The 55,804-nt window shown below is 67.9% G+C and carries 51 protein-coding genes (2 of these 51 running past the window's edge); 27 read left to right on the forward strand and 24 right to left on the reverse strand.

The window, feature by feature from the left end; translation table 11 throughout:
* The 6 genes in view from C4F17_RS19725 to C4F17_RS19750 are tightly spaced (at most 17 nt apart) and all read right to left on the reverse strand, a layout consistent with a single transcriptional unit that may run on beyond the window.
* Positions 1 to 152: the beginning of a PilC/PilY family type IV pilus protein gene (locus C4F17_RS19725; RefSeq protein ID WP_106936374.1), read on the reverse strand. Its footprint begins 4,012 nt before the window's first position; the window shows 152 of its 4,164 coding nt (coding positions 1-152); the start codon lies at positions 150 to 152; its stop codon lies beyond the left edge, outside the window.
* Positions 153 to 169: 17 nt separating this feature from the next.
* The gene (locus C4F17_RS19730) at positions 170 to 766 is read right to left on the reverse strand and encodes a pilus assembly PilX family protein (protein WP_159053681.1); all 597 of its coding nucleotides are present in this window, start codon (positions 764 to 766) and stop codon (positions 170 to 172) included.
* Complete coding sequence (locus C4F17_RS19735) at positions 763 to 1,935, reverse strand: PilW family protein (protein ID WP_106936376.1); 1,173 nt, start codon at positions 1,933 to 1,935, stop codon at positions 763 to 765. The genes C4F17_RS19730 and C4F17_RS19735 overlap by 4 nt, the downstream gene beginning before the upstream one ends.
* The gene (locus tag C4F17_RS19740) at positions 1,935 to 2,339 is read right to left on the reverse strand and encodes a prepilin-type N-terminal cleavage/methylation domain-containing protein (RefSeq protein WP_106936377.1); all 405 of its coding nucleotides are present in this window, start codon (positions 2,337 to 2,339) and stop codon (positions 1,935 to 1,937) included. The genes C4F17_RS19735 and C4F17_RS19740 overlap by 1 nt, the downstream gene beginning before the upstream one ends.
* 2 nt (positions 2,340 to 2,341) lie before the next feature.
* Entirely contained in the window at positions 2,342 to 2,956 is a 615-nt protein-coding gene (locus C4F17_RS19745; protein ID WP_106936378.1) for a pilus assembly FimT family protein, read from the reverse strand.
* Positions 2,941 to 3,444: a type IV pilin protein gene (locus C4F17_RS19750; RefSeq protein ID WP_106936379.1), complete on the reverse strand. Its 504-nt coding sequence runs from the start codon at positions 3,442 to 3,444 to the stop codon at positions 2,941 to 2,943. Before C4F17_RS19750 ends, C4F17_RS19745 begins: the two co-directional genes overlap by 16 nt.
* A gap of 429 nt (positions 3,445 to 3,873) precedes the next feature.
* Here C4F17_RS19750 and C4F17_RS19755 point away from each other — a divergent pair, with 429 nt between their 5' ends.
* From C4F17_RS19755 to C4F17_RS19780, 6 genes are read left to right on the forward strand one after another with little or no spacing between them, the layout of a single operon-like run.
* The gene (locus C4F17_RS19755; protein ID WP_106937620.1) at positions 3,874 to 4,449 is read left to right on the forward strand and encodes a GspH/FimT family pseudopilin; all 576 of its coding nucleotides are present in this window, start codon (positions 3,874 to 3,876) and stop codon (positions 4,447 to 4,449) included.
* A 12-nt stretch (positions 4,450 to 4,461) separates the two neighbouring features.
* Positions 4,462 to 5,079, forward strand: coding sequence for a type IV pilus modification protein PilV (pilV, locus tag C4F17_RS19760; protein ID WP_106936380.1), 618 nt, complete (start codon positions 4,462 to 4,464; stop codon positions 5,077 to 5,079).
* Positions 5,076 to 6,080, forward strand: a complete 1,005-nt coding sequence (locus C4F17_RS19765) for a PilW family protein (RefSeq protein WP_106937621.1) — start codon at positions 5,076 to 5,078, stop codon at positions 6,078 to 6,080. Before pilV ends, C4F17_RS19765 begins: the two co-directional genes overlap by 4 nt.
* A 5-nt stretch (positions 6,081 to 6,085) precedes the next feature.
* Positions 6,086 to 6,709, forward strand: a complete 624-nt coding sequence (locus C4F17_RS19770; protein ID WP_205367687.1) for a pilus assembly PilX family protein — start codon at positions 6,086 to 6,088, stop codon at positions 6,707 to 6,709.
* Between the two features lie 2 nt (positions 6,710 to 6,711).
* Positions 6,712 to 11,352, forward strand: coding sequence for a pilus assembly protein (locus C4F17_RS19775; RefSeq protein WP_106936382.1), 4,641 nt, complete (start codon positions 6,712 to 6,714; stop codon positions 11,350 to 11,352).
* A complete protein-coding gene (locus C4F17_RS19780; RefSeq protein ID WP_106936383.1) occupies positions 11,349 to 11,828 on the forward strand; it encodes a type IV pilin protein in 480 nt (159 codons plus the stop codon). The genes C4F17_RS19775 and C4F17_RS19780 overlap by 4 nt, the downstream gene beginning before the upstream one ends.
* 6 nt (positions 11,829 to 11,834) lie before the next feature.
* On the opposite strand, the gene moaC is transcribed toward C4F17_RS19780, so the two are convergent.
* Positions 11,835 to 12,317, reverse strand: coding sequence for a cyclic pyranopterin monophosphate synthase MoaC (moaC, locus tag C4F17_RS19785; RefSeq protein ID WP_081268733.1), 483 nt, complete (start codon positions 12,315 to 12,317; stop codon positions 11,835 to 11,837).
* 53 nt (positions 12,318 to 12,370) lie between these two features.
* Between moaC and C4F17_RS19790 the strand changes: the two genes are divergently transcribed.
* Complete coding sequence (locus tag C4F17_RS19790; RefSeq protein WP_106936384.1) at positions 12,371 to 13,942, forward strand: M48 family metalloprotease; 1,572 nt, start codon at positions 12,371 to 12,373, stop codon at positions 13,940 to 13,942.
* A 19-nt stretch (positions 13,943 to 13,961) separates the two neighbouring features.
* Here C4F17_RS19790 and C4F17_RS19795 read toward each other — a convergent pair whose 3' ends face one another.
* From C4F17_RS19795 to C4F17_RS19805, 3 genes are all read right to left on the reverse strand, one after another.
* Positions 13,962 to 14,315: a phage holin family protein gene (locus tag C4F17_RS19795; protein WP_081268735.1), complete on the reverse strand. Its 354-nt coding sequence runs from the start codon at positions 14,313 to 14,315 to the stop codon at positions 13,962 to 13,964.
* 93 nt (positions 14,316 to 14,408) lie between these two features.
* Complete coding sequence (locus tag C4F17_RS19800; RefSeq protein WP_081268736.1) at positions 14,409 to 14,873, reverse strand: hypothetical protein; 465 nt, start codon at positions 14,871 to 14,873, stop codon at positions 14,409 to 14,411.
* Between the two features lie 87 nt (positions 14,874 to 14,960).
* The gene (locus C4F17_RS19805; protein WP_081268822.1) at positions 14,961 to 15,707 is read right to left on the reverse strand and encodes a TerC family protein; all 747 of its coding nucleotides are present in this window, start codon (positions 15,705 to 15,707) and stop codon (positions 14,961 to 14,963) included.
* A gap of 494 nt (positions 15,708 to 16,201) precedes the next feature.
* Between C4F17_RS19805 and C4F17_RS19810 the strand changes: the two genes are divergently transcribed.
* Together C4F17_RS19810 and C4F17_RS19815 are read left to right on the forward strand one after the other, a co-directional pair.
* Positions 16,202 to 16,672, forward strand: coding sequence for a DUF3717 domain-containing protein (locus C4F17_RS19810; protein WP_081268737.1), 471 nt, complete (start codon positions 16,202 to 16,204; stop codon positions 16,670 to 16,672).
* A 2-nt stretch (positions 16,673 to 16,674) separates the two neighbouring features.
* Complete coding sequence (locus C4F17_RS19815) at positions 16,675 to 16,980, forward strand: putative signal transducing protein (RefSeq protein WP_081268738.1); 306 nt, start codon at positions 16,675 to 16,677, stop codon at positions 16,978 to 16,980.
* Between the two features lie 10 nt (positions 16,981 to 16,990).
* On the opposite strand, the gene C4F17_RS19820 is transcribed toward C4F17_RS19815, so the two are convergent.
* Positions 16,991 to 17,551, reverse strand: coding sequence for a YaeQ family protein (locus C4F17_RS19820; protein ID WP_106936385.1), 561 nt, complete (start codon positions 17,549 to 17,551; stop codon positions 16,991 to 16,993).
* On the reverse strand, positions 17,551 to 18,930 hold the full coding sequence (purB, locus tag C4F17_RS19825; RefSeq protein WP_106936386.1) for an adenylosuccinate lyase: 1,380 nt from the start codon (positions 18,928 to 18,930) through the stop codon (positions 17,551 to 17,553). Before purB ends, C4F17_RS19820 begins: the two co-directional genes overlap by 1 nt.
* A gap of 131 nt (positions 18,931 to 19,061) precedes the next feature.
* On the opposite strand from purB, the gene C4F17_RS19830 reads away from it, so the two are divergent.
* Positions 19,062 to 19,673, forward strand: coding sequence for a glutathione S-transferase N-terminal domain-containing protein (locus tag C4F17_RS19830; RefSeq protein WP_081268741.1), 612 nt, complete (start codon positions 19,062 to 19,064; stop codon positions 19,671 to 19,673).
* A 117-nt stretch (positions 19,674 to 19,790) separates the two neighbouring features.
* On the opposite strand, the gene C4F17_RS19840 is transcribed toward C4F17_RS19830, so the two are convergent.
* From C4F17_RS19840 to C4F17_RS19865, 6 genes are all read right to left on the reverse strand, one after another.
* Complete coding sequence (locus tag C4F17_RS19840) at positions 19,791 to 20,585, reverse strand: SDR family NAD(P)-dependent oxidoreductase (protein WP_106936387.1); 795 nt, start codon at positions 20,583 to 20,585, stop codon at positions 19,791 to 19,793.
* Positions 20,582 to 21,883: an MFS transporter gene (locus C4F17_RS19845; protein WP_199851871.1), complete on the reverse strand. Its 1,302-nt coding sequence runs from the start codon at positions 21,881 to 21,883 to the stop codon at positions 20,582 to 20,584. The genes C4F17_RS19840 and C4F17_RS19845 overlap by 4 nt, the downstream gene beginning before the upstream one ends.
* 12 nt (positions 21,884 to 21,895) lie before the next feature.
* Complete coding sequence (locus C4F17_RS19850; protein WP_081268743.1) at positions 21,896 to 23,113, reverse strand: SAM-dependent methyltransferase; 1,218 nt, start codon at positions 23,111 to 23,113, stop codon at positions 21,896 to 21,898.
* Between the two features lie 61 nt (positions 23,114 to 23,174).
* Positions 23,175 to 23,972, reverse strand: coding sequence for a DUF1365 domain-containing protein (locus tag C4F17_RS19855; RefSeq protein WP_106936388.1), 798 nt, complete (start codon positions 23,970 to 23,972; stop codon positions 23,175 to 23,177).
* On the reverse strand, positions 23,969 to 25,303 hold the full coding sequence (locus C4F17_RS19860; RefSeq protein WP_106936390.1) for an NAD(P)/FAD-dependent oxidoreductase: 1,335 nt from the start codon (positions 25,301 to 25,303) through the stop codon (positions 23,969 to 23,971). Before C4F17_RS19860 ends, C4F17_RS19855 begins: the two co-directional genes overlap by 4 nt.
* A 293-nt stretch (positions 25,304 to 25,596) precedes the next feature.
* A complete protein-coding gene (locus C4F17_RS19865; protein ID WP_106936391.1) occupies positions 25,597 to 26,211 on the reverse strand; it encodes a glutathione peroxidase in 615 nt (204 codons plus the stop codon).
* Positions 26,212 to 26,340: 129 nt separating this feature from the next.
* Between C4F17_RS19865 and C4F17_RS19870 the strand changes: the two genes are divergently transcribed.
* From C4F17_RS19870 to C4F17_RS19880, 3 genes are all read left to right on the forward strand, one after another.
* Entirely contained in the window at positions 26,341 to 27,198 is an 858-nt protein-coding gene (locus tag C4F17_RS19870; protein ID WP_081268747.1) for a ferritin, read from the forward strand.
* Positions 27,199 to 27,282: 84 nt separating this feature from the next.
* Entirely contained in the window at positions 27,283 to 28,182 is a 900-nt protein-coding gene (locus C4F17_RS19875) for an RNA polymerase sigma-70 factor (RefSeq protein WP_106936393.1), read from the forward strand.
* Positions 28,183 to 28,269: 87 nt separating this feature from the next.
* A complete protein-coding gene (locus tag C4F17_RS19880) occupies positions 28,270 to 28,731 on the forward strand; it encodes a carboxymuconolactone decarboxylase family protein (RefSeq protein WP_106936395.1) in 462 nt (153 codons plus the stop codon).
* A gap of 4 nt (positions 28,732 to 28,735) precedes the next feature.
* On the opposite strand, the gene C4F17_RS19885 is transcribed toward C4F17_RS19880, so the two are convergent.
* On the reverse strand, positions 28,736 to 29,962 hold the full coding sequence (locus tag C4F17_RS19885) for a septal ring lytic transglycosylase RlpA family protein (protein WP_106936397.1): 1,227 nt from the start codon (positions 29,960 to 29,962) through the stop codon (positions 28,736 to 28,738).
* Positions 29,955 to 32,750, reverse strand: a complete 2,796-nt coding sequence (gene glnE / locus C4F17_RS19890) for a bifunctional [glutamate--ammonia ligase]-adenylyl-L-tyrosine phosphorylase/[glutamate--ammonia-ligase] adenylyltransferase (RefSeq protein ID WP_106936398.1) — start codon at positions 32,748 to 32,750, stop codon at positions 29,955 to 29,957. Before glnE ends, C4F17_RS19885 begins: the two co-directional genes overlap by 8 nt.
* A 25-nt stretch (positions 32,751 to 32,775) precedes the next feature.
* Here glnE and C4F17_RS19895 point away from each other — a divergent pair, with 25 nt between their 5' ends.
* Genes C4F17_RS19895 through C4F17_RS19910 form a run of 4 tightly spaced genes read left to right on the forward strand, consistent with a single transcriptional unit; the run spans position 32,776 to position 40,534 of the window.
* Positions 32,776 to 36,990: a YhdP family protein gene (locus tag C4F17_RS19895; protein WP_106936400.1), complete on the forward strand. Its 4,215-nt coding sequence runs from the start codon at positions 32,776 to 32,778 to the stop codon at positions 36,988 to 36,990.
* On the forward strand, positions 36,987 to 37,802 hold the full coding sequence (locus C4F17_RS19900; RefSeq protein ID WP_081268753.1) for a carbon-nitrogen hydrolase family protein: 816 nt from the start codon (positions 36,987 to 36,989) through the stop codon (positions 37,800 to 37,802). Before C4F17_RS19895 ends, C4F17_RS19900 begins: the two co-directional genes overlap by 4 nt.
* 2 nt (positions 37,803 to 37,804) lie before the next feature.
* Complete coding sequence (locus C4F17_RS19905) at positions 37,805 to 39,859, forward strand: two-component system sensor histidine kinase NtrB (RefSeq protein ID WP_106936402.1); 2,055 nt, start codon at positions 37,805 to 37,807, stop codon at positions 39,857 to 39,859.
* A 48-nt stretch (positions 39,860 to 39,907) separates the two neighbouring features.
* Entirely contained in the window at positions 39,908 to 40,534 is a 627-nt protein-coding gene (locus C4F17_RS19910) for a response regulator transcription factor (RefSeq protein WP_081268755.1), read from the forward strand.
* Between the two features lie 7 nt (positions 40,535 to 40,541).
* Here the strand turns inward: C4F17_RS19910 and C4F17_RS19915 are convergent, their stop codons facing one another.
* From C4F17_RS19915 to C4F17_RS33170, 3 genes are all read right to left on the reverse strand, one after another.
* Complete coding sequence (locus tag C4F17_RS19915; RefSeq protein ID WP_106936404.1) at positions 40,542 to 41,108, reverse strand: OmpA family protein; 567 nt, start codon at positions 41,106 to 41,108, stop codon at positions 40,542 to 40,544.
* A gap of 117 nt (positions 41,109 to 41,225) precedes the next feature.
* Positions 41,226 to 41,885: an OmpA family protein gene (locus C4F17_RS19920; protein ID WP_106936406.1), complete on the reverse strand. Its 660-nt coding sequence runs from the start codon at positions 41,883 to 41,885 to the stop codon at positions 41,226 to 41,228.
* 196 nt (positions 41,886 to 42,081) lie between these two features.
* Complete coding sequence (locus C4F17_RS33170) at positions 42,082 to 42,222, reverse strand: hypothetical protein (RefSeq protein ID WP_172839868.1); 141 nt, start codon at positions 42,220 to 42,222, stop codon at positions 42,082 to 42,084.
* On the opposite strand from C4F17_RS33170, the gene mltA reads away from it, so the two are divergent.
* Positions 42,221 to 43,372: a murein transglycosylase A gene (gene mltA / locus C4F17_RS19925; RefSeq protein ID WP_106936407.1), complete on the forward strand. Its 1,152-nt coding sequence runs from the start codon at positions 42,221 to 42,223 to the stop codon at positions 43,370 to 43,372. The two genes, C4F17_RS33170 and mltA, sit on opposite strands and share 2 nt — an antisense overlap.
* Positions 43,373 to 43,508: 136 nt before the next feature.
* Positions 43,509 to 45,749, forward strand: coding sequence for a PhoX family protein (locus C4F17_RS19930; RefSeq protein ID WP_106936409.1), 2,241 nt, complete (start codon positions 43,509 to 43,511; stop codon positions 45,747 to 45,749).
* 118 nt (positions 45,750 to 45,867) lie between these two features.
* On the opposite strand, the gene C4F17_RS19935 is transcribed toward C4F17_RS19930, so the two are convergent.
* On the reverse strand, positions 45,868 to 46,335 hold the full coding sequence (locus C4F17_RS19935) for an Lrp/AsnC family transcriptional regulator (protein ID WP_081268760.1): 468 nt from the start codon (positions 46,333 to 46,335) through the stop codon (positions 45,868 to 45,870).
* Positions 46,336 to 46,440: 105 nt separating this feature from the next.
* Here C4F17_RS19935 and mdeB point away from each other — a divergent pair, with 105 nt between their 5' ends.
* From mdeB to C4F17_RS19975, 8 genes are all read left to right on the forward strand, one after another.
* Positions 46,441 to 49,098, forward strand: coding sequence for an alpha-ketoglutarate dehydrogenase (gene mdeB, locus C4F17_RS19940; RefSeq protein WP_106936411.1), 2,658 nt, complete (start codon positions 46,441 to 46,443; stop codon positions 49,096 to 49,098).
* Positions 49,099 to 49,180: 82 nt separating this feature from the next.
* A complete protein-coding gene (locus C4F17_RS19945) occupies positions 49,181 to 49,957 on the forward strand; it encodes a FadR/GntR family transcriptional regulator (protein WP_106936412.1) in 777 nt (258 codons plus the stop codon).
* Positions 49,958 to 50,085: 128 nt separating this feature from the next.
* Positions 50,086 to 51,006: an L-threonate dehydrogenase gene (gene ltnD, locus C4F17_RS19950; protein ID WP_106937623.1), complete on the forward strand. Its 921-nt coding sequence runs from the start codon at positions 50,086 to 50,088 to the stop codon at positions 51,004 to 51,006.
* A gap of 25 nt (positions 51,007 to 51,031) precedes the next feature.
* Positions 51,032 to 52,045, forward strand: coding sequence for a D-erythronate dehydrogenase (gene denD / locus C4F17_RS19955; RefSeq protein ID WP_106936413.1), 1,014 nt, complete (start codon positions 51,032 to 51,034; stop codon positions 52,043 to 52,045).
* Positions 52,046 to 52,048: 3 nt separating this feature from the next.
* Positions 52,049 to 53,344, forward strand: a complete 1,296-nt coding sequence (gene otnK / locus C4F17_RS19960; protein WP_106936414.1) for a 3-oxo-tetronate kinase — start codon at positions 52,049 to 52,051, stop codon at positions 53,342 to 53,344.
* Between the two features lie 282 nt (positions 53,345 to 53,626).
* Positions 53,627 to 54,292 carry a class II aldolase/adducin family protein gene (locus C4F17_RS19965; RefSeq protein WP_106936415.1) on the forward strand — a complete coding sequence of 222 codons (666 nt, stop codon included), beginning with the start codon at positions 53,627 to 53,629 and terminating at the stop codon, positions 54,290 to 54,292.
* Positions 54,293 to 54,304: 12 nt separating this feature from the next.
* Positions 54,305 to 55,123, forward strand: a complete 819-nt coding sequence (otnI, locus tag C4F17_RS19970) for a 2-oxo-tetronate isomerase (protein ID WP_106936416.1) — start codon at positions 54,305 to 54,307, stop codon at positions 55,121 to 55,123.
* On the forward strand, positions 55,120 to 55,804 hold the 5' portion of the coding sequence (locus C4F17_RS19975) for an amidohydrolase family protein (RefSeq protein WP_106936417.1). Its footprint extends 524 nt past the window's final position; 685 of the gene's 1,209 nt are visible here — the first part of the coding sequence; it begins with the start codon at positions 55,120 to 55,122; its stop codon lies off the right edge, out of view. Before otnI ends, C4F17_RS19975 begins: the two co-directional genes overlap by 4 nt.

The following is a 55,804-nucleotide window of genomic DNA, read 5'->3' on the forward strand; positions in this document are numbered from 1 at the left end:
GTCAGCGCTAGGTTGCCGGGCACGTTCGACGTGGCGAAGACGGGCTGGTCGGCGAGGCTGGCTGCATCGGCTGGTGCCTGAACGCCAAAGAGCGCGCCGGCGAGCGCTATCGCGCAGGTCACGCGCGTGGCAAGGATGGATATGTTGTTCATTGTTCTTCCGCGATGCGTTACTCGGGCTTCGTGAAGGAGGATTGCAGAAAGACCTGCGTGTCGCGAGGACCGTCGACGCGCACGCTCAACCGGTAGACCAGCGCCTTGGGCGGCGGTGGACGCCCCGATTCCTGGACGCTGCCGCCGCGCACGTCGCTGGTGGACGGGGCGTACACGCACGTGCTCTTGCTCGCGGCGCCGCTGGTGTTGCAGAGGCGGTCGATGAGGTAGCGGATCTTTACCGCGTCGGTCCGCACGATGGTGTCGGCCGCCTTGGCGTTGTAGAGGTCGTCTTTCAGGAGCGCGAGCGGAATGCCTCGATCATTGGTGTCCAGCCTGACCGCGCTGTAGTTCGATGCGGTCGCGTCGTTGTAGTCGGCGCCAACGGCGGACAAGGTGCCGCCGGTGTTGAACAACGCCAGTGCCTTGACTGCCGCCTGCTCGCCCTGATTGACGAGGTCGCGCTTGAAAGCCAGATTGCCGGCACTGGAGAGGGTCGTGTTCATCGAGCGCATCACGGCGACGCCGCCCGCGAGCAGGATGACGAGAACAATCAGGCAGATCAGCAGCACGACGCCGCGCTCCCCGCGCTGCCGGTGCAAGGAAGTAATCATGATTTGGGCAGCAACAGGGTGTTGCGCAGCGGGATGGTGAATTCGACGACGCGGTAGCGGTAGCGGCGGTCGTCATTCGTGAGGGTCACGGCGTCGCGCTTGATGCCCGTGTCGCTGAACATTTCGGGAATGGTCTGCGATACGGGATCGCGCTCGAGGGTCGCGCTGCGCAGGATCAGTCCCACGCGCACGGCAACCACCTGTCTGCTGAGCTTCCCGTCCGTCATCATGGTCTTGATGTCGAAGCCCGTAGCGTCAGGTGCCTTCCAGGTGTCGATGATGCCGTCCGTGTTGGTGTCCAGTCCATAGAGGGCATGCATTTCCATGACGCCGTCGGCCAGGGTCTGAGGGGTGTCGGTGCCATCGCTGCGTAGCAAGTCGTAGCTGACCAGCGTGTTGTTTGCACCGATGCCGAAAAGCTGAAACTGCACGTTGTTGGCCGTACCGCTGCCCAGCGGCGTGAGGTAGGCGCTGCCGCTGGCCGCCAGTGAGGCCAGCGTGGTGCCGACGCCTGCGGTGTAGTAGGTGCCGTTGAGCGTGGCGAGTTCGTTGTTCGCACTGTCCACGAAGGAAGAGTCGACCTGCTCGAGCAAACAGTCCGTGCTGCCGACCTGGCTGACCAGCGCGATGTCGTTCTTCTTCAGCTGTACGGTGTTGTCCAGTCGAACGATGTTGTCGCTGGCACCTGCCGAAATGATCGGGCGTGGTACGTCACCAGCTGCGGCGTTCCCGCCCATCACCATCAGCACGTCGGACTTGCCGTCTGACGACTGCCCCTTGCCGATCAGCAGCGGTGCGATACGCAGATCGGCGACCCCGGTGGCGTTGCCGAGGAATTTCTCGAACGGCACGGGGAAAACCGTGGTGCGCGGCAGGATCGCGGTGTTGCTGCGCTTGGCCTGCAGCTTGCACCCGAATACGCCCAGGTCCCACGATTGGATGAAGCCGGAGCCGGCGCTGCGCACCGCACGGTCCAGCAGATAAGCGGCGTAGGACCCGGATTGATTGATGTCGTTGACGGACGTGGTCGTTCGCTTTGTCGATTCGCCGAAGATCACGGCGCTGGTGACTGCCAGCGTCACCACCAATGCGATGACCATGGCAACCAGTAGCTCGATCAGGGTGAGGCCGCGTTCGCGCATCGCGCTGCGGGCTTGCTGAATGCTCATCAGGGCAGCTCCACATGGGTTGTGAGTTGACTGCCCGTGCTGCGCGACGGGGCTTGCCAGGTGATGGTCACGTCGGCCGCCTTGCCTGTTCCGGCAACGGCCACTTTTCCGACTCCGTTCGGCAAGCCGCCGGTTTGCGGCGCGGCGACACGCAGCTTCCAGGCATCCAGCGCCGCAGCTGGAACTGTGGTCGATTGGTTGAGCCACATCAACGCGACCACTTCGTTTGCAAGCAGCGCTGCGCGGTTGCGGTCTTCGGCATCCACCGAGAAGCTCACGGCACGTGCCTGCAGGCCGATCAGGCCCAACAGGCCCAGGGAAAAGAGCAGCACCGACACCAGGACTTCAAGCAGAGCGATACCGCCCTGGTTGCGGCGGCGAGTTATTTCGCTTGGGTTTTTCATCACTAGGGGCAGCCGTCGGGCTGAGTGTCTGAAAGGGTTCGCGCCGGGTCGCACATGCGGACTTGCCCGCCGAGCGCGACGAGCACGCGCAGTGGTCGGTCGCCAGTCTTGCTGTCGCTCATCGCGATGTCGTATTGGACGGCTGCTGCCGTGCATTTGGCGCTGGTGGGGCCGGGCGTGTCGTTTGCCACGAGGCGGCCTATCGAACTGAAGCAGATGGATATGGGGCCTGAGATCGCCACGTTGGAGCCGACATCTCGCAGGATGCCTGCTTCGACAAACGCCGCTGTCGCATCGGAGTCGGCCGGTACCACTGTGCTGATGGCCCAGTTGCTACCGTTGGCCTTGGCCGTATAGCTGGTATTGGTAGGGCTGCCGTCGGTCAAGGAGAAAACCACTTGACGGCTGCGCCGGGTGGCTTCCGTTTGCGCCTGCCGCAACCCGTTTTGCAGCGCATCGCTGACCGTGCGGATCTTGTTGTTGCGTACCCAGCCGAGCATGGATGGCGTGGCGAGCGCGGCGAGCAGCGCCATGATCGCCACCACCACGATCATTTCAACCAGTGTGAATCCCTTGTGCCGCGCAGGGTGACGGCGACCGGTCATGACGAGGGGCATGCTTGCCCCTTCTTGACGATCCAGTCAGTGGCACAGGACGTTGTCCAACCCGACCACCCTGAAGGCATGCCTGTCGTGGCGCGGATGTTCTGCTCGGTGATGGTGTAGACGACACCGTTGGCTGGTCCGCTCCCCGTGGCGGTAAGCGTGAACGTCGTATCGGTCGGCACAACGGTCGCGCAACTGATCACGAAGTTGCCGAAAGTGCGCTGGCTGGCAGTGATGCCGGCGTCGCAAGGCGGAAGGATGGTGGCGCTGATCTTCTTGTACGTGCGGTTGTCCTGAAAATACCTCTCCATGTTCGCGCGCATGGTGGCCAACCCATTTGTGCCGTCTACCACGTACCCGCGCCGCACATAGTCCTGATAGCTCGGAATGGCGATCGCTGCGAGCACGCCGATGATCGCCACCGTAATCATCACCTCGATCAGCGTGAAGCCATGCGACCGGGAGCGGACGATCCGGCTTCGAGCAGATTGCTGTTTCATCAGAAGACGCCTTTCAGCCCTGACCGGCAGCGCCGGACACGGGTTGTAAACAATTAACAAATTCTGTTAATTGTTGTTCTCGGACGTTTACATCTGCAAAACCTCTCGTCCCCCGTCGATGACCATTCGTCGGCAAACCGCCCGGCACCTGGGACTGGTTGATGTCCTGTGCTGCATTGCTCTACTGCCGCATCGCGTTAATAACTTTTGCCGGTCATTTGAAGGGCAAGCAACTGCGAAGGCATTTGCTGAGGATGGCCAATTCCGAGGACACGTGGACTGCAACCTGATTTTTCTCTGTAGCGTTGGAAGTAATGCGAAAGCGTCAAGCGGTCACATTCAGGTGACAAACGGCAATTGAGTACTTTCAAACTCACCTAGCATCCAGGACACATATAGAAACAGTGATGCAAGGGAGAGGTGCCACACATGGCTTGGAGGCGCAAAGCATTGCGTTGCGGCGGGTTCACGCTCGTCGAAATGGTGGTCGTCGTCGCGATGCTCGGGATACTGCTGGCGCTGGCCGTGCCGGGTTTTGTCGCGATGCAACGGAACTCGGCGGCGGCGACGCTCGGCAATGAGTTCGTCATGGCGGTGGGCTTCGCGCGTTCCGAAGCCATCGCGACGAACAAGTGCGTCACCGTCTGCGTGCCGGCGGACATCACCGTCGCCGATCCCACCTGCGCCGGCAGAGGGGCCGAATGGAGCGGCGGGTGGATCGTGTTCTCCAACCCCAAGTGCGACAGCGTTGCCGACGACGACACGGCGCGGCTGCTGAAGTTCTACATCGGCAAGGCCAACGGTCCCACGCTGACCGCGCCCACCGGCAAGGTCGCGGCGCTGCGCTTCGACGCGCGCGGGCGCTCGAGCCTCACCGCCCAGCAGGCGCTGGGGCTCGCGCCTGTGGGCGCCTCCACCACCAAGGTGGTGTGCCTGGACGTGATGGGCCGCGCCCGCGTCGGCAACGTCGGCGGCATCAGCTGCGACGACAGCAATCAAAACTAGGTGGGAAGGCGAATGATGAATCGCGCTCGGCAATCGGGTGTGGCGCTGATCGAGGCGCTGGCGGCTCTACTGATCTTCTCGTTCGGGCTGCTGGGCATCGCCGGCCTGATGGCTGCCGCGACGAGGTACCAGACCGGCAACGAGGCCCGGCTGAATGTTTCGGCGGTCATCGACGACCTGTCCGAAAGGATCCGCATCAACGTACCCGGGGCAAACGGCTATTCGGGCCTGGTCGGCGGTGTCGCCGCTTCCGGATCGGGCTATCAGCTGACCGACGACTATTCGACGCAGGCCGCGGACGCGGTGACCGTACCGTCGAAGAATTGCCTGACAGCGGTCTGCAGCCCGGCGGAACTGGCGGCCTACGACCTCGCGGCCTGGAAAAACATTCTTCGCACGGCTTTCCCGGGCGGGGCGGGCTACATCACCGGCAACATCGCGTCCGGCTTCGTCGTCAGCGTGATGTGGTTCGACAAGAGCGCGACGGACAAGGCCGGCGATGCGATCGAACCGGCCGTCTGCACCGACGAGGCCGACGACCGGCAGACGGCGTCGGCCCGCTTCTGCTGCCCTGAGGGAGCCTCGGCGCCTGCCGGCGTGCGTTGCTACACCACGAGCGTTCTGCCATGAAGACGCGTGCCCACAGGTCGCGCGGCCTCACATTGGTCGAGCTGCTGGTTGCGATCGCGCTCGGGCTGCTGCTGGCCGCCGTGGCCGGCTATCTGCTCGTTTCGACGAACCGGGCGGCTAGGGCCATCGACGCCCGCGCCGAGCAGCAGGAAGCCGCCAACATCGTGCTGGACATCATCGGCCGCGACCTGAAGAACGCGGGCTTCTATCCGGCCAGCTTCGCGGCTTCGGCCGGGTCTTCGCGCTTGCCCGGCGCCTACTCGAACATCGTGTCGAGCTCGAAGAACGCGTTCGACCAGGGCATCTTCGGCTGCAGCGCGGCGCTGTTCGACGTGGCCAGCGGAACCTGCCCGGCAGCCGGCACCTCGGCGCCTGATTCGCTCGTGGTCAATTACTTTTCCGCGGACAACTTCGGGATAGAAGGCGTCGGCACGCGGAAGGATTGCCTGCGCCAGGACGTGGAACTGGCCACTTTCGAGGGGGCCGAATACAACAAGGACCGCGCCGGCTCGGGCGACAAAGGCACCGGAACCGTGGTCTTGCCGCTGTTCATCAGCAACGTCTACGGCCTGGGCGACAGCTACACCTACACGCAGGACGGCAGGTCCATCTCCACCCGCAGCTTTCGCTGCGCGGGGAACGGGCCCAACACCAAACCGCACCAGCCCATCGTCCCGGGCGTCGTCGAACTGAGGTTTCGCTACGGGGTTGCCGAGGCGAACACGCTCGAGTCGCCCGCGCGCTTCTTCACCGCAACGGAGGTCAGCGCACAGCCGGCAGCCACCATCGACGGGCAAAGCAAGACCGCCTGGCAGCGCGTGGTCGCCGTGCAGGTGTGCGTCGTGACCAAGACGCTCGATGCATCGGTGAGGCAGACCTCGAGCGGCAGCTATGTGGACTGCGACGGCGTCTCGCGCAGCTTCTCCGGCGCGGATCGCGCGATCTACAAGCAGCAGACCCGCATCTTCGGCGTCCGCAACAACCTCACGAGGACGTTTTGAACCGCATGCACCGCCCCGCCGCCCAGCGCGGACTCGCATTGGTCATCGTGCTGGTGTTCGTCGTGATCCTGTCCGGCGTGGCCGCCTTTGCGGTGCGGCGCGTGATGTTCGGCGAGCACATCGCACGCAACGTGCTCGACATGGAAATTGCCAGGCAGGCCGCTGAGGCCGCGCTGCGCGACGCGGAGCGAGACATTTCGCTGGCGGACGACGTGACGGGCGCCGCCTGCCCACGCGGGGACGACCGCCCCATCAAGTCGGCCTACAGCGAGCCGAACTTCGGCACCGACTGCCCCCGCGGGCAGTGCCGCTTCGGCGAGCAGACGCCCGCTTCCTACTACGCGGACAGCAACGCCAAGTCGAAGACCAACCCCGAACCGTGGTGGCCCGCGGACAGCGGCGGCGTCGGCTGGAAGGCGAGTCCGCCTTCCGGCTGCGCTTTCACAGGGGGCGTCCCGCTGGGCACCTTCACCGGCACGCCGGGCGTCAAGGGGGTGTCTCGCCAGCCCGAATACCTGATCGAGTACATGCAGCGCGGCGAAGAAATCTATTTCAGGAATACCGCGCGCGGCTGGGGGCTCGACCCGAATACGGAAGTCGTGCTGCAAAGCTATTTCAAGCGAAGCTGAAAATGAAAAAAGCAATCATCGAATTTGCGGCAATGTTGTTCCTGGCCGTGGCGGGTGCTGCCAATGCCCAGATCCAGGCGGTTCCGCCCAACGTGAATCCGGATCCGAATCTGCCCATGGTGGTGTTGAACGTGTCCAAGGACTACAGCATGTTCAGCCGCGCCTATACGGATTACGAAGATCTGAATTTCGACGGCAGCATCGATTACTATTTTTTGCCGTATTTCAAATACTACGGATATTTCGATCCGACGAAATGCTACAGCTATGGCGGCACCGGAGCAGCCGGCAATTTCGTTCCGGAGAAATTGGCCGAAAAGGTGACTGTGGCCGGAGACCCGGCAGGTTCGCCGAGATACTACTGCGCCGAAGCGGGTGCCAGGTCATCCAGCCTCTGGAGCGGCAATTTCCTGAATTGGGCCACCATGTCCCGCATGGACGTGCTTCGCAAGATTCTTTACGGTGGATTGCGCTCCACCGACGAAGCCGGGTCTTCGCAGAATCCTGGAAAAACCGTGCTCGAAATGGCTTTCGTCCCGCGCAACAGCCAGGCCTACGCCAAGTACTACAACGGCCCCGACCTGATTCGCCTCACGCCGTTTTCATACGCCACGGGGCTCACGCTGTGCCGCCGGCACGAGAATCCGACCAATGCCGAAGAATCGCAGATATCGGAATTGAACCCGGTGATTCGTGCCGCCGAAGGCAACTATGTTCTGTGGAACATGACGGAAGTCCGCAGCTGCAACTGGTTGAACGAGGAAAAATACGATTGGCAGGATTTGACCGTCGCATTCATGACTGCGAATTATGTGGGCGCTGGTGGCGCATCGGCGCACCAGGGCAGCAATCCGGCGAAGGCCAATGAATACATGGCCCGAGTGGAAGTTTGCAGGAAAGATCTGATCGGGGAAGAGCGTTGCAAGCAATATCCGAATTCAAATCTGAAGCCGATCGGCCTGCTGAATGAATTTGGAGAAAGCAGCAATTACGGGCACAGCGCAGCCAAGGCTGAATTTGCGATGTTCCTCGGCTCCTTCGACACCAATCTCGATGGCGGCGTGCTTCGCAAGAACATGTCCGAGATCAATGATGAAATCGATGCGCAAACGGGGGTGTTCAAGGTTTTCTCCAATGCAAACGATCGCGGCATCATCTATTCGATGAATCGGCTAAGGCCTTTTGGATACAAACCCGTGACCGGAAGATACGCAGACGACTGCTTTTCCAACACCATCAAGAACGGAGATTGCCCGTCATGGGGCAATCCCATCGGAGAAATCATTCTGGAGGGGCTGCGTTACTACGCCTCCAAAGGGGCTCTCTACCGTGGCGGAGAAAAAGACGCAACGCTGGGCCTGCCGTCCCCCGCCTGGATCGATCCGCTCGAGGCAAATCCGCAGTACCCGGGTTCTGGAAAGTCGCGTGAGTCGCTCTACGGAAAGAGCATCTGCCGACCGCTCAACATGGTCACCATCTCCAGCGGCGTGGGCACGTTCGATGGCGACAGCATGGGCGCGCTGAACGACAGCGAACTTGGCATCGGCGCTTCGCACGACGCGGCTTACTACACGAGGCTGATCGGCAACGCCGCGAATGAAGGTATCTCGGGCACGGTGCGCTTGGCCGGCTCCGTCGACGCGAGCACCGAGAGGGAAGGCATAAAAGGCATCTGCACCGGCAAGCTCATCGGAGACCTGAGCATGGTGTCGGGCCTGTGCCCCGAGGCGCCGAACATGCGGGGCACCTACCTCGGCGCCGGAGCCGCCTACTACGCCCACGTGAACCGCATCCGCCCCAAACTGACCGTGCCCAAGGACGCGAACGCCAACGTGCTGAAGGTCCGCCAGTACGCGGTGACGATGTCGGGCGGGTCCGCCTCCATCCGCATTCCGGTTCCAGGTTCCAGCCCGAAGCGCTACGTCTTCATCACCCCCGCCAGCATCGACTGGAACGGCAAGACGCCACTTCCAGGCAACATGGTGGACTTCAAGGTCCTGAAGCGCGCAGCGAACGGCGAATCCGGGACCTTTCTCGTGCTCTGGCAGCACCAGGCGCTCGGTGAAGACCAGGACCAGGACATGCTGGGCTCCATCCGGTACGAGACCGATGCGAGCACCACGCCGCCCACATTGCGCGTGTTCACGCAGACCCTGGAGTCGAACACCGGCAACGCCGGGCCGTTCGCCTTCGGCTACACGGTGGTGGGCAGCAACAGGGATGGAAGCCACTTCCACAGCGGCATCAACAACTACGCCTCCAGCGAGTTGACCGCGTCCTACGCCGCATCGAACGTGCAGCGCGAAGACCGGCCGACTGCAGCCAAGTGCTACCTGAACGACAACGGAAGCAAGCCGGAGCCGTGGGACCACAAGGTGGCGCCGCGCCTGTGCGTGAAGTTCGGCAATGTCTTCGTCAAGGGCGAGACCCGGCTCGACTACCAGATGCTCGGCTCCAGCGAGGCAGCGATCCAGGACCCGCTCTGGTACGTTGCCAAATACGGCGGCTTCAAGGACTCCGAGAAGACCCCGACCGGATTCCCCGACGCCGTTTCCAAGTGGGACACCAGGCGGGCCGACGGTGCCGCCTGCGGGGCCGCCGGCCAGCCCGACTGCAGCGACGGCATTCCGGACAACTATTTCCTCGCACGGCGTCCGGACCTGCTCGAGGAATCGCTGCGGCAGGTCTTCGCGGACATCACCGGAACTTCGAATTCCGCGCCGGCGGTGTCGCGGCCCGACCTGCGCGCCGGCGACTACAAGTACGTCGCCAACTTCTCCGCGTCCGACCTGCACGGCGAACTGCTGGCCTACCGGCTCGACGCGGCCGGCAATTTCGGCGCCACGCCTTCCGCGAAGGGGCATGCCAACCTGACCAGCGCGGCGACGCGCGCGATCATCACGAACCTCGGAACCACCGGGGTGCCGTTCACCCATGCGGGCCTGAACGTCCCCGCGGGCGCCACGTACCTGGCCGGCCTCGGCGCTTCCACGAGCGTGCAGCAGGACGTCATCGGCTACCTGCGCGGCACCCGCACCCACGAGAAGCTGTACGGAGGCACCTTCCGTGACCGGAACTCGGATTCGATCATGGGCGGCGTGGTGAACGCCAACCCCTGGCTGCAGGACCGGCCCTCGGCCAACTTCTTCGGCGCCGTCTTCGGCGGCTACGGCACATTCAAGACCGCCCAGAAGTCGCGCGCCAGGCTGGTATGGGTGGGCGCCGCGGACGGCATGCTCCACGCGTTCACCGCAGACGCGCTGACGCCTGTCATGTCCTATGTGCCGCAGGCGCTCTCCTCGCGCCTCAAGGAAATTCCGGATCCCACGGTCACCGATCTGCGCGCCTACATGGACGGCTCTCCATTCACCGCGGATGTGAAAACCTCCGCCGCCACGGCCGCGTGGCGCACGTACCTTTTCTCCAGCCTGGGGCGCGGCGCCAAGGCGATCTTCGCGCTGGACGTGACGTCGCCGGCAGCGCTGACCGAAGCCAATGCCGCCAGCGTCTTCAAGTGGCAGTTCACCACCGCGGACGACGCCGACCTGGGCCATGTCATTTCCGACGGCGGTGTGCACCCGGCAAGCAACCAGGCCGCGCAGGTCGCGCGAATGGCCAACGGCAAGTTCGCCGTGCTGTTCGGCAACGGCGTGTCGAGCGCGTCGGGCAAGACCGTGCTCTACATCCTCTTCGTCGACGGGCCAGGCTCCGACGGCAGATGGGTGCACAACACCCACTACAAGCGCATCGAAGTCGGCACGGCGGGCGGCGGCGGCTTGATGCAGCCGACCTGGCTCGACACCAACGATGACGGCATCGCGGACGCCATATATGCCGGCGACCTCAAGGGCAACATGTGGAAGTTCGATGTTTCCAGTGATGACGCGAGCCGCTGGGCAGAGGCCTACGGCAAGCCGCTGTACGTCGCCATGGACGCCTTGTCGAACGTGCTCCCGATCACGACAGCGCCGGTCACGCGCTTCCATCCCGGCGGCGGGCAGGTCGTGGTCTTCGGGACGGGGCAATCGATCTTTTCCGGCGACTTTCCCGACAAGGCGCGGCAGCATCGCGTCTTCGGCATCTGGGACAAGCCGAGCTATGCGGCAGCCCCCGCCACCATTCCGTCGGGCGTGACCGAACTCGAGCAGCGCACGTGGAGCCTCGGCACGAACAAGCCCGAGGCGATCGTCCAGAGCGCCACCGGCGCGATCGACTGGAGCCGCAAGAAGGGCTGGTACGTGAACATTCCGGGTTCGTTGGCTTCCGGCATGGTGCTGGGCAATCCGAAGGCCATGGGCAAGGACGTCAACATTCCCATCGTCTACAAGAAGGCGGCGGCGGAGGTCATGTGCGCCGACAGCGGCGCCGGGGCCGACGTGCAGGTGAACGGGGTCGCGGGCGTTGCCACGACACCGAATCTCTTCGGCATTGCCGGCGCCGCGGGCGAGGTGATCGGCATCGTCGGCCTCGACCAGCGCTTCGCCATTCCGGAAGACTCGACCGCCCGGTGCGCGGCGGGCCTGTCCTGCGCCCGGATCGTGGGGCCGAACACCGACATCACGATGAAGAAGAACACCGTGCAGGCGCGCATCTTCTGGCGCGAGATCCCCGGCCTGAAGACGACCGTGGAGAAGCACCGATGAGCGCCGGACGAGCACGCGCGCGGGGCTTCACGTTGATAGAGATGATGATCACGGTGGTCATCATCGCGATCCTCAGCGCCATCGCCTACCCGAACTACCGCGAGCACATCGCCAGAGGCAAGCGCGCCCAGGCGAAGGCCTCGCTCGCGCAGGCCCAGCAATGGCTGGAGCGGCACTACAGCGAAAACTACAGCTACGCCAAGACGGCGGACGGAACGGACATCAACGCGAACGGCGGCGTGTTCAAGACCCAGTTCAGCACCTCACCCTTGCCGGGCGAAGGCGCCGCGAACTACAACATCGCGCTGACGCCAAACGACAAGGGCACCGCCTACACCCTGAAGGCAGTGCGCACGGGTTCCATGAGCGGCGACCGCTGCGGCGACTATGTCGTCACGCACACGGGCCGGAAATCCGTAGAGAACTACACGGGCTTCAACGCGGCACTGGCGGCTGCAAGCGCGTGCTGGAACTGAACCGGGCTACCCCGCCACCCAACTCCCCGACTTCCCCCCATGCTTCTCCAGCACATGCACATCGGTGATCCGCATCCCCCGGTCCACCGCCTTGCACATGTCGTAGATCGTCAGTAGCGCCACCTGCACCGCCGTCAGCGCCTCCATCTCCACCCCGGTCGGCCCCACGGTCTCGACGGTGGCCGTGCAGGCCACCTGCGGCGCGTTGCCCGAGTCGGCAAGGGCGAACGCCACCGCCACCCGCGTCAGCGCCAGCGGATGGCACAGCGGAATCAGGTCGCTCGTCTTCTTCGCCGCCTGGATGCCCGCGATGCGGGCGATGCCCAGCACGTCGCCCTTTTTCGCCGTTCCCGATTCGATCAGCGCCAGCGTCGCCGCCTGCATCTCGATGCGGCCCGTGGCCACGGCCACGCGGTGGGTGGAGGCCTTGCCGGCCACGTCGACCATGTGGGCCTGGCCCTGGGCGTCAAAATGGGTGAGAGTGCTCATGGTGAACGTTCGATTTGAAGATGCATCATACGAGCCCGAGCCACAGACGAGGAATGCCGCGCTTGACTCCCACTCCCTTCAGAAGACGCCGCCTGACATCCGCCCTGCGGACGTTCTGCGCTACTTTCTTGATAGCGTCCCAGGCCCTGCTGCCGGCCCCCGCGCTGGCGCAGATGCAGATGCAGGTCCTGCCCGGCCTGGGCGACGGCGGCGAGATGACCGCCAGCGCCGAGCGCCACCTCGGCGACCAGATCGCCCGCGAGCTCTATCGCGACACCGACTACATCGACGACCCCGTGGTCGCGGCCTATGTGCAGGACATCTGGCAGCGCCTGCTGGCGGCGGCCCGCGCGCGCGGCGAACTCACGCCCGAGCTCGACGAGCGCTTTGCCTGGACGATCCTGCTCGGACGCGACCGCAACATCAACGCGTTCGCGCTGCCCGGCGGTTATCTGGGCCTGAACCTGGGCCTCGTCGCCGCGGTCGGCAGCCGCGACGAGCTGGCGACGGTGCTGGGGCACGAGCTCTCGCACGTCACGCAGCGCCACATCTCGCGCATCATGAGCAAGCAGGGCAAGCAGATGCCGCTGATGATCGCGGGCCTGATCCTCGGGATGATCGCGGCCGGCAAGAGCCGCAACGGCGATGCCGGCCAGGCGGTGATGATGGGCAGCCAGGCGCTCTTTGCGCAGAACCAGCTGAACTTCTCGCGCGACATGGAGCGCGAGGCCGACCGCGTCGGCTTCGGCGTGATGACGCAGGCGGGCTTCGCGCCGCAGGGCGCCGCCGCGATGTTCGAGAAGCTGCAGTACGCCTCGCGCCTGAACGACAACGGCTCTTACCCCTACCTGCGCAGCCATCCGCTGACCACGGAGCGCATCTCCGACATGCAGGGCCGCTTCCAGTTCCGCATGGACGCCACGCCGCCGCTGCCGCTCGTCATGGACCACGCGATGATCGCTTCGCGCGCCCGCGTGCTGACGCGGCCGGGTGTCGACGTGCTGCGGCTGTGGGTCGATTCCGCGTCCTCCGGCGAATTCGCGAAAAGCTCGCCGGCACAGCAGGCCGGCACGCTCTACGCGGCGGCGTTGTCGGCGAAGGAGCTGCGGGACTACAAGGCGGCACGCGCGCTGGCCGAAAGGCTGATGGCTCGCACGGCCGATGACCCCGCCGCGGCCAAGCAGGCGCGCTGGCTCGGCGCCGAGATCGAACTCGCCGCGGGCGCCCCGGCCAAGGCCGCCGCGCTGCTCGACGCCAAGTCGAAGGAGCGGCCGGAGATGATGCTTGCCGCCGAAGCCGCGACCGCCCTGCGCCAGCCCGCACCAATGATTCCCGTGCTGCGCGACTGGGTCGCGGCGAACCCGCGCGATGCGACGGCATGGCACACGCTGGCCAACCTCTACGGGGCGGAGAACGACACGCTGCGCGCGGTGCGCGCCGATGCCGAGGCCAACGTCGCGATCCTCGACTATCCGGCCGCGCGAGACCGTTTCAAGGCAGCGCAGGAGCTGATCCGCCAGACCGGCAAGCCGGTCGATCACTACGAGGCGTCGATCATCGACACCCGTGCGCGGGCGGTGGACGTGCTGGTGAAAGAACAGGCGGCCGAGCCGCCGCTGAAGTAGCCCGCGCAGGGCTGTTGCTTCAGCGCCTGGACAGCAGCCCGCCCAGCGCGGACTCGATCAGCAGGCCCAGCAGCGAGTAAAGCAGCGAGCCGATCAGCGCGGCCAGGAAGCCGTTGACGTGGAAGCCGGCGAGCAGCCCCGAGGCGGCCCAGAACAGCAGCGCGTTGATCACGAACAGGAACAGCCCGAGCGTGACGATGGTGACGGGAAGCGTCAGCACCACCAGCACCGGCCGCACGATCATGTTGAGCAGTCCGATGACGGCCGCGGCAATCAGCGCGGAGCCGAAGCTGTTGACCTGGACGCCGCTGTAGAGATAAGCCACCGCCAGCAGCGCGACGGCGCTGAGCAGCCATTTGATGATGATGCGCATGCGGCGCAGGATACCCCAGGGTGCCCGGACAAAACAAACGAGCCCCGGTGCGTTGCCGCGCCGGGGCTCGTGGAAGAAGAGAACGCGAGCCGCTTACTCGGCCAGCTCGTTCGCCAGCACCAGCAGTGCGCCCATGCCCATCACCGCGCCCGGGAAGGCCCAGCCCGACTGGTGCGCCGGCTTCTGGTCCGGCGTCACCGGCTCCAGGTCGACGCCGATCTTCGGACGGCGCGCATCGACCACGTGCGCGGCACCGTGCTCGCGCTTCAGCTGCGCGGTCAGCTCGGCCAGCGGGCCCTTCGCCAGCACCGGCGTCACCTGCCCGCCGTTGCGCTCCAGCAGGGGCAGCATCTGTGCCTGCACCTTGCTGAACCACTTGGCGCGCCAGTTCTCGCGCGCGCTGTGGCTCACCCACTTGCTGATGCGATGCGTCATGCGCGGCGCGCAGGCCACCAGCACCCAATGGCGCGCCACGACGTTGTTCGCGTCGGGCGCGAGTTCGGCGAACTGTTCACATGCGTAGGTGACGTCGTCGATATAAAGAATGATCTTTTCCATGGCGTGCTCCTTCAGATAGTTAGAGTGACAGAGGCTGGCTTGTGACGGAAGTTCGCGGTATCGATGTCCAGTGGCTGCGAGCGATGCTCAGCCGGTGGTCACCGGGGTCTGCGGCTTGTTGCGGGCCTGGCGGGCGGCAATCCACTTGCCGATCACCAGCACCAGCAGTGCGCCGCCAACGCCGGCCGCGTACTTGATGGTGTCGGTCTGCGGCACCTTCGGCACCCAGGTCCAGGCGGCGGCATTGGCGAGCGCGGGGTCGGACACGGCCATCGTGCCGGCGATCCAGCCGAGCAGCATGCCGCCGGCGGTGATGATCATCGGGAACTTGTCCATCAGCTTGATGACGAGCTGGCTGCCCCAGACGATGATCGGGATGCTCACGAGCAGGCCGAAGATCACGAGCGGCATCTGGTGGCCTTCGCCCGCGCCTTGCGCGGCGCCGGCGATGGCGATCACGTTGTCCACGCTCATCACGAGGTCGGCAATGATCACGGTCTTGACCGCGCCCCACAGCTTGTCGCTGCCGGTGATGTTGCCGTGCGCGTCGTCATGCTCGGGTGCCAGCAGCTTCACGCCGATCCACACCAGCAGGATGGCGCCGACCAGCTTCAGGAACGGAATGGCCAGCAGCGTGAGCGCGAAGAAGATCAGGATGACGCGCAGGATGATGGCGCCGGCGGTGCCCCAGAGGATGCCCTTGGTGCGTTGGTGCGGCGGCAGCTTGCGGCAGGCCAGTGCGATCACGACGGCGTTGTCGCCGCCGAGCAGGATGTCGATCATGATGATCTGACCGACAGCGACCCAGAATTCCGGGGCCATGAACAGTTCCATAGGTTCCTCTTGGTTGTCGCGCCCCAGCCTCGCCCCCCGGAAGGGCGACGACGAAGGCGCATGGCGATGCGTTTCGATTCATCCTGGGCGGATGGTCGAAAGCGAGGAAGAAAGGCCGGGTGATACCGGGGACTCGCGAACGCTTCGACCAAACCTGCACAGGTTCAAATCGAAGGTCTTGCTCGACACCGCGCGCGCAAAAAACAATGCGCGTACGCTGCCCGGCAGGCCGGAAGTGTTTTGCTTCGTATTGACGACCTGACGATTCGCGCCGTCGTGGACGGCGGTCGGGAGCTACTCCCCTTCGTGGGCGGGATTAGAGCATCGAAGACATCGGCGGCGCAACCGAAAGTTTTCAGGGGTTTAAAAAGAATGCGCTGAAAATGCGCATGAACAGGGGCTCCGATGCTCCTTGTTTTGTAGCAATCATGGCCCTTCACGGCTTCGGGGCATTGCCGGTCTATGATCCCCGCTCGCTGGATTCTTCATTCTTCATGGCCGCCATACACATCACCGACATCGAGGCCGCCATCAATCACTGGCGCGAGAAATCGCCCTCGCCCGACGGGGTCACGCTGGGCCCCGAGCTGCGGGCGCTGGCCGAGGTCTACGCGCTCATGGTCTTTCATCACGAGGAGGAGGTCGACGAGGTCGGCTTTCCGCCCAAGGCCTGGGCCGCATGGATGGCCTGGTACGAAAGCACGCCCGACACCCCCTGCATCGCGATCTGCTCCACCAGCCAGGGCGACGACGAATGCAAGGGCTGCGGCCGCAGTTTCGACGAAGTGCAGCTCTGGCCCGCCATGACGCCGGTAGAGAAGCGCGCCACCTGGCGCCGCATCACCATGGAAGACTCGGCCTGGCGCTTCAACCGCTATGCGGAGCGCGCGCGCGAGGCAGAACCGCCGCCGTCCGCCGCCGAACCCGGGTTCGACCCCGACAACGAGCAGAACTGGGCGCCCTGACGATGCGCCGCCTCGCGCAAGCCCCCAACCTCGCCATCGCGACCGTGTGGGCGCATGCATTGCGCGAAGAGGGCGTGGCCGCCACCGTGCAGCGCGAGTTTCTCGGCGCGGTCATGGGCCAGCTGCCGCCCGACCAGTGCCTGCCCGAGATCTGGATCGACGACGAGACCCAGTTCGACCTTGCCAGGCGCCTGCTGCATGAGCTGCAGCATCGTCCGCAGCGCAGCTGGCAGTGCGTGTGCGGCGAGCACGTCGAAGGCGGCTTCGAGCAGTGCTGGCAGTGCGGCGAGATGATGCCGGCGGTCTAGCCGCTCGGCGTTACTTCCAGCGCAGCAGCTCGACGTCGATGCTGTTCGTGCCGTCGCCCAGCGTCAGCGTGTTTTCCTGGATCGTCGCCTGCAGCTGCATGCTGCGCTGCGCGAGCGCGGCCAGTGCCTGCGAGGCAGCGGTCGGCACGCGGTAGACCTTGAGGTTCTGCGGCCGCGTCAGCTTGTTCTCTATGCCTCGCCACCAGATCTCGGCCGCGTGGTTGAAGCAATAGACGATCACTTCGTCCGCCTTGCCGCAGGCCTTGATGATGGGCTTGTCTTCCGGCTGGCCGACCTCGATCCAGATCTTCACCTCGCCGGTGAAGTCGCGCAGCCACACGTCGGGCTCGTCGACGTTCGACAGGCCGGCGCCGAAGGCCAGCGTGCCGTCGCCGTTGCAGATGTCCTGCAGCTGGTGCGCGTTGAGGGCGAGCGCTACCAGCCGGATCATCATCCGCTCGTCGGTTTCGCTGGGGTGGCGCGCCAGCGTCAGCGCATGGTCGGCGTAGTAGCCGTGGTCGATGTCGGCCACCGCGAGAGTGGCCTTGAAGATGGTGGACTTGAGTGCCATCAGATGCGCTTGGCCAGCTCGGCAGCCTTGCCGACGTAGCTGGCCGGCGTCATCGCCAGCAGGCGGGCCTTTTCCTCTTCCGGAATTTCCAGCGAGCGGATCAGCCCGTGCAGCGCCTCTGCCGTCACGGTCTTGCCGCGCGTCACTTCCTTGAGCTGCTCGTAGGCGCCCTGCACGCCGAAGCGGCGCATCACGGTCTGGATCGGCTCGGCCAGCACTTCCCACGAGGCTTCGAGGTCTTCGGCCAGCGCTTCCTCGTTGAGTTCGAGCTTGCCCAGGCCGGTGGCCAGGCTGGCATAGGCCAGCGTGGCGTAGCCGAAGGCCACGCCGATGTTGCGCAGCACCGTGCTGTCGGTCAGGTCGCGCTGCCAGCGGCTGATGGGCAGCTTCTCGCTCAGGTGGCGCAGCACCGCGTTGGCCAGGCCCAGGTTGCCTTCGGCGTTCTCGAAGTCGATCGGGTTGACCTTGTGCGGCATGGTCGAGGAGCCGATCTCGCCCTTCTTCAGGCGCTGCTTGAAGTAGCCCAGGCTCACGTAGCCCCAGATGTCGCGCGAGAAGTCGATCAGGATGGTGTTGGCACGCGCCACCGCGTCGAACAGCTCGGCCATGTAGTCGTGCGGCTCGATCTGGATGCTGTACGGCTGGAAGCTCAGGCCCAGGCCCAGCGGCGCGGGCGTCTCGATGACCTTGCGGCTGAAGGCTTCCCAGTCGAACTCCGGCCAGGCGGCAAGGTGGGCGTTGTAGTTGCCCACGGCGCCGTTCATCTTGCCCAGCAGCTGCACCGATGCGATCTGCGCGCGCGCCTTCGACAGGCGCACCGCCACGTTGGCGATTTCCTTGCCCACGGTGGTCGGGCTGGCGGTCTGGCCGTGCGTGCGCGAAAGCATCGACACATCGGCGAACTGGTGCGCCATTTCGCGCAGCTTGGCGATCAGCCCGTCGATGGCCGGCAGCATGACCTTGTCGCGCGCGGCCTGGATCTGCAGGGCGTGGCTGGTGTTGTTGATGTCTTCGCTGGTGCAGGCGAAGTGCACGAACTCGGCGGCGGCCAGCAGCTCGGGCCGGGCCTCGAACTTGGACTTGATCCAGTATTCGACGGCCTTCACGTCGTGGTTGGTGGTTTTCTCGATTTCCTTGATGGCCAGCGCGTCGGCCTCGGAAAAGTGGGACACCAGGCCCAGCAGGTACTTGCGGGCGCCGCCCGTGAGGGGCTTGAATTCGGCGAAGCCGCAGTCGGACAGCGCAATGAACCACGCCACCTCGACTTGCACGCGCCGGTGCATATAGCCCTGTTCGCTCATCAGCGGGCGCAACGCCGCGAGTTTGGCCGCGTAGCGGCCATCAAGGGGGGAAAGGGCGGAAACGGTGGAAAAGCTCATGCCTCAATTTTAGGCGGCCGGCGGTCCGTGGGGCCGGCCCGACACATCGGGGCCGATTCGGACCTCCGGTTTCCCCATTCACCTAAAATGACTATTAACTAATGTTGTCATAGTTTGGGGAGAGAGCCTTCATGAAACTGATCGGATCGGCCGCCAGCCCGTATGTGCGCAAGGTGCGTGTGGTGCTGGCCGAGAAACGGCTCGATTACCAGTTCCTGATCGAAGACGTCTGGGCTGCCGAAACCACCATCGCCAGCTCCAATCCCCTGGGGAAGGTGCCCTGCCTGATCATGGAAGGCGGCGAGGCGATGTTCGACTCGCGCGTGATCGTCGAATACCTCGACACCCTGTCTCCGGTCGGCAAGCTGATTCCCCAGCAAGGCCGCGAGCGCGCCGAGGTCAAGACCTGGGAAGCTCTGGCCGACGGCGTCATGGACGCCGGCGTGCTCTGGCGCCTGGAAGCCACCTGGTCCGGCCGCAACGACGGCGAACGCAGCGCGGCATGGATCGAGCGCCAGCGCACCAAGGTGCTGGACGGGGTCGCGGCCATGGCCAAGGGGCTGGGCGACAAGCCCTTCTGCAGCGGCATCCACCTGAGCCTGTCGGACATCGCGGTCGGCTGCACGCTCGGCTGGCTGGACCTGCGCTTCCCCGAGATCGAGTGGCGCGCCGACCACGCCAATCTCGCCAAGCTGTACGACAAGCTGATGCTGCGCCCCAGCTTCATCGACACGAAGCCCTGACTCTCCCCCAGGCTTCGCGCACTTCGTGTCGCTTCTCCTTCCCCCTCGCCGGGGGCGACACCGGTGGCCCGGCGAAGCCGGTTCCACGGTGTCTCGCGAAGAATCCTTCCGCTACCGTCACAAGCCGGTGAACCGCGCCACCGCCGGGAAGTACAGCCGATAGGGCAACAGCCGCATGAGCTTCATCCAAAAGGTGAAGCGGCGCGGGAAGTGGATCTCGAAATCGCCCCGGCGCCAGCCCTCGAGCATGGCCTCGGCCGCCTGGGCGGGGGTGATCAGCGCCGGCATCCTGAAATCGTTCTTCGCCGTGAGCGGGGTGTCGACGAAGCCCGGCTGCACCACGCTCACGCCGATGCCGCGCGCATGCAGGTCGACGTACAGCACCTCGGCCAGGTTGGTGAGCGCGGCCTTGGTCGGACCGTAGGCCAGGCTCTTGGGCAGCCCGCGAAAGCCGGCCACGCTGCCGGTGATCGACACATGCCCCGCACCGCCCGCCACGAAGCCGGGCAGCACCGCCGCCAGCACATTGAGCGCGCCGACGTAGTTGACCTGCTGGTGCGCCAGCATCTGATCGAGCGAGAACGCATCGGCGCGCAGCGCGCCATAGGTGGCGGCGTTGAAGAGCACGAAATCGATGGCGCCCGTGGCCGCCAGCAGCTGCGCATGCGCGGCGGCCACCGCGGCGCTGTCGCGCACGTCGAGCGGCAGCACGATCACGCGCGGCGGCTGGCCGGCATGGTTGTGCAGCAGCGCCAGTTCTTCGAGCGCCTCGGCGTTGCGCGCCGACACCCCGACCCGCGCGCCGCGCGCCAGCAGCGCCAGCACCGTCGCCCGGCCGATGCCGGTGGACGCGCCGACGATCCACGCGGTCTTGCCCTGCCAGTCGGCGAGCGGAGGATTCAGCGGCTTCAAGGCGCGGCCTTCGAGACCGGCATGGGCTGCTGCGATGCCGCCGCCGGGCGAATCACCAGTGCCCACAGCGAGGCGCCCGCAAGCACCTTGAGCACGCAGGGCAGCAGGCAATAGGCCAGCGACAGCGCCTGCAGCGCGCCTGCCTCGCGCGCGCCGGGCACGTAGCCGGCCAGTCCGAGCAGCGGCAGCGCCAGTCCCGCCGCCAGCGCCAGGTTGAGCTTGGTCGCGAAATTCCACCAGCCGAAGTAGGCGCCGGCATGCGGCTGGTCGCCGGCGTCGGCAATGATCCCGGCCAGCAGGGCGCTCGGCAGCACCAGGTCGGAGCCGATCGCGAAGCCCGACAGCGCGCACACCACCAGGAACGGCACAGCGTCGCCCGCGCCCATCGCGCCGGCCCAGGCGAACACCGCCACCGACATGCACATGCCGCCGAGCCACGAACGCGCCAGCCCGAAGCGTTTCACGATGCGTAGCCACGCCGGAATCGACGCCGCCGCCATCACGAAGTACAGGCCCAGGAAGGCCGGCTCCAGCGAGGCCGGGGCGCGCAGCCGGTCCTGCACGAAGAACAGCACCAGCGTGGCCGGCACCGCGCTCGCGATGCCGTTGAGCACGAACACCGCCAGCAGCCGGCGGAATGCCGGGCGGCGCAGCGGCAGCCGCAGGTCGACCTCTTGATGCGCAGCGCTGCCACGCACGGGCCGTGGCGCCCGCGTCCAGAGCACCCAGCCGATCACCAGCAGCACGCCGAACAGCGCCACCATCGCGGGCAGCCCCGCCAGCGTCGGGATCACGGAGGCGAGCACCACGCCGACCAGCCCCAGGCCTTCTCGCCAGCCGACGATGCGCCCGCGCTGCAAGGCGTCGCCGCCGAGCATCGCGCCCCACGACTGGTGCGCGATGCTCAGCATGCTGTAGCCCGCGTAGGTCAGCGCCAGCAGCACGGCCGCCGCCACCAGCAGCGCGCCATGGCTCGACGGATCGACCAGCGCCTGCGGAAAGAACAGCAGCCCGAAGCCCAGCAGCAGCACGCCGGCCGCGACGGCGCCGCCGCCCAGCACCGCGTGCGCCGAGCGCGCGTGCAGCCGGTCGCTGAGCCGCCCGAGCAGCGGATCGATCAGCGCATCGAGCAGCCGCGCGCCCAGCAGCACTGCGCCCAGCGTGGCCAGCGGCACGCCGAAGGCGCGCGCGTAGTGGTTGGGCAGCAGCACGTAGAGCGGCAGCGCGACAAAGGCGAGCGGTAGCCCGAGAAGGCCGTAGCGCAAGCCGGCCAGGGGTCCGAAGGAAGACGACACCAAGGTCCGCGCGATCTAGCGCTTGCGCAGCGTGTACTGCACCACGTCGATGTTGGCCTGCGAGAACGCGGCCTCGCAGTAGGCCAGGTAGAACTCCCAGATGCGCATGAAGCGCTCGTCGAAGCCCAGCTGCAGGATCTGCGCGCGCTGTCCCAGGAAGCTCTCGCGCCAGCGGCGCAGCGTCTCGGCGTAGTCGGCGCCGAAGGCGAACTCGTCCACCACCTCCAGCCCCGCGGCCTCGGCCTCGCGGCGGAACTCGCGCGGGCACGGCAGGCAGCCGCCCGGGAAGATGTACTGCTGGATGAAGTCGGTCGAGTCGATGTAGCGGTCGAACAGCTCGTCGTCGATCACGATGCTCTGCACGCAGGCGCGGCCGCCCGGCTTGAGCAGCCGGCTCACGCTGCGGAAGTAGGTCGGCCAGTACTCGCGGCCCACGGCCTCCACCATCTCGATGGAGCAGACGGCGTCGAAGGGTGCGTCCGAGATGTCGCGGTAGTCCTGCAGGCGCAGGTCCGCGCGCAGGCCGGCGGTGCGCTGCTGCGCGAAGGCCAGTTGCTCGGTCGAGAGCGTCACGCCCGTCACCGAGGCGCCGAAGTCGACGGCGGCCATCTCGGCCAGCGCGCCCCAGCCGCAGCCGATCTCGAGCACGCGGTCGCCGGGTTTCACGGCTGCGAGTTCGAGCGCGCGGCGCACCTTGGCGCGCTGCGCACCGGGCATCGGCTTGGAGAGGTCGCCCTCGAACCAGGCCGACGAATAGTTCATCGTCTCGTCGAGCCAGAGCTTGTAGAACGCGTTGCCCAGGTCGTAGTGCGCATGGATGTTGCGCGAGCTGCCGGCCTTGCTGTTGCGGTTCATGAGATGCCGCACCCGGTACACCAGGCGGCCGAACCAGTTGCCGTACACCACGTCTTCGATTGCGCGGCGGTTGGCGATGAACACCTTGATCAGCTCGGTGAGGTTGGGCGTGGTCCAGTCGCCCGCGATGTAGCTCTCGGCAAAGCCGATGTCGCCCGACTTGAGCGCGGCCTTGCACACGTTCCAGTTGCGCAGCGTGAGCGACGCGGTGGGGCCGCTGCCGGGCGTGGCGCCGAAGTGCCGCACGGAGTCGTCGGGCAGGCGCACGGTGAGCGAGCCGTAAGCCAGCCGCTGCAGCAGGCCGAGCACGGTGCGTGCGGCGCCGGGCGCATCCTGGGGCAGCGAGAAGCGGGAGGCAGTGGTGAGGGAGGAAGTCATTGAAGTACCTTCATGCTGCGCACTGCGGTGCGAGCTTGCTTGGGGCGGCCCGGCGCGGCGCTCATGGATTCGCCTGCTGCTGGTTGTCGCGTGAAACGAAATGGGTGGGAGGCGCCGGCTTGGCGACGAACGGCACGCGCTTGAGCCAGAGCCTGGCGGCCTGCCAGTGGATGCGCGCAATCAGCCCGAAGGTCATCGCCGGGTAGCGCCACAGCGCGCGCCGCACGCTGGCCGCGTCCATGGGGGCGAGCTGGCCGCTCACGCTGGTCTGCAGCAGCGGGCCTTCGGCGTCGTCGTGGTCGATGCGCACCACGGTGCGCGTCAGCTCGGCATCGACGAAGAAGCGGAACCGGTAGCCGCCGCTGACCTGGCAGAACGGCGAGACGTGGAAAGCCTTCGCGGCCTTGAGCTCGGCGCCGTACACGGGGCGGTCGAGCAGGTAGCAGTGGCGCTCGCCGAAGGTGTTGTTCACCTCGACCACGATCGCCCGCAGCACGCCTTCGGGCGTATGGCAATACCAGAAGCTCACCGGCTTGAAGGTGTAGCCGAATACGCGCGGATAGCAGTGCAGCCAGGCTTCGCCGGTGGCGTCGTGGATGCGGTGGGCTGCCAGCAGTTCGTCGAGCCAGGCCAGCGCGCCGCCTTGCCGGGGCGCTCGGCCGTCGCCGTGGTCGACGTCGTGGAAGGAAATCGCGGCCCGGCGATTGAGCGCCACGGCCTCGCTGCCATGCGCGCGCAGCGTGCGCATCGGCAGCATCAGGAAATAGGTCGGATAGGCGAAGGCGTTGCGCGCCGGGCGCAGGCGTGCATGGCGGACTTCCCCGAAGCCCATCAGCGGCACGGCCTGCGTCGGTGTCATGCTGCGCGCCTCGCGGTCGCGTCGCTGCCGGGGGACAACCGCGCGCGCAGGCCCGCGGCGGCGGCCAGGCCGGCCTTCAGGCCGTCCTCGTGGAAACCGTAGCCCATCCAGGCGCCCGCGAACCAGGTGTTGCGCTGGCCTTGGAGGGCCGGCACCTCGGCCTGCGCGCGGATCGCGGCAAGGTCGAGCACCGGGTGGTCGTAGTCGTATTCCGCCATGACCTGACTACGCTGGATCTCGCGAACCGGATTCAACGAAACGACGACCGGCTGCTCCCAGGGCAGCGGCTGCAGCTTGTTCAGCAGGTAGTGCAGGCAGACCCGGCCCGATTCGCGCTCGCCGACGGCAGCCCGCTCGTAGTTCCAGGCGGCCCAGGCCGAGCGGTGCCGCGGCAGCACGGCCGCGTCGGTGTGGAGCACGGCGTGGTTCGGCTGGTAGCGGATTGCGCCCAGCACGGCGGACTCGGCCGGGCTGGCGTCGCCCAGCATTGCCAGCGACTGGTCGGAGTGGGTGGCCAGCACGACGTGGTCGAAGCGCTCGGTGCCGGCGTCGGTCGCCAGCAGCACGCCGTTCTCGGTGCGGGTGATGCGCCGCACGGGGGTGTTCAGGCGCTTGTCGGGCAGGCCGGCGACGATTTTCTCGACGTAGTTGCGCGAACCGCCGCGCACGGTGCGCCACTGCGGCCGGTTGGCGATCTGGATCAGGCCGTGGTTGTGGCAGAACCGGATCATGGTGGCCACCGGGAACGCCAGCATCTGCGTGGTCGAGCAGCTCCAGATGCAGCCCATCATCGGCAGGAAATACCAGTCGCGGAACGCCGCGCCGAAGCGGTTGGCATCGAGGAATTCGCCGAGCGGCTGGGCCAGCTCGCCCTCGGTGCCGGCCTCGGCGATGCGGGTGGTCAGGCGGTTGAAGCGCAGCAGGTCGCGCAGCATGCCCAGGAAGCGGGCGTCGAACAGGTTGCGGCGTTGCGCGAACACGGTGTCGAGGTTGTTGCCGCTCCATTCGAGCGGGCGGCCGTCGTCGCGCGTCGCCTGGACCGAGAACGACATGTCCGACTCGGCGGTCTCGACGCCGAGATCGGAGAAAAGCCGGATCAGGTGGGGATAGGTGCGGTCGTTGTAGACCAGGAAGCCGGTGTCCACGCCGTGCGCGACGCGGGTGACATCGGTGGGCGAGCGCGCAAGCTCAATCGTTGCCGTGTGGGCGTGGCCGCCGAAGTAGTCACTGGCTTCGAAGAGGGTGACGGCGGCCGCGTCGCGCAACGTCTGCGCCGCGGCCAGTCCCGAGATGCCGGCGCCGATGACGGCGATGCGGGTGGGATGCGTCATCGCACAGCCCCCGCCCGGCCAGAAGACAAAAATGCTGCGAGGCGCCCCGACGCGAAGGAGGGAGGGAGGGAGGAGGAGAAGAATCGCCTCGGGATTTCGACCGGACGGCAGGCGTCCGGAAGACCTCGCAACATGAAAACTGGTGGGCAATCACTGCCCACGCAAGTTAGGAGCGAAGCGGCTGCGGGACGGTTCCCACCGCAGTGGTAAACGTTTGTTTCGCTCAGTTCACATTGATTTGGACGCATCGGTAAATAATATTACCGATCCGTCTTTCTGTGAACTGTGCAGTCTCAATTTGGTCCGAGCTGCTTCTCGATGACGCTCACGAAACCGTTTTCGTCCGGCGCGGTCATGCTCGACCACGCCTGCACGACCTTGCCGTCGCGCCCGATGAGATACTTGTAGAAATTCCACTTGGGCGTGGTGCCCGAGGCCTGCGCGAGCTGCTTGAACAGCGGATTCGCCTCCGTGCCGCGCACCGACGACTTGGCGAACATCGGGAATTTCACCCCGAAGGTGCTCTCGCAGAAGTCCGCGATTTCCTTGTTCGAGCCCGATTCCTGGGAGAAGTCGTTCGATGGGAAGCCCAGCACCACGAGGCCGCGCGAGCGGTATTTCATGTCCAGCGCCTCCAGGCCCTTGTATTGCGGCGTGAATCCGCAGAAGCTGGCCGTGTTGACCACCAGGACCACCTTGCCGGAGTACTGGCACAAGGTCTGGGGTTTTTCATCCTGCAGCCGCGGGAAGGTGTGCTGGAGGATGGCCGGGCATCCTGCGGCCTCCGCCGGGGCGATGGCTGCCGGCGGTGTCTGCGCACTGGCCGGAAGGGCGGTAAACAGGCTCGCCAGCAGGGAGATAGCCGGTACGAGGCCGACTAGAGCCGACAATGGGGAACGGGTTCGCATGGCGGACTCCTGGTCAAAAAGGGGGAATGCGCATCCGCGCCGCGAGGGCGCGCGTATACGCATCATCGCGCGTCTGTCATGGTCGCGCCAAACGGGCCGACTAAAATCGACGGCCATAGAAAGACATTGATGCTCTATCCGGAACTTTTCAGACAACTCGAATCCGTCCGCTGGGACATGGACAAGGATATTCCCTGGCAGTCGTTCGACGCTTCTTTGCTGACGGAAGAGCAGGCGCAGACCATCAAGATGAACGCCATCACCGAGTGGGCTGCGTTGCCGGCCACCGAGATGTTCCTGCGCGACAACCGCCACGATAGCGATTTTTCGGCTTTCATGTCGATCTGGTTCTTCGAAGAGCAGAAGCACTCGCTGGTGCTCATGGAGTACCTGAAGCGCTTCAGCCCCAAGCACGCTCCCACCGAGGCCGAACTCCACGAGGTGCGCTTCGACTTCGACCCGGCGCCCCCGCTCGAAACCCTCATGCTGCACTTCTGCGGCGAGATCCGCCTCAACCACTGGTACCGCCGTGCCGCCCAGTGGCACACCGAGCCGGTCATCAAGCACATCTACACCACGCTGAGCCAGGACGAAGCCCGCCACGGCGGCGCCTACCTGCGCTACATGAAGCGCGCCATGGAAAAGTTCGGCGACGAGGCCCGTGCCGCCTTCACCAAGGTCGGCGTCCTCATGGCCAGCGCCCGCCGCACGGCGCAGGCGCTGCATCCGACGAACCTGCACGTCAACAAGGCGCTGTTCCCCAACGACACCATCCAGAGCCGCATGCCCGACCCTGACTGGCTCGAGCACTGGCTCGACAAGCAGATCAAGTTCGACGCCGTCTGGGAAACCAAGGTCGGCGAGCGCATCCTGCACAACCTGAGCCTGCTCATGGACCGCAGCTTCAAGACGGTCCAGGAACTGAACCGCTACCGCAAGGAACTGGCCGCTTCGCTCGGCCCCAAGCCCGAATACCAGGGCGCATAAGCAAAGAAAGAATTCGCCCCGCACCCCGGGGCGATTTTTTTGGGGCGGGTGTCACAAACCGCGTGTGCCAGCCGTCTAGCAGCCATGGACGACGCCACCCTCACCTTCAACCGCCACCGCCCTCGCCTGCAGGGCATCGCCTACCGCATGCTCGGCTCGGTTGCCGAGGCGGAAGAGGTCGTGCAAGACGCCTGGCTGCGCTGGCACGAAGCCGCCAAGGACGCCTTCGACAGCGCCGAGGCCTGGCTCGTGACCGTCGTCACCCGCCTGTCGATCGACCGCCTGCGCGCCGCCAAGGTCCAGCGCGAGCACTACATCGGCGCCTGGATGCCCGAGCCTACGCTCACCGGCGCGCCCCATTCCCCCGCGACCCCCGCGACCCCCGAGCAACTGCTCGAGCGCGCCGACAACATCTCCGTCGCCTTCCTGGCCGTGCTCGAGCGCCTCGCTCCGGAGGCCCGCGCGGCTTTCCTGCTGCGCGAGGTGTTTGATGCCGACTACGAAGAAGTCGCCCGCACCCTCGGCAAGAGCGAGGCCGCCTGCCGGCAACTGGTGCACCGCGCCAAGGCCCAGGTGCAGGAGGGGCGCCCGCGCTTCAGCGTGCCGCGCGAGACCCATGAGCGCCTGCTGCGCGCCTTTGCCGATGCCGCCGCGCGCGGCAGCCTGCATGAATTGAAGGCGCTGATGGCCGAGGACGCCGAGCTCATCGGCGACGGCGGCGGCAAGGTGCCGACCTTCGGCAAGAGCCTGCATGGCAGCCAGCGCGTGGCGCAGCTCTACTTTGCGCTCTGGCGCCGCATGGGGCCGGCGGTGCGCATGGAAATCGTCGACATCAACGGCGAGCCGGGCATGCTGCGCTTTCTCGACGGCGAACTCGAATCGGCCCAGACCTTCGAGATCGAGGACGGCCGCATCGTGCGCATCCGCGCGCAGCGCAACCCCGACAAGCTGGCGCGCATCGCGCAGCTTTTTTCTTCGAAATAATTCGCGCGGCGTGTCACAGGGCGTGGGGCCCGTCCGTCTTCAGTGGGTGAGCAGGCAGATTTCATTGCAACCCAACTGGAGAAACCCATGAACCCCACTTTGCGCCTCAACTGGTCCAAGCTCGCCCCGAAGTCCTTCGAGGCTTTTCTGTCGGTCAATGCCACGCTCGAGTCGAGCACGCTGGGCAAGGTGCTGATCGATCTCGTCTTCGCACGTGTCTCGCAGGTCAACGGCTGCGCCTACTGCCTCGACATGCACGTGCGCGACCTGCGCAAGCAGGGCGAGGAATGGCAGCGCATCAACAGCCTGCCGACATGGCGCGAGGTGAGCTTCTACAGCGACCGCGAGCGCGCCGCGCTGGCCTGGGCCGAGTCGCTCACGCGGCTGGCCGACCGCCATGACGAACGCGATGCCGAGTTCGCCGCGCTGAAGGCCAATTTCAACGACAAGGAAATCGCCGAACTCTCGGTGGCGATCGCGCAGATCAACAGCTGGAACCGCCTGGGCGTCGGCATGCGCCTGCCCGTCGCGGCCAAGGCGATCGCCTGAAGGCTCAGCGCCGCTCCACCACCATCGGCGAAATGCGCAGGCTGTCGCGCAACTGCGTGACGACCTCACTGGCCGCACTGCGCGACGGGAACGGCCCGGCCTGCAGCCGGTGCGTGCCCGCCTCGCTGAACACGCGCAGTTGCGGCGCCAGCGCAGGCACGCCGTGCGCGGCCTGGTTCAGCATGCTTTCGGCGCCGTCCCGCTCACGGAAGGCGCCGAGCTGCACCCAGAAGCCCTGCAGCGCGGTGGAGGGCGCCGGTGCGCCCGCGGGCAACGGCGGCGGTGACGAAGGCGCGGCCTGCAGCGGCGCCAGGTCGGTCATCACGATGGCGGGGCGCGTCGGCGGAATGGATGGCGGCGACTGCGCCGATTCCGGCTCGGCCCCCGCCGGCGGCACGGTGGCGATCGGCGTCTGCGGCGCGACCGGCATCGTGGATGCGGGCGGCGGCAGGTCGTTGTAGCCGCTGTTGTTGCCCGCGGCGACGGGCGTCGTCCACTGGACGGGCACCGCCACGGGCTGCTGCGCATTCGACGCACGCGACAAGGACGAGGATGACGCCACGCGCACCGGAACGAACTGCGCAGCCGGTGCCGCGGGTGCAGCGGCAGGCGCCGCCGCCGCATAGGCCGTGCCCGAATCCCGCCGCCATGCGCCGGTGCGGATGTCCTCGTTGGTGATCCGCTCGATCTCCACCGGCGCCACGCCGCGCAGCAGGTCGAGCTTCAGCGCGGCGGTGTAGCTCAGGTCGATGACGCGGCCGTCGACGAAGGGGCCGCGGTCGTTCACACGCACGATCACCTCGCGGCCGTTGGCCGGGTTGCGCACGCGCACATAGCTCGGCAGCGGCAGCGTCTTGTGCGCGGCCGTCATGGCGTACATGTCGTAGGGCTCGCCGCTCGACGTCGACTGGGCGTGGAACTTGGTCCCGTACCAGGAGGCCAGCCCCGATTCGCGGAACGGCTGGTCGTCGGTGATCGGCGCATAGCCGCGGCCCAGCACCGTGTAGGGCTTGGCGGTGCCGCCGCTGGTGCGGATGGGTTCGATGCGGGGCTCGGCGTCGGGCACGCGCGCCAGGTCGGGCGGAATATTGGTGCCGGGGCCGTCGCGGCCGCCGGTGGCGCCACCGCCGCCGGAGCGCGGGCCGCTCGCGCAACCCGCGAGGAAGACGGCGACGGCCACCGCGCAGGCGGCCATCGCGGTGCTCAGTGGGGTGCGGGTGCCGTCAGCCAAATACCGCCTTCCAGAGCGCCAGCATGGCGTCGCGCTCGGCGGCCAGTGCTGGCGGGGTGACTTGCGTCGGTTCTTCGTTCAGGCGCGCGCGATGCTGCACGCGGCGCAGCTCGCGGTAGGCCCGCGCCGCGCTGCGGCCCACGCCTTCGGGCAGCAGCCCGGCCAGTTCGGCGCGCAGCAGCAGCGCGATGTTGCCCACGTTGGGAATCAGCTCGGGATGCTCGCCCGAGGACGACAGCACCAGGAACTGCACCGCGAACTCGGCATCGACCATGCCGCCGGGGCTGTGCTTCACGTCGAAGCGGCCGGCCTTCACCGGCCGCGCGCCGCGCAGCTTTTCGCGCATGGCGATGATCTCGGCCTTCAGCGCCTCGCGGTCGCGCGGCGACACCAGCACGGCCTCGCGCACCTGGTCGAAGCGCGCGCCCAGTTCGGCGCCGTGGTCGCTGCTGCCCAGCACGAATCGCGCGCGGGTCATGGCCTGGTGTTCCCAGGTCCAGGCGGTGTTGCTGCCGCGGCCGAGCTGGTACTTTTCGTAGGCCTCGAAGCTGGTGGTCAGCAGGCCGGAGTTGCCGTTGGGCCGCAGCGCGGTGTCGATCTCGAACAGGTCGCCCTCGCGCGTCTTCACCGTGAGCCAGTTGATGAGCTTGCGCACATAGGCCGCGTACACCTCGCCGGCCCGCTCGTCGTCATCGTCGTAGACGAACACGATGTCGAGGTCGCTGCCGTAGCCCAGCTCTTTGCCGCCCAGCTTGCCGTAGCCGATGATCGCGAACTGCGGCTCCTCGCGGTGGCGGTTGCGCACGTGCGGCCAGCACCAGCGGGCGGTCACGCGCAGCGTGGTGTCGGCCAGGGCGCTCAGGTCGTCGGCCACCTGCTCGACGGTGATGCGGCCGTCCACGTCGCGTGCCAGCGTGCGGAACACTTCGGCATGGTGGGCGTGGCGCAGCAGGTTCAGCAGGCGTTCCTCGTCGGCTTCGCCGGTGCGGGTGAGCGAGGCGTGGCGCGCCTCCAGTTCGCGCTCGAACTCGGCGGCCACGAAGCGGCCGGAGAGCATCTCGTCGCTCGCCAGTTCGTCGATCACGCCGGGATGCTGCATCAGGTAGCGCGCGGGCCATCTGGCCGCGCCCAGCAGGCGCAGCAGGCGTTCCTGCACGGCGGGCCGTTCGACCAGCAATGCGAGATAGCTCTCGCGGCGCATCAGCGGCTCGATCCAGTCGGCCCAGCGCATGGCGGCGTCGACGTGGCGCGGCGTCTGCCCCGGTCCGTCGCCGTCGGCCTCCTTGAGCCACACGCCGGTGCGCTGCACCAGCTGGCGCAGCCGCACGCGGGTTTCCTCGCGCAGGGCCAGCACGCGGGGCTGCTCGCACCAGTCGCGGATGCGTTCTGCAAAGACCTGCGGCAGGTCGCCGAGCAGGTCGGCCAGCTCGGCGGGGGCGGCGGCCTTCTTGCCGCTGCACTTGCCGTTGCAGGGCTTCTCGCCGCCGAGCAGCTTGTCGAACTCCTGCGCGACGAACTCGCGGTGGGTGTCGAGCTGCGCGAGGAAGGGGCAGCAATCGGCATAGCCCATGGTCTGGGCGATCCAGCGCAGGTCGTCGTCGGCCACCGGCAGCACGTGGGTCTGCTGGTCGTCGAGGTACTGGATGCGGTGCTCCACGCGGCGCAGGAACTCGTAGGCCGCGGCCAGCGCATCGGCGGTTTCCTGCGGCATCAGGTTGGCGCGCGCCAGGCGCTGCAGCGCATCGAGCGTGGGGCGCGTGCGCAACTCGGGGAACTGGCCGCCGCGCACCACCTGCAGCAGCTGCACGGTGAATTCGATCTCGCGGATGCCGCCGCGCGACAGCTTCACGTCGTTGGCGCGCTCGGGCCGGCCGGCGCTGCGGCGCGCCGACTGCTCGCGGATCTGACGGTGCAGCACGCGCAGCGAATCGAACACGCTGTAGTCGAGGTAGCGGCGGAACACGAATGGCAGCACCGCGCCGCGCAGCGACTGGGCCTGGCCTGCCTGCACCACGTCGCGCGGGGCCACCACGCGGCTCTTCATCCAGGCGAAGCGCTCCCACTCGCGGCCCTGCACCTGGAAATACTCTTCCAGCGCGTCGAGCGAGACCACGCTCGGGCCCGAATTGCCGTTGGGACGCAGCGCCAGGTCGACGCGGAACACGAAGCCGTGCTCGGTGGTGTCGCCCACCAGCGCATAGATGCGCTTCACGGCACGCGCGAAGTACTCCTGGTTGGACAGCCGGCCGCGCCCTTCGGCGTCGCCCCGGGTGTCGCCGTCCAGGTCGTAGAGGTAGATGAGGTCGATGTCGCTCGACACGTTGAGCTCGCGCGCGCCGAGCTTGCCCATGCCGACGATCCACAGCTGCGCGCGCTGGCCGTCGGGGCCCAGCGGCGCGCCGTGCACGGCGTCGAGTTCGTGGCAGGCGTCCCGGCAGGCGATGTCGAGCGCCAGCTCAGCCAGCTCGGTGACCGCGGTGGTCACCACGGCCAGCGGCGCCTGCGCGTCGCAATCAAGAGTTACAAGCCGCTCCATCACGAGCTGCCGCACAATCCTCAGGGCATCGCCGACGCTGTCCCCACGCAGGCGCAATGCCTCGTAAGCCACCGTCATCGACTCGCGCCGCGGCGCGCCAGGGGGAAGCAATGAAAGCTCGGCCGCATACCTGCGACGCAGGCGCTGCACGAAGCGCGAGTAGGAGGAGAACGCTGTTTGCGTCGAAGTGGCTGGCAACTGGTTCACACTGATGCTGGTTTCCGTGGAACCCCTCTGAATGCTGGCGGTCATAATTCCCGACACAGCGCGATCCTCAATGAACGACACGGCGTCTACCCCTTCACGTCTGCTCAAAATAACCGCTGTGACGGCGCGCTGGCTGCTGGGTCTGTTGATCGCTGCATGGCTTCTGCTGGCGCTGTCAGTCGTTGTCCTACACGCGTGGATTGTGCCGCGAATCGGCGATTTTCGCGGGGCTCTGGAAGCACAGGCTAGCAAGGCCATCGGCGTGCCGGTCCGCATCGGATCGATCACCGCCCGCTCCGAAGGGCTTTTCCCGGCCTTCGAACTGCGCGACGTGGTGCTGCAGGATGCCGACAGGCGCGAGGCCCTTCGCCTCGTGCGCGTGGTGGCCAGCGTGTCGCCGCGCTCGCTGTGGCGCCTCAATTTCGAGCAGCTCTACATCGAGGGTCCGCAGCTCGACGTGCGCCGCGACACTCAGGGAAAACTCCATGTGGCTGGTTTGCACATGGAGACCGACACCACCGGAGAGACCCGCGGCGCCGATTGGTTTTTCGCGCAGCGCGAGCTGGTCATCGAAGGCGGCACGGTGCGCTGGACCGACGAGCAGCGCAAGGCCGAACCGCTCCTGCTGACCGACGTGCGCTTCGTCGCGCGCAACACCGGCCTGCGCCACGGCGTGCGGCTCGACGCCACGCCGCCGGCCGGCTGGGGCGAGCGCTTCACGCTGCGCGGCCAGTTCCGCCAGCCGCTGCTGTCCATGCGCAGCGGCCACTGGCAGACCTGGGACGGCCAGCTCTATGCCGACCTGCCCTACATCGACGTGACCCGCCTCGGGCAGTACGTGTCGCTCGACGCCCGCATCCGCGAAGGCAACGGCGCGCTGCGCGTGTGGGCCGACGTGGACGACGGCCAGATCGTCGGCGGCGCGGCCGACCTGGGGCTCGACAAGGTCGACGTGTCGCTCGACAAGGGGCTGCAGCCGCTGGTGCTTCGCGGCGTCACCGGCCGGCTGTCCGGCCGGCTCACCGCGGACACGCTCGAGTTCTCGACCACCGCGCTGCAGTTCGGCACCAGCGACGGCCTGCGCTGGCCCGGCGGCAACCTGTGGCTGCAGCACACGCCCGCCAGGGGCCGCACGCCCGAGCACGGCGCGCTGCGCGCCGACCGGCTCGACCTCGCGGCACTGGCGCTCATTGCCGACCGGCTGCCGCTGGGCGAGGCCTCGCACCGCCTGCTCGAGGCCTATGCGCCGCGCGGGCTGGTCGAGCACATCGACTTCAACTGGCAGGGCACCCTGGGCGCGCCCGACCGCTACCAGGCCAAGGGCCGCGTGAGCGGCTTGCGCGTGGCCTCGCAACCCGGCACGCCGCAGCCGGCCGCCGCCGCGGCAACGGCTCCGTCCACCACCACGGCCACGGCCAATGCCGCGGCTGCTGCGCCGAAGGTCCATGCCGGCACCCCCGGCCTGAGCGGCGCCACGGTCGACTTCGACGCCACCCACGCCGGCGGCACCGCCACGCTGGCCATCGCGCAGGGCACGCTCGAATTCCCCGGTGTATTCGAGGACCCCGTCATTCCGATCGACCGGCTCTCGACGCAGTTGCAATGGAAGCTCGACAACGGCAATGCGCAGCTCCAGGTCTCCAGGCTGCGCTTCGCCAACGTCGACGCGGAAGGCGACGCCGAGGCCAGCTGGCGCACCAGCGACCCCGCCACCTCCAGCAGCAAGGGCCGCTACCCCGGCGTGCTCGACCTGCAGGGCAAGCTGACCCGTGCCGACGGCACGCGCGTGTTCCGCTACCTGCCGCTCGACATCCCCCAGCACACGCGCGACTACGTGCGCGAAGCCGTCACCAAGGGCACCGCGAGCAGCGTCGATTTCCGCGTGCGCGGCGACCTGCACGACATGCCCTTCCTGGACCCGAAGCAGGGCGACTTCCGCATCGCGGCCAAGGTGGCGGACGTCGACTACGCCTATTCGCCGCCCCACGTGCCGGCCACCGCGCCGCGCAACGGCAAGCCGCCGGCCGTGTGGCCGCCGCTCACCGCGCTGTCGGGCGAACTGGTGTTCGAGCGCGACAGCATGCTGGTGCGCAACGCGCGCGGCCGCCTGGCCGGCGCCGCCGGTGTCGAGGTGACCAGGGCCGAGGCGCAGATCCCGGAGCTGTCGCACCATGCGCCGCAACTGCGCGTCGATGCCCAGGCCAAGGGGCCGCTGGCCGAGGTGCTGCGCGTCGGCGCGCCGCTGGCCGGCACCGAGACGGGGGGTGTCGGCGAGGTCATGCAGCGCGCGCGCGCCACCGGTTCGGCCGACTACAAGCTGCATCTCGAACTGCCGCTCGCCGCCATGGACAACGCCAAGGTGCAGGCCAGCGTGACGCTGGCCGACAACGAGCTGCAGATCGTGCCCGAGGCCCCCTCGTTCTCCCAGACACGCGGCACGCTCAACTTCACCGAAACCGGCTTCTCGCTGGCCGGCGTGCAGGCCAGGCTGCTGGGCGGAGACATCCGCATCGAAGGCCGCGGGCGTTTCTCCGGCCCCAACCGGGAGGTCGCGCTGAAGGCACAGGGCACCGCCACGGCCGACGGCCTGCGCGGCACGCGCGAGGTCGACTGGCTCGCCCGCCTCGCGAAGAACGCGAGCGGCAGCACGCCGTTCTCAGCCACCTTCTCGATGCGCGACGGCACGCCCGAGTTCTCGCTTGCCAGCAGCCTGCAGGGCCTGGCGCTGCAATTGCCGCCGCCGCTCACGAAGTCCGCCGAGGAGCAGATGCCGCTGCGCGTCGAGAAGAAAGTGCTGGCGCGCGACAGCCGCCAGGGCGTCGCCACGCAAGACCAGCTCTCGTTCGAACTCGGCCGGGTCGGCTCGGCGCAATACGTGCGCGAGCTGGTGGGCGGCGAGGCGCGCGTGACGCGCGGCAGCATCGGCGTGGGCCTGGCGCCCGGCGAAACCGCCAGCCTGCCCGACAAGGGCGTGTTCGCGAACATCAACGTCGGCAAGCTCGACATGGGCGCGTGGCAGTCGCTGGTGGGCGATGCCGCTGCAAGCACGGGCACGGGCACGGCCACGGCCACGGGCACGGAAGCCGCCGAGCGGTCCGACGACACCTCCCTGCTCGCCTACCTGCCCACGCGCATCGCGGTGCGCGCGCAGCAGCTGGGCGTTGCCGGGCGCACGCTGCACGACGTGGTGCTCGGCGGCACGCGCGACGGCGCCCTCTGGCGCGCCAACATCGACGCCGCCGAGCTCAGCGGCTACGCCGAATACAGCCATACGCAGGCCGGCCGCCTCTATGCACGGCTCGCGCGCCTGAAGATCGCGCCGTCCGAGGCCACGCAGGTAGAGACCCTGCTCGACGAACAGCCCGGCACCCTGCCCGCCCTGGACATCGTGGTGGACGACTTCGAGCTGCTCGGCAAGCGCCTGGGCCGGGCCGAGATCGATGCCGTCAACCGCGGCGGCGCCGGCCGCGAATGGGCGCTCAACAAGCTGGCCTTCAGCACGCCCGACGCCAACTTCTCGGCCAAGGGCAGCTGGGCCGCGATTCCCGGTGCCGCGGCCGGCCAGCGCCGCACCGCCATGAGCTTCAAGCTGGAGATCGTCGACGCCGGCGAGCTGCTGACGCGCTTCGGCATGCCCGGCGTGCTGCGGCGCGGGCGCGGGCGGCTCGAAGGCGACGTCAACTGGCGCGGTTCGCCGTTCTCGCTCGACTACCCGAGCCTGGGCGGGCAGCTGCAGGTCGACGTCGAGCAGGGCCAGTTCCTCAAGGCCGACCCCGGCCTGGCCAAGCTGCTCGGCGTGCTGAGCCTGCAGGCGCTGCCGAGGCGGCTCACGCTCGATTTCCGCGACGTGTTCAGCCAGGGCTTCGCCTTCGACTTCATCCGCGGCGACGCCAAGATCAGCAAGGGCATCGCCAGCACCAACAACCTGCAGATGAAGGGCGTGAACGCCGCCGTGCTGATGGACGGCTCGGCCGACATCGTGCGCGAGACGCAGAACCTGCGCGTGGTGGTGGTGCCCGAGATCAACGCCGGCACCGCCGCGCTGGTGGCCACCGCCATCAATCCGGCCGTCGGGCTCGGCACCTTCCTGGCGCAGTGGGTACTGAGCAAGCCGCTCTCGGCCGCGGCCACGCAGGAGTTCCATATCGAAGGCACCTGGGCCGACCCCAAAATAGCGAAGGTGCCGCGCTCGCTGCAGCTGCTGCCCCAGGGCATTCCCAACATGCCGGGGCTGCCCAGCACGCCCACCGCGGACGACGGCAAGAAAACGGAGACCACGCAATGAAAGTCGCAGCCATCCAGATGGTGTCGGCCATCGCGCGCGAGGCCAACCTCGCGCGCGCCCACGACCTGCTCGCCCGGGCCGCCGAAGCCGGCGCCGAGCTCGCGGTGCTGCCCGAGTATTTCTGCATGATGGGCGCGCGCGACACCGACAAGCTCGGCCTGCGCGAGACCGCCGGCGCGGGCACGGTGCAGGGCTTCCTGGCCGACGCGGCGCGCGAGTTCGGCCTGTGGATCGTCGGCGGCACGCTGCCCATCGAGAGCACCGACGCCGAGCACGTGTTCAACAGCTCGCTCGCCTTCTCGCCCGAAGGCCGCTGCGTGGCGCGCTACGACAAGATCCATCTCTTCTTCTTCGACAACGGCACCGAGCGCTACGACGAGCGCCGCGTCATCGCGCCCGGCGCCGAGCCCGTGGTGTTCGACCTGCCCTCGCGCGACGGCCACGGCTGGCGCGTGGGCATGAGCGTCTGCTACGACCTGCGCTTTCCCGAGCTGTACCGCGCGCTGGCAAAGCAGGGCGCCGACCTGCTGCTGGTGCCCAGCGCCTTCACGCGCACCACCGGCGCGGCGCACTGGGAGGTGCTGCTGCGCGCCCGCGCCATCGAGAACCTCGCCTGGGTGGTCGCGCCCGCGCAGGGCGGCACGCACGAGAACGGCCGCCAGACCTGGGGTCAGTCGCTGGTCGTCGACCCCTGGGGCACGGTGGTGGCGCAACAGGCCACCGAAGAAGGCGTGGTGCTGTTCGACATCGACGCCGGGCAGGTCGCGCGCATGCGCATGCAGCTGCCCGTGCTTTCGCACAGCGTCCTGTAGCAATGTCCGATGCGCTGCTGACCGTCCCACCGAGGCGATGGGCGCTCATCGCGTTCGCTCGCCTGCGCTCGCTGTGGCAGCGCTGGTTCCTGTGGCTGCTGCTGGCGGTGCTGGTGTCGGCGCTGCTGGTCACGGTGGTGTGGCTCGCGGGCCGGCACGAGGTCGAACAGGTGCAGGCCTCGCTCGACCGCGACACCGCCGACGCCGTGTCCGACCTGCGCAGCGGCTTCCAGCGCAACGCGCAGAGCCTGCGCGCCACGCAGGCCCCGGGCGCCAACCTGGGGCAGTGGAGCGACATCGCCGCCTCGCTGCTGCGCGAGCACCGCGAGTGGCTGCGGCTCGAATGGCGCGACGCCGCGCTGCGCCCGCTGCAGGCCGTCAACACGCCCTACCGCATGCGCATCCTCGACGAGGCCAGCCGCGGGCCCGAGCAGTCCGACGTCACGCTGGCCTGCGCGGCCGCGCGCAAGCTGGGCGCGTCGGCCTACTCGCCGAGCCACTACGTGCCGGTGGCGGGCGGCGGCGGCGTCGAGGTGATGGAGCTGTGCGTGCCGATCGACGCGGGCGGCTACCTCGTGGCCAGCTACTCGCTGCGCGACGCGCTGATCGAGCTGGTCGGCCCCACGCTCACGCGCGGGCAGGAAGTGGCATTCACCGAGGCCGACGGCACGCGGCTGGTGGCGCTGGGCACCTCGCGGCGCACCGGCACGCGCGTGTTCACCTCGCAGCAGCTCATCGACCTGCCGGGCACCTCGCTGATGCTGCGCGTGGACGGCTGGCGCGCGGCGCCAGACCTGTTCCCGAACATGCTCACCGCGCTGGTCACGGCCATCTCGATCGCGCTGGTGTCGGTGCTGGTGCTGCTGGCGCGCGACACCCGCCGCCGCCTGCGCGCCGAACGCGACCTGGCGGACGCGCTGGCCTTTCGCAAGGCGATGGAAGACTCGGTCATCACCGGCTTGCGCGCGCGCGACCTGCAGGGCCGCATCACCTATGTGAACCCGGCCTTCTGCGAGATGGTGGGCTTCACGCCCGAAGAACTCATGGCCGGCAACGCGGAGGCGCCCGACGCGCCCTACTGGCCCACGGAACTGGCGCACGAATACCAGCAGCGCCAGGCGCGGCGTCTGGCGGGCGGCATGCCGCCGCGCGAGGGCTTCGAGTCGGTCTTCATGCGCAAGGACGGCACGCGTTTTCCGGTGCTGATCTTCGAGGCGCCGCTCATCAACGCCCACAAGGTGCAGACCGGCTGGATGAGCGCCTTCATCGACGTGAGCGAGCAGCGCCGCATCGAGGAGCTGTCGCGCGCCAGCCAGGAGCGCCTGCAGGCCAGCGCGCGCCTGGCCACGGTGGGCGAGATGGCGTCGCTGCTGAGCCACGAGCTCACGCAGCCGCTGGCCGCCATTGCCAGCTATGCCAGCGGCTCGCTCAACCTGCTCGGCCCGCATGCGCGCGGCGACCAGGGCGAAGTGGCGATGGCGGTGAGGCGCATCGCCGAGCAGGCCGACCGCGCCGGCCAGGTGATCCGCAGCGTGCACGACTTCGTGCGCCGGCGCGACCGCACGCGCGAGCCGGTCGCGCCGCAGGCGCTGATCGACGCGGTGCTGCCGCTGGTGCGGCTGCAGGCGCGCAAGCTCGGCGTGAGCATCGAGGTGGTGTTCGAAGACCGCCTGCCAGCGGCCATGTGCGACCGCACGCTGGTCGAGCAGGTGCTGCTGAACCTCGCGCGCAACGCGATGCAGGCCATGGACAGCCCCGACAACGTCGGCAGCCGCGTGCTGCGCCTGCGCGTGTCGCGCGCGGCGGCGGTGGGCGGCACGGTGCAGGAAGACGGCCGCCGCTGGCTCGAGTTCTCGGTGGCCGACCTGGGCTGCGGCATCAGCGAGGAAGTGGCCCAGCGGCTCTTCACGCCTTTCTTCACCACCCGCGCCGACGGCATGGGGCTCGGCCTGAGCCTGTGCCGCACGGTGGTGGAGCAGCATGGCGGCGCGCTGGTGTTCGAGCCGAACAAGCCGCGCGGCACCGTCTTCAGGTTTACGCTACCGGCGGCAGCCTGACGGCGCTCTTTTTCCTCAAGCAAACAATCTTCCGCTGGACCTCATGGCATGCAACCGCTGATCGATGGATTGATCTTTATCGTGGACGACGACGCCAGCGTGCGTGAAGCGCTCGCCTGGCTGCTGCGCTCGCGCCGGCTGGCCAGCGAGCATTTCGGCAGCGCGGAGGCCTTCGAGCAGTTCCTCGACCAGGGGCCGCTGCCCCAGCAGCCGCTGTGCCTGCTGCTGGACGTGCGCATGCCGGGCACGAGCGGGCTGGTGCTGTTCGACCGGCTCGTGGAGCGCGGCCTGCTGCCCGCCATGCCGGTGATCTTCCTGACCGGGCACGCCGACGTGCCGACGGCCGTCGACGCCGTGAAGCGCGGGGCGTTCGACTTCTGCGAGAAACCGTTCTCGGACAACGCGCTGGTCGACCGCATCGAGCATGCGCTGAATGCGTCGCTGCAGGCGCTCGAGCTGCAGCGCCAGCGCCGCGGCCTGTCGGAGCGCATCGCCGAGCTGACCGACCGCGAGCGCGACGTGATGCGGCTCGTGATCGAGGGCCTGCCCAACAAGCTCATCGCCGACCAGCTCGCGATCAGCGTGCGCACGGTGGAAGTCCACCGCGCGCGCGTGTTCGACAAGATGGAAGTGAAGTCGGCCGTGGAGCTGGCCAACCGCCTGCGGGACCTCTAGAGGCCCGTCAGACTTTCTCTGCGACGAAGATTTCGACGCGGCGGTTCTGTGCGCGGCCGGCGGCCGTGCCGTTGTCGGCCAGCGGTTCGCGCGAGCCGCGGCCGTCGGTGGTGATGGCGGTGGTCGACACACCGCGCGCCACCAGATGGTTGCGCACGCTGTCGGCACGGCTCACCGACAGGCGCTCGTTGCCTTCTTCGCTGCCGGTGTTGTCGGTGTGGCCCACCACGCGCACGCTGGCGGCAGTGGCGCTCTTCAGGCCGGCGGCGACCTTGTCGAGCACCTGCGCGAGGTTGCGCTTGACGTTGGCACGGCCGGTGTCGAACGACAGCTCGTTCGGGATCACCACGTGCAGCTGGTTGTCGGCGGTCTGCTCGATCACCACTCCGGTGCCCTTGGTCGAAGTTTCGAGGTCGGCCTTCAGCGTGGCCAGGCGCGCGGTCCAGCTGTTCGCCGGTGCGGGGGCCGGTGCCTCGGCGGTCGGCGGCGCGGGTGGCGGCGTCGACTGCGAAGCACAGCCGGCAATGAACAGCAAAGCGGCCGCGGCCGCACTCGAAACGACAAACTTCCTCATGAGATTCCCTCTTCTCTAAATGGACAAATGGCGGGTTCCGGCTTCTTGAAAGCGGCCGGTTCCCCGGTGGAGTGGTCAGGTGGCCGGCGCACCGAGGCGCGCCGGCACCCTGCCGGATCAGCCTTGCGGAGCGCGCTCGCCCACGAAGATCTCGACGCGGCGGTTCTGCGCGCGGCCCGCGTCGCTGTTGTTGTCGGCGATCGGTTCGCGCGAGCCGCGGCCTTCGATGCGGAATGCAGCCGGGTTCACGCCGCGCGCCACCAGGTAGTCGCGCGTGCTGGCTGCACGCTCGACCGACAGCGGGTTGTTGATGGCGTCGGAGCCGGTGCTGTCGGTGTGGCCGATGATGCGCACCTCGGCGTTCGGGTTGTTGCGCAGGCCGTTCGCGAACTGGTCGAGCACCGGCGCGAAGTTCGACTTGATGTTGGCGCGGCCCACGTCGAAGGACACGTCGCTCGGGATCTGCAGCTTCAGCTCGTTGTTGGGCGTTTGCGTGACGGCGATGCCGGTGCCCTGCGTGGCGGCTTCCATCTGGCGCTTCTGGTTTTCCATGCGCTGCGACCACAGGTAGCCGCCGAGCGCGCCGGCCGCGGCACCGACCACCGCGCCCGTGCCGATGGCACCGCGGTTGCCGCCGGTTGCGGAGCCGATCGCCGCGCCGCCCAGGGCGCCGATGCCGGCGCCGATGCCGGTGTTGCGCTGCGTGTCTGTCATGCCTCCGGCGCAGCCGGAGAGGACGAGGGCGGTGGCGGCGGTTGCGAGTACGAACTTTTTCATGGCGATACCTTTCAGGGTTGAGTCAAGCGGGCCACAGCTTAGCTCCCGGGTGCCACGGATGGTACGGCCTCAAAGCCCCACGGAAAATAAGAAAAGTTTCGCCATTGCCCATGAATGCTGCGATGATTGCTACGAAAGTAATAGCAATGGGGTACTTCTCCGACAAGTTGCGGCGGCAACGGACTGCACAAGCAATTCACGCTTCGGGCGGCGGCTTGCGGTCGGTGTCGTCCTCGTCGTGCAATTCACCCTTCTTGCGGCCGGAAAACATGGTCCACCAGATGATCAAGATGAACACAAGTCCCGCGGCGAGGGCTTCAAGCAGAATCAAACCCATGAGAAATGGACTCCAGTGGCTGGTCGGGCTCTTGATCGTAGCAACGCTCGCAGCCTGCTCCACCGGCCCGCGCGCACCCGAGCTGCCGACGCGCCCCCCCGTGATCACCCCGCCGCGCGACCTCGGCCCGCTCACCGGCTCGCTCGCGCATCCCAAGAGCCGCTGGGTGCCGGTCGGCTGGGCCGAGCTGCCGGGCTTCGGCGAAGACCCGCTGCACGAAGCCTGGATCGCGCTGCTGGCCAACTGCTCGCGCCCCAATGCCGCCTTCGCGCCGCTGTGCCGCGACGTGCGCCAGCTGACCATCGCCACGCCCGAAGAACAGCGCCAGTGGATGACCGACCGCCTGCAGCCCTACCGCGTCGAGGCGCTGAACGGCCAGAGCGAAGGCAAGCTCACCAGCTACTACGAGCCGGTGTACGAAGCCTCGCGCGTGCCCACCGCCACCTTCAACGTGCCGATCTACCAGGCCCCCGATGGCCTGGCACCGCGCCGCCCCTGGTACACGCGCCAGGAAATCGAGACCCTGCCCGAAGCCCAGGCCGCGCTGCGCGGCCGCGAGATCGCCTGGATGGCCGACCCCATCGACGCGCTGATGCTGCACATCCAGGGCTCCGGCCGGTTGCGCATCACCGAGGCCAACGGCTGGCAGCACACCGTGCGCATGGCTTTCTCGGCCACCAACGAGCAGCCCTACCGCAGCGTGCAGCAATGGCTCATGAGCCAGGGCGTGACCAAGGTCGGCAAGTGGCCCGACGACACCAAGGCCTGGGCCGCGCAGAACCCCCAGCGCGTGACGCAACTGCTGTGGAGCAACCCGCGCTACGTGTTCTTCCGCGAAGAAACCATGAGCGAGGTCGATGCCGCCTTCGGCCCGCGCGGCGCGCAGGGCGTGCCGCTGACGGCGGGGCGTTCCATCGCGGTCGACCGCGAGAGCATCCCCTACGGCACACCGGTGTGGCTGGCATCCAACGGACCGGCTGCGCAATTGCAGAAGCTGGTGGTGGCGCAGGACACCGGCAGCGCGATCCTGGGCGCCGTGCGGGCCGACTACTTCGCCGGCACCGGCGCCGACGCCGGGCGGCTTGCGGCAAGCATGAACCAGCCGCTGCGGCTGTGGGCGCTGTGGCCGAGGCAGTTGCCGGCGCCCTGATTTTTGCCGGCGCGGCGGGCCGCCAGGGAGATCGATTCAACCTGACGGGAAGCTGAGCAATTCACAGAAGCGTCATACGAAGTGCCTAACTTCGCGGGCTGGTTTCCTTTCCACCCCACGAAGAAAGACATTGCGCATGACCGCAAACACCCGCACCGACGATCCCTCGGTCGATCTCGACGACATCGGCACCAACCCCACGTCGAACCCCTCGTTCACCGACCTGATCGCCGCGCGCCTGAGCCGCCGGCGCCTGTTCGGCCTCGGCGCCGGCACCGCCGGCACGGCCCTGCTGCAAGCCTGCGGCGGCGGTGGTGGCGGCGCAGGCGCCGCACCCTTCCCGATCCTGCCGCCGGCACCCGCCCCAGCCCCCGCGCCGGCACCAGCACCGGCTCCCGCCGGCCCGATGAAGCTTGGCTTCAATGCCGTGGCCAAGAGCCTCGCCGACGTGGTCACCGTGCCCGCCGGCTACACCGCCAGCGTGCTGTACCGCCTGGGCGATCCGACCGCTGCAGGTGTCGCCGCCTACAAGAACGACGGCACCGACGACGCGACCACCTACGACCGCCGCGCCGGCGACCACCACGACGGCATGACCTTCTTCGGCATGAACGCGTCGAACAAGTGGGACGCCACCAGCGCCACGCGCGGCCTGCTCGTGATGAACCACGAAGCCATCACGCCCGTGTTCCTGCACCCCACGGGCCAGACCGCCGTCAGCGGCGTGCGCACCGTTGCCGATGAAGTGCTGCGCGAGTTCTACCTGCACGGCGTGAGCGTGATCGAGGTCAACAAGAGCGGCAGCACCTGGAGCTACAAGCAGGACTCGAGCTTCAACCGCCGCGTCCACACGCTGACCGAAATGACCTTCTCGGGCCCGGCCGCCAAGACCGACTACCTGAAGACCAAGTACTCGACCGACGGCAGCAAGACCCGCGGCACGGTCAACAACTGCGCCAACGGCACCACGCCGTGGGGCACGTACCTGACCTGCGAAGAGAACTGGGCCGGCTACTTCCGCCGCGTCACCGCCAACGACAACGCCAACCGCACCGCCAAGGAACTCGCTTCCTTCAGCCGCTACGGCGTCGCCGGCACCGGCCGCGAGCTCTGGGCCACCGTGACGCCCGACACCGCCGACAACCTGTACGGCCGCTGGAACACCGAAGTCACCGTCGTGGGCGGCACCGCCACCGACGACTACCGCAACGGCGCCAACACCTACGGCTGGGTGGTCGAGATCGACCCCTTCAACCCCACCAGCACGCCGAAGAAGCGCACCGCGCTCGGCCGCTTCGGCCACGAAGGCGCCTGCCTGGGCCCGGTCGTGGTCGGCAAGCCGCTGGTCTGGTACATGGGCGACGACTCGCAGAACGAGTACCTCTACAAGTTCGTGTCGACCAGGAACTGGGACGCGGCCGACATCGGCGGCGGCATTGCAGCCGGCGACAAGTACATGGACGACGGCAAGCTCTACGTCGCCAAGTTCAAGGCCGACGGCACGGGCGACTGGCTCGAACTGAAGCTCGGCGTCAACAACATCACCGCGAGCTACGCCAGCTACGCGTTCGCCGACGCGGCCGACGTGGTGATCAACGCGCGCCATGCGGCCGACGCCGCCGGCGCCACGAAAATGGACCGCCCGGAATGGACGGCCGTGAACCCGAAGAACGGCGAGGTGTACCTCACCCTGACCAACAACTCGGCTCGCGCGATCGGCACCACCGATGCCGCCAACCCGCGTTTCTACAACGACCCCAAGGGCACGAGCTCGCAGCGTGGCAACCCGAACGGCCACATCATCCGCTTCGCCGACACCGGCGGTGACCCGGCGGCCGTCAGCTTCAAGTGGGACGTGTACCTGTTCGGCGCGCGCTCGACCGCATCGGCCGACGTGAACGTGTCCGCCCTCGGCGCCGACAACGACTTCTCCAGCCCCGACGGCATGTGGTTCAGCCAGGCTGCGCCCGGCCTGCTGTGGATCGAGACCGACGACGGCAAGTACACCGACGTGACCAACTGCATGCTGCTCGGGGCGCTGCCTGGCAAGGTCGGCGACGGTGCGGCCAGGACCATCACCAACTTCGACGGCGCCACCGCCGCGCAGCAGGCGACTTTCGTCGGCAAGGCACCGGGGACCGACGGCCTGCGCCGCTTCCTCGTCGGGCCGAAGGAGTGCGAGATCACCGGCATCGCCGAATCGGGCGACGGCCGCGCGCTGTTCGTGAACATCCAGCACCCGGGCGAAGACACCAAGGTGGCCGACATCACGACCCCGGCCAAGTTCTCCAGCCACTGGCCCGAAGGCGGCAACGCCCGCCCGCGCTCGGCGACCATCGTCATCACGAAGAACGACGGCGGCCTGATCGGCCTCTGAACGAAGACCTCCCCCCTTTCCGGGAACACCGTGGAACCGGCTCTGCCGGGCCACTGGTGTTGCCCCCGGCGAGGGGGTAGGCGCAGCGACACGAAGTGCGCGAAGCCTGGGGGAGTACCTAGTCTTTCGGCAACGGCAGCGCCGTCTTGTATCTCACCTGCTTGAGCGCAAAGCTCGAGCGGATCTTCTCGATGCCTGGAATCGGCGTGAGCTGTTCCATGATGAATTTCTCCAGCGCCGCCATGTCGGCCACGGCGATGCGGATCAGGTAGTCGCTGTCGCCTGTCATCAGGTAGCACTCCATCACCTCGTCGTGCTCGGCAATGCGCTGTTCCAGGTCGGCGAGCGACTGCCGGTTCTGCGTCGCGAGGCTGATCGAGATGAACACGTTGAGCCCGAGGCCCAGCGCCTTGGGGTTCGCCAGCGCCACGTAGCGGTCGATCACGCCATGGGTTTCGAGCGCCTTCACGCGGGCCAGGCAGGGCGACGGCGACAGGTGCACGCGGCGCGCGAGTTCCACGTTCGACAGCGCGCCGTCGCGTTGCAGTTCGTCAAGAATGCGCAGGTCGATGGTGTCCAGTTGCATGAAATGCCGCGTCTCCGTAATTTCGCGGAATTTTATGCCGCGAGGTGCGCATGGACTTGCACGCGCCGGTAGCTAATTCTTCGCATGCCGGCCTAAAGTGCCGCCATGAACGCCCCGATTTCCGCCGACCAGATGCGCGCGCTGCTGCTCGATACGCCGCTGTCGCACGACCCCGATCCCGCCGAGACCGCCGAATGGCGCGACGCCTTCCTGGCGCTGGCGCAGTCGCAGGGTCCGCAGCGCGCCAAGCAGATGCTCACCGAGCTGGCACGGCTGGCGCGCCAGCAGCGCATCGGCTGGCAGCCCGAACTGGCCACGCCGTACGTCAACACCATCGCCGCGCAGGACCAGCCGCCGTTTCCGGGCGACCTGGCCATCGAGGAAAAGCTCGCCTCGCTGATGCGCTGGAACGCGCTCGCGATGGTGGCCAAGGCGAACCAGGCGTATGGCGAACTCGGCGGCCACATCGCCAGCTATGCCAGCGCGGCCGACCTGTTCGAAACCGGCTTCAACCATTTCTTCCATGCGCGCAGCGACGCCCATCGCGGCGACCTGGTGTTCTTCCAGCCGCATAGCGCGCCGGGCGTGTATGCCCGTGCCTATCTCGAAGGCCGCCTGAGCGAGGAAGACCTGAAGCACTACCGCCAGGAACTCACCGCGCCCGCCTTCACCGACGGCAGCGGCGCGCGCGGCCTGTGCAGCTATCCGCATCCGTACCTGATGCCGGACTTCTGGCAGTTCCCCACCGGCTCGATGGGCATCGGCCCCATCAGCTCGATCTACCACGCGCGCTTCATGCGCTACCTCACGCACCGCAACCTGCTCGACTGCGAAGGCCGCAAGGTGTGGGGCGTGTTCGGCGACGGCGAGATGGACGAGCCCGAATCGATGAGCGCGCTGACGCTCGCCGCGCGCGAGAAGCTCGACAACCTCGTGTGGGTCGTCAACTGCAACCTGCAGCGGCTCGACGGCCCGGTGCGCGGCAACGGCCGCATCATCGACGAGCTCGAGAAGCTCTTTGCCGGCGCGGGCTGGAACGTCGTCAAGCTGGTGTGGGGCAGCGACTGGGACGGCCTTTTCGCACAGGACGTGAGCGGCGCACTGGCCCGCGTGTTCGCCAACACCGTCGACGGCCAGATGCAGACCTTCGCGGCCAAGGACGGCCGCTTCAACCGCGACAACTTCTTCGGACAGAACCCCGAGCTCGCGCGCCTGGCCGAAGGCATGACCGACGAGCAGATCGACCGCCTGAAGCGCGGCGGCCACGACCTGGTGAAGATCCACGCGGCCTACGCGGCGGCGGCCCGGCACAAGGGCCAGCCCACCGTGATCCTCGCCCACACCAAGAAGGGCTACGGCATGGGCAGCGCCGCGCAGGGCAAGATGACCACGCACTCGCACAAGAAGATGGGCGACGTGGACCTGATCGAATTCCGCGACCGCTTCAACCTGCCGCTGACCGACGCGCAGGCCACGGCAATGGACTTCTACCGCCCGCCGGAAGACAGCGCCGAGATGCGCTACCTGCGCCAGCACCGCGAAGCGCTCGGCGGCGCGATGCCACGGCGCGAGACCGCCTGCGACGTGGTGGCCAAGCCCGACATCGCGAGCTACGCGCAGTTCGCGACCGCGGCCGCCGGCAAGGAAATGAGCACCACCATGGCCTTCGTGCGCATGCTGGGCAACCTGCTGAAAGACCCGGCCCTGGGCCCGCGCATCGTGCCCATCGTGGCCGACGAGGCGCGCACCTTCGGCATGGCCAACCTGTTCAAGCAGGTGGGCATCTATTCGAGCGTGGGCCAGCGCTATGCGCCGGAAGACATCGGCTCGGTGCTGAGCTACCGCGAGGCCACCGACGGGCAGATCCTCGAGGAAGGCATCAGCGAGGCCGGCGCCATCGCGAGCTGGACGGCGGCTGCCACCAGCTACAGCGTGCACGGCCTGGCGATGCTGCCGTTCTACATCTACTACTCGATGTTCGGCTTCCAGCGCGTGGGCGATGCCATCTGGGCCGCGGCCGACCAGCGTGCGCGCGGCTTCCTGCTGGGCGCCACGTCGGGGCGCACCACGCTCGGCGGCGAAGGCCTGCAGCACCAGGACGGCAGCAGCCACCTGGTGGCCGCGACCATTCCCAACTGCAAGGCCTACGACCCGGCGTATGCGGGCGAGATGGCGGTGATCGTCGACGCGGGCATCCGCGAGATGATGGTCGAGCAGCAGGACGTGTTCTATTACGTCACGCTCATGAACGAGAACTACGCGCAGCCCGACGTGCCCGAGGGCGCGGAAGGCGACATCCTGCGCGGCTGCTACCGCTTCGGCACTTACGCGCCGGCATCGGGCAAGGCGAAGAAGAAGGTCACGCTGATGGGCTCGGGCGCGATCCTCACCGAAGTCGTCAAGGCGGCGCAGCTGCTGGCCGACGAAGGCATCGAGGCCGAGGTGTTCAGCGTCACGAGCTGGAGCGAACTCGCGCGCGACGGGCTGGCCTGCGAGCAGCGCGCACTGGCTGGCGAGAAAGATGCCGGCGCTGCGTTCGTCGCGCGGCAGCTCGGCAAGGGCGGCAAGGCGCCCATCGTTGCCGCCACCGACTACGTGCGCGCCGTGCCCGAGAGCGTGCGCGCCTTCCTGCCCGAAGGCCGCCGCTACATCACGCTGGGCACCGACGGCTTCGGTCGCAGCGACACGCGCGCTGCGCTGCGCGGCTTCTTCGGGGTGGATGCGGCCAGCATCGCGAGCGCCGCGCGCCACGCGCTGGCCTGAGCAGGCCGGGCACGGCGCAACGGGCGGGAACGGTCCGCGCTGGGGCTGCGTTAGAGTCGCAGCCCATCGCCGCACCACGCCCATGACCGCCCGCTTCCAGTCCGTCGCCCCCACCGTCCGCCTGGCCGACCAGGTGGCCGATGCCTTGGCCGCGGAGGTGCGCAGCGGTCGCCTGTCCGAAGGCGACCGGCTTCCCACCGAGACCGCATTGGCCGCGCAGTTCGGCGTGAGCCGCACCGTGGTGCGCGAAGCCGTGTCGCGGCTCAAGTCGCTGGGCCTGGTCGATTCGCGCCAGGGCAGCGGCGTGTATGTGCGCGCCGCCGGCATCGAGCCGCTGCGCTTCGAGATGCCGCATGTCGCCTCGCGCGAGGCGGTGGTCCAGATGGTCGAGCTGCGCCGCGCGCTCGAAGCCGAGGTGGCCGCGCTGGCCGCCGAGCGGCGCACCAAGGCCGACCTGCGCCGCATCCGCGAAGCCATCAAGGCGCTCAAGGCGGCGGCGGCGGACGGCGGCAACGGGGCCGAAGAAGACGTGCGCTTCCACACCGCCATCGCCGAGGCCGCGCGCAACCCCTTCCTTCTTGGCACGCTGCAGTACCTGCGGCAGTTCCTGCATGGCGCCACCCGCGTCACGCGCGCCAACGAGGCACGCCGAGCCGACTTCGCCGCCCAGGTGGCGCAGGAGCATGCGCTGATCGTCGACGCCATCGACGCTGGCGACCCGGTGCGCGCGCGCGAAGCCGCCAAGTCGCACATGGACAACGCGATCCGCCGCATCGAGCAGGCCGACCCGGCGTTCTGGCAGCAGGAGGGCGCCCGGCTCGCGCGGCCGTTGGTCGAAGGCTGGCCCGCGCGCAACTGAGCCGCGCACGCCCCGGTGCGGGTTAGATCGGATCGGCTCGAGCGATGGGAATTTGTATGATGACCTTACAAATCGAGCCGCAGGCCATCGTGGCCTACGCTGTACCACCGTCCAAGGAAAGCGCGTCCATGACCTCTTCACCTGTCCCCGTCGTCGGCCTCGTGGGCCTTGGTGCCATGGGTGCCGGCATGGCGCAGTCGCTGCGCCGCGCCGGCCATGCGCCGCATGTGTTCGACGTGCGCCGCGAAGCCGCCGAGGCCTTCGCCCGAGACGGCGGCACGGCCTGCGCCACGCTCGAGGCGCTGGGCGCGCAGTGCGACATCGTGGTGTCCGTCGTCGTCAACGCCGCGCAGACCGAATCGGTGCTGTTCGGCGACGGCACCGCGCCCGGCTGCGCCGCATCGATGAAGCCCGGCAGCCTGTTCGTGATGTGCTCCACCGTCGATCCCAACTGGTCTGTCGCGCTCGAGGCGCGCCTCGCGACGCTCGGCATCCTGTACCTCGACGCGCCCATCTCCGGCGGCGCCGTCAAGGCCGCCAGCGGCCAGATGACGATGATGACCGCCGGCACGCCGGCCGCCTACGAGAAAGCCGGCGCGGTGCTCGACGCGATGGCCGCCAAGGTCTACCGCCTCGGCGACCGCGCGGGCGCGGGCAGCAAGGTGAAGGTCATCAACCAGCTGCTGGCGGGCGTGCACATCGCCGCCGCGGCCGAGGCGATGGCGCTGGGCCTGCGCGAAGGCGTGGACCCGGCCGCGCTCTACGAGGTCATCACGCACAGCGCCGGCAACAGCTGGATGTTCGAGAACCGCATGGCCCATGTGCTGGCAGGCGACTACACGCCGCTGTCGGCCGTCGACATCTTCGTGAAGGACCTGGGACTGGTGCTCGACGTGGCGCGGGCCAGCAAGTTTCCGCTGCCGCTGTCGTCCACCGCGCACCAGATGTTCATGCAGGCCTCGACCGCGGGCTACGCGCGCGAGGACGACAGCGCGGTCATCAAGATCTTCCCCGGCATCGAGGTGCCGGCCCCGAAAAAAGAAGCCTGAAAAGAAAGCACAGAGAGACACACACATGAACATCCTCATCACCGGCGGCTGCGGCTTTCTCGGCGCCCGCCTCGCCCGCACGCTGCTCGCCGGCGGCCATCTCGCGCTGGCCGGCGCCGCCGCGCAGCCCGTGTCGCGCATCACCCTGGCCGACCGCGTGCCGCCGCCCGCCGACTTGGCCGGCGATGCGCGCGTGCAGTTCGTGCAGGGCGACCTGCTCGAACAGCTCGCGAGCGGCGCGCTGCCCATGGCCGAGACGCAGCTCGTGTTCCACCTCGCCGCGGCAGTCAGCGGCGAGTGCGAAGCCGACTTCGACCTCGGCATGCGCAGCAATCTCGACGCCACGCGCGGCCTGCTCGAAGCCGCGCGCCGCGCCGGCCATGCGCCGGTGTTCGTGTTCTCCAGCTCGGTCGCGGTGTTCGGCGATTCGCCCGAGCAGCGCCTGCCGGCGGTGATCGAAGACACCACGCTGCCGACGCCGCAGAACAGCTACGGCATCCAGAAGTTCATCGGCGAGCAGCTGGTGGCCGACTTCACGCGCAAGGGCTTCGTGCAGGGCCGCAACGTGCGGCTCATGACGGTGTCGGTGCGCCCGGGCAAGCCCAACGGCGCGGCCTCCAGCTTCCTCAGCGGCATGCTGCGCGAGCCGCTGGCCGGCGAGCGCGCGCGCTGCCCCGTGCCGCCCGACACGCCGGTCGCGCTGGCCTCTCCCGGCAACACCGTCGCCGGCATCGTCCGCGCGGCCACGGCCAGCGCCGCCGAGTGGGGCGCGCGCACGGCCGTCAACCTGCCCGCGCTCACCACCACCGTGCGCGACATGGCGCAGGCGCTCGAACGCATCGCGGGCAAGGAAGCCACTGGCCTGATCGACTGGGCGCCCGATGCCGCCGTCGCGAAGATCGTCACCAGCTGGCCCAGCCGCATCAATGCCGCGCGCGCCGAGGCGCTGGGCCTGGAGGCCGACGCCAGCTTCGACGCCATCCTGCGCGACTATGTGCGAGAGAACGCGCAGGCCGTGAAGCTGCCGCTGAAGGACTGAGCCATGGCCAAGCTCGTGCTCGGCTGCATCGCCGACGATTTCACCGGCGCCACCGACCTCGCCAACAACCTGGTGCGCGCCGGCATGCGCGTGGTGCAGGCCATCGGCGTGCCCGAAGCGCCGAGCGCGGGGGCCGAACGACCGCCGCTCGACGCGGATGTCGATGCCGTGGTGGTCGCGCTCAAGTCGCGCACCATCGCGCCGGCCGAGGCCATCGCGCAATCGCTGGATGCGCTGCGCTGGTTGCAGGCGCAGGGCGCGCAGCAGATCTACTTCAAGTACTGCTCCACCTTCGACAGCACGCCGCAGGGCAACATCGGCCCCGTCACGGAAGCGTTGATGGACGCGCTGAACTGCGACTTCACTATCGCCACCCCCGCTTTCCCCGACAACAAGCGCACCGTGTTCAAGGGCTACCTGTTCGCTGGCGACGTGCTGCTGAACGAAAGCGGCATGCAGAACCATCCGCTCACGCCGATGACCGACCCGAACCTGGTGCGCGTGCTGCAGGCGCAGTGCGAGCGCAGGGTGGGGCTGATCGACTACGCCGTGGTGGCGCGCGGCGCGGCGGCCATCGGCGAACGCATCGCGCAGCTGAAGGCCGAAGGAATCTCGATCGCCATCGTCGATGCGGTGTCGAACGACGACCTGGTGCGCATGGGCCCCGCGCTCGCGAAGATGCCGCTCGTCACCGCAGGCTCCGGCGTCGCCATCGGCCTGCCGGCCAACTTCGGCCTCGCGCCTTCCTCGCAGGCCAGCGCATTGCCGGAGGCCGGCGGCAAGACGGCAGTGGTCTCTGGCAGCTGCTCGCTCGCCACCAACCGGCAGGTGCAAGACTTCATCCAGCGCGGCGGCGCGGCCATGGCCGTGGACCCTCTGCGCATTGCGCAGGGCGTCGACGTCGCGGCAGAAGCGCTGGCATGGGCTGCGCCGTTGATCGACAAGGGCCCCGTGCTTGTCTACTCCACAGCCGATGCCGGCGCCGTGAAGTCGGTGCAGGGCAAGCTCGGCGTGGAGGAGGCCGGCGCGATGGTCGAGCGCACCATCGCCGCCATCGCGCGTGGCCTGGTCGAGCGCGGTGTGCGCCAGTTGGTGGTGGCCGGCGGCGAAACCTCCGGCGCATGCGTGCAGGCGCTGGGCATCTCGCAGATGCAGATCGGCCCGCAGATCGACCCCGGCGTGCCGTGGTGCCATGCGCGTTCCGACGCTGCGCCTGAAGGCGGCTTGCATATCGCGCTCAAGTCGGGCAACTTTGGCAGCGATGATTTTTTTACCAAGGCGTTTGCGGTGCTTGGATGACGTTCGTGATTCAGGGCTCGCTCACGTCGACGGGGTACCTTGCTCCGCGAATGTCCCCCGCCCTTCGGGCTCCTCCTTTATTTCGCTGCGCAAGGCACCCCATCGCCGTGAGCGTTGGACAGAGCGCCGGTCGATCGGCCGAGCACCAGCAGCGTGCCCACTGCACAGGGCGCCGGGTGCTCCCCGCAGCGAAATAAAGGAGGAGGCCGCAGGCCGGGGGACATTCGCGGAGGGGAGTACCCGGTGGCCTGTGCAGCCCCCCGAACAACAGCGTTAAAAGAAATGACCGAAACCCAAACCAGAGAAGAAATCTGCCGCACAGGCCGCAGCCTGTTCGACAGAGGCTACGTGCACGCTACCGCCGGCAACATCAGCGTGCGGCTGGACGACGGCTTCCTCATCACGCCGACCGACGCCTGCCTCGGCTTCCTCGACCCCGCACGCCTTGCAAGGCTCGACGCGCAAGGCCGGCAGACGAGCGGCGACCGCGCCAGCAAGACCATCGCGCTGCACACCCGCATCTACGCCGCCGCGCGCAAGTTCGACGCACACACCGCCTGCGTCATCCATACCCACAGCACCCACTGCGTCGCGCTCACGTTGAACCCGACAGGCGACGAACTGCTCCCCGCGCTCACGCCCTACTTCGTGATGAAAGTCGGCCATGTGCCGGTCATTCCGTACCACCGTCCCGGTGCAGCCGAGGCGGCCGAACAAGTCGCTCAGGCCATCGAACGCATGGGCACCGCCGGCACCCCGATCCGCGCCGTGATGCTCTCGCGCCTGGGCCCCAACGTCTGGCACGACACCCCCGCCGCCGCCATGTCCGTGCTCGAGGAACTCGAGGAAACCGCCCGGCTCCGGATGCTCACCCAGGCTGCAAGCCCCGAGCCGCTGGATGCCGCACAGATCGATGAACTGCGCCGCACCTTCGGCGCGCGCTGGTAGTAAAAACACCCCATGCCCCAATTCGCCGCCAACCTCTCGATGCTCTACCCGGAGCTCGACTTCCTCGACCGCTTCGACGCCGCCGCGCAAGACGGCTTCCACGGCGTCGAATACCTCTTCCCCTATGCCTTCCCGCAGAAAGAGATCGTGGCCCGCCTGCAGGCCAACGGCCTGAAGCAGGTGCTCTTCAACGGCCCGCCCGGCGACTGGGACGGCGGCGACCGCGGCCTCGCCTGCCTGCCGGGGCGCGACGCCGAATTCCGCGAAGGCATCGCCAGGGCCGTCGACTACGCCGTGGCGCTCGACTGCCCGCGCATCCACGTCATGGCCGGCCTCGTGCCCGAAGGCCTGGAGCGCGATGCAGTGCAGGCCGTGTACCTCGACAACCTGCGCTGGGCCGCCGCCGAAGCCGCCAAGGCCGGGCGCGACGTGCTGATCGAGCCGATCAACACGCGCGACATTCCGCGCTTCTTCCTCAACCGGCAAGACCATGCGCACGAGATCGTCGAAGCCGTCGGCGCGCCCAACCTCAAGGTGCAGATGGACCTGTACCACTGCCAGATCGTCGAAGGCGACGTGGCGATGAAGATCCGCAAATACCTGCCCACCGGCCGCGTCGGCCACCTGCAGATCGCGGGCGTGCCCGAGCGCCACGAGCCCGACATCGGCGAGCAGAACTACCCCTACCTGTTCGACGTGATCGACGAGGTGTCGGCGCAGTGCGGCTGGCAGGGCTGGGTCGGCTGCGAGTACCGGCCCGCCCGCGGCGCCGAACCCGGCGGCACGTCGGCCGGCCTGGGCTGGCTGCGCGCCTGGCGGCAGCGCGCATGAAGCTCGAGGCCTTGCGCATTCCGGCGCCGCTGCGGGGCTTCGGTGCCGGCGACGCGGAGCTGTTCGACATCGTGCTGGCTGCCGGCAAGGTCGAATCGATCACGCCGAGCGCCGATCAGAAGCACGCGCGTGGCACGCTGCTGAGCGCGCTGGTCGAGGCCCATGCGCACATCGACAAGAACTACACCGTGCAGGACGTGGGCGCCGCGCAGGGCAACCTGTTCGCGGCCATCGACCGCATGAACCGGCACCGCGACAGCTGGACCGGCGAGTCGCTGCGCCTGCGCATGGAGCGCGCGCTGCACGACGCATGGCAGTGCGGCACCCGCGCGCTGCGCACGCACCTCGACTGGGTGCAGGCCGAGCCGCCGGCCGCGCTGCCCGTGTTCGAAGCCTTGCGCGAGGAATGGCGCGGCCGCGTCGAGCTGCAGTTCGTTTCGCTCACGCCGCTCGACCTGTTCGCCGACCTCGCGGCCGGCGAGCGCATCGCGCGCGAGGTGAAGCGCGCGGGCGGCGTGCTGGGCGCCTTCGTCTACCGCAACGACGGCATCGTGCACAAGCTGGGGCGCGTGTTCGACCTGGCGCAGCAGCACGGGCTGGCGCTCGACTTCCACGTGGACGAAGGGCTCGACGCCGAAGCCGGCGGCCTGCGCAGCATCGCGCAACTGGTTCGCGCGCGCG

The organism is Variovorax sp. PMC12 (assembly GCF_003019815.1).
Lineage (GTDB): Bacteria > Pseudomonadota > Gammaproteobacteria > Burkholderiales > Burkholderiaceae_C > Variovorax.

What these genes read in the sequence shown, in the direction of transcription:
- C4F17_RS19900 (WP_081268753.1), top strand. Translation starts at nt 36,987, where the DNA reads ATGAAAGTCGCAGCCATCCAGATGGTGTCGGCCATCGCGCGCGAGGCC.
- C4F17_RS19770 (WP_205367687.1), top strand. Translation starts at nt 6,086, where the DNA reads ATGCACCGCCCCGCCGCCCAGCGCGGACTCGCATTGGTCATCGTGCTG.
- C4F17_RS19805 (WP_081268822.1), bottom strand. Translation starts at nt 15,707, where the DNA reads ATGGAACTGTTCATGGCCCCGGAATTCTGGGTCGCTGTCGGTCAGATC.
- C4F17_RS19740 (WP_106936377.1), bottom strand. Translation starts at nt 2,339, where the DNA reads ATGAAAAACCCAAGCGAAATAACTCGCCGCCGCAACCAGGGCGGTATC.
- C4F17_RS19730 (WP_159053681.1), bottom strand. Translation starts at nt 766, where the DNA reads ATGATTACTTCCTTGCACCGGCAGCGCGGGGAGCGCGGCGTCGTGCTG.
- denD (WP_106936413.1), top strand. Translation starts at nt 51,032, where the DNA reads ATGAACATCCTCATCACCGGCGGCTGCGGCTTTCTCGGCGCCCGCCTC.
- C4F17_RS19830 (WP_081268741.1), top strand. Translation starts at nt 19,062, where the DNA reads ATGAAACTGATCGGATCGGCCGCCAGCCCGTATGTGCGCAAGGTGCGT.
- C4F17_RS19800 (WP_081268736.1), bottom strand. Translation starts at nt 14,873, where the DNA reads ATGGAAAAGATCATTCTTTATATCGACGACGTCACCTACGCATGTGAA.
- pilV (WP_106936380.1), top strand. Translation starts at nt 4,462, where the DNA reads ATGATGAATCGCGCTCGGCAATCGGGTGTGGCGCTGATCGAGGCGCTG.
- C4F17_RS19735 (WP_106936376.1), bottom strand. Translation starts at nt 1,935, where the DNA reads ATGAGCATTCAGCAAGCCCGCAGCGCGATGCGCGAACGCGGCCTCACC.
- C4F17_RS19755 (WP_106937620.1), top strand. Translation starts at nt 3,874, where the DNA reads ATGGCTTGGAGGCGCAAAGCATTGCGTTGCGGCGGGTTCACGCTCGTC.
- C4F17_RS19880 (WP_106936395.1), top strand. Translation starts at nt 28,270, where the DNA reads ATGAACCCCACTTTGCGCCTCAACTGGTCCAAGCTCGCCCCGAAGTCC.
- C4F17_RS19855 (WP_106936388.1), bottom strand. Translation starts at nt 23,972, where the DNA reads ATGACACCGACGCAGGCCGTGCCGCTGATGGGCTTCGGGGAAGTCCGC.
- C4F17_RS19790 (WP_106936384.1), top strand. Translation starts at nt 12,371, where the DNA reads ATGCCGCGCTTGACTCCCACTCCCTTCAGAAGACGCCGCCTGACATCC.
- mdeB (WP_106936411.1), top strand. Translation starts at nt 46,441, where the DNA reads ATGAACGCCCCGATTTCCGCCGACCAGATGCGCGCGCTGCTGCTCGAT.
- C4F17_RS19910 (WP_081268755.1), top strand. Translation starts at nt 39,908, where the DNA reads ATGCAACCGCTGATCGATGGATTGATCTTTATCGTGGACGACGACGCC.
- glnE (WP_106936398.1), bottom strand. Translation starts at nt 32,750, where the DNA reads ATGACCGCCAGCATTCAGAGGGGTTCCACGGAAACCAGCATCAGTGTG.
- C4F17_RS19915 (WP_106936404.1), bottom strand. Translation starts at nt 41,108, where the DNA reads ATGAGGAAGTTTGTCGTTTCGAGTGCGGCCGCGGCCGCTTTGCTGTTC.
- otnK (WP_106936414.1), top strand. Translation starts at nt 52,049, where the DNA reads ATGGCCAAGCTCGTGCTCGGCTGCATCGCCGACGATTTCACCGGCGCC.
- C4F17_RS19810 (WP_081268737.1), top strand. Translation starts at nt 16,202, where the DNA reads ATGGCCGCCATACACATCACCGACATCGAGGCCGCCATCAATCACTGG.
- C4F17_RS19935 (WP_081268760.1), bottom strand. Translation starts at nt 46,335, where the DNA reads ATGCAACTGGACACCATCGACCTGCGCATTCTTGACGAACTGCAACGC.
- C4F17_RS19945 (WP_106936412.1), top strand. Translation starts at nt 49,181, where the DNA reads ATGACCGCCCGCTTCCAGTCCGTCGCCCCCACCGTCCGCCTGGCCGAC.
- C4F17_RS19745 (WP_106936378.1), bottom strand. Translation starts at nt 2,956, where the DNA reads ATGCCCCTCGTCATGACCGGTCGCCGTCACCCTGCGCGGCACAAGGGA.
- C4F17_RS19930 (WP_106936409.1), top strand. Translation starts at nt 43,509, where the DNA reads ATGACCGCAAACACCCGCACCGACGATCCCTCGGTCGATCTCGACGAC.
- ltnD (WP_106937623.1), top strand. Translation starts at nt 50,086, where the DNA reads ATGACCTCTTCACCTGTCCCCGTCGTCGGCCTCGTGGGCCTTGGTGCC.
- moaC (WP_081268733.1), bottom strand. Translation starts at nt 12,317, where the DNA reads ATGAGCACTCTCACCCATTTTGACGCCCAGGGCCAGGCCCACATGGTC.
- C4F17_RS19780 (WP_106936383.1), top strand. Translation starts at nt 11,349, where the DNA reads ATGAGCGCCGGACGAGCACGCGCGCGGGGCTTCACGTTGATAGAGATG.
- C4F17_RS19850 (WP_081268743.1), bottom strand. Translation starts at nt 23,113, where the DNA reads ATGACTTCCTCCCTCACCACTGCCTCCCGCTTCTCGCTGCCCCAGGAT.
- C4F17_RS19765 (WP_106937621.1), top strand. Translation starts at nt 5,076, where the DNA reads ATGAAGACGCGTGCCCACAGGTCGCGCGGCCTCACATTGGTCGAGCTG.
- C4F17_RS19920 (WP_106936406.1), bottom strand. Translation starts at nt 41,885, where the DNA reads ATGAAAAAGTTCGTACTCGCAACCGCCGCCACCGCCCTCGTCCTCTCC.
- C4F17_RS19815 (WP_081268738.1), top strand. Translation starts at nt 16,675, where the DNA reads ATGCGCCGCCTCGCGCAAGCCCCCAACCTCGCCATCGCGACCGTGTGG.
- C4F17_RS19775 (WP_106936382.1), top strand. Translation starts at nt 6,712, where the DNA reads ATGAAAAAAGCAATCATCGAATTTGCGGCAATGTTGTTCCTGGCCGTG.
- mltA (WP_106936407.1), top strand. Translation starts at nt 42,221, where the DNA reads ATGAGAAATGGACTCCAGTGGCTGGTCGGGCTCTTGATCGTAGCAACG.
- C4F17_RS19875 (WP_106936393.1), top strand. Translation starts at nt 27,283, where the DNA reads ATGGACGACGCCACCCTCACCTTCAACCGCCACCGCCCTCGCCTGCAG.
- C4F17_RS19795 (WP_081268735.1), bottom strand. Translation starts at nt 14,315, where the DNA reads ATGCGCATCATCATCAAATGGCTGCTCAGCGCCGTCGCGCTGCTGGCG.
- otnI (WP_106936416.1), top strand. Translation starts at nt 54,305, where the DNA reads ATGCCCCAATTCGCCGCCAACCTCTCGATGCTCTACCCGGAGCTCGAC.
- C4F17_RS19905 (WP_106936402.1), top strand. Translation starts at nt 37,805, where the DNA reads ATGTCCGATGCGCTGCTGACCGTCCCACCGAGGCGATGGGCGCTCATC.
- C4F17_RS19750 (WP_106936379.1), bottom strand. Translation starts at nt 3,444, where the DNA reads ATGAAACAGCAATCTGCTCGAAGCCGGATCGTCCGCTCCCGGTCGCAT.
- C4F17_RS19895 (WP_106936400.1), top strand. Translation starts at nt 32,776, where the DNA reads ATGAACGACACGGCGTCTACCCCTTCACGTCTGCTCAAAATAACCGCT.
- C4F17_RS19965 (WP_106936415.1), top strand. Translation starts at nt 53,627, where the DNA reads ATGACCGAAACCCAAACCAGAGAAGAAATCTGCCGCACAGGCCGCAGC.
- C4F17_RS19865 (WP_106936391.1), bottom strand. Translation starts at nt 26,211, where the DNA reads ATGCGAACCCGTTCCCCATTGTCGGCTCTAGTCGGCCTCGTACCGGCT.
- C4F17_RS19860 (WP_106936390.1), bottom strand. Translation starts at nt 25,303, where the DNA reads ATGACGCATCCCACCCGCATCGCCGTCATCGGCGCCGGCATCTCGGGA.
- C4F17_RS33170 (WP_172839868.1), bottom strand. Translation starts at nt 42,222, where the DNA reads ATGGGTTTGATTCTGCTTGAAGCCCTCGCCGCGGGACTTGTGTTCATC.
- purB (WP_106936386.1), bottom strand. Translation starts at nt 18,930, where the DNA reads ATGAGCTTTTCCACCGTTTCCGCCCTTTCCCCCCTTGATGGCCGCTAC.
- C4F17_RS19870 (WP_081268747.1), top strand. Translation starts at nt 26,341, where the DNA reads ATGCTCTATCCGGAACTTTTCAGACAACTCGAATCCGTCCGCTGGGAC.
- C4F17_RS19820 (WP_106936385.1), bottom strand. Translation starts at nt 17,551, where the DNA reads ATGGCACTCAAGTCCACCATCTTCAAGGCCACTCTCGCGGTGGCCGAC.